This window comes from Mycobacterium sp. 236(2023), assembly GCF_029623955.1.
Lineage (GTDB): Bacteria > Actinomycetota > Actinomycetes > Mycobacteriales > Mycobacteriaceae > Mycobacterium.
In genome coordinates this window covers 795,969-853,639 of sequence record NZ_JARSBP010000002.1, presented here as the reverse complement: position 1 = coordinate 853,639, position 57,671 = coordinate 795,969, and the positions used below count along the sequence as shown (strand labels likewise).

At 63.2% G+C, this 57,671-nt stretch carries 50 protein-coding genes and 1 pseudogene (1 of these 51 only partly in view); 18 read left to right on the top strand and 33 right to left on the bottom strand.

All coding sequences use genetic code 11. From position 1 onward, the window contains the following. Nucleotides 1-757, bottom strand: partial view of an amino acid permease gene (locus P9A17_RS06675; RefSeq protein WP_278037786.1) — the 5' portion only. It extends 725 nt beyond the left edge of the window; only the first 757 of its 1,482 coding nucleotides appear in the window; the start codon lies at nt 755-757; its stop codon lies off the left edge, out of view. Between the two features lie 57 nt (nt 758-814). Between P9A17_RS06675 and P9A17_RS06670 the strand changes: the two genes are divergently transcribed. Beyond that, the gene (locus P9A17_RS06670; protein ID WP_278037785.1) at nt 815-2,170 is read left to right on the top strand and encodes an FAD-dependent oxidoreductase; all 1,356 of its coding nucleotides are present in this window, start codon (nt 815-817) and stop codon (nt 2,168-2,170) included. On the opposite strand, the gene manA is transcribed toward P9A17_RS06670, so the two are convergent. From manA to P9A17_RS06650, 4 genes are all read right to left on the bottom strand, one after another. Further along, complete coding sequence (gene manA / locus P9A17_RS06665) at nt 2,115-3,341, bottom strand: mannose-6-phosphate isomerase, class I (protein ID WP_278037784.1); 1,227 nt, start codon at nt 3,339-3,341, stop codon at nt 2,115-2,117. The genes P9A17_RS06670 and manA overlap by 56 nt on opposite strands. Before the next feature lie 5 nt (nt 3,342-3,346). Continuing rightward, a complete protein-coding gene (locus P9A17_RS06660; protein ID WP_278037783.1) occupies nt 3,347-4,471 on the bottom strand; it encodes a TobH protein in 1,125 nt (374 codons plus the stop codon). Next, the gene (locus P9A17_RS06655; protein ID WP_278037782.1) at nt 4,468-5,853 is read right to left on the bottom strand and encodes a phosphomannomutase/phosphoglucomutase; all 1,386 of its coding nucleotides are present in this window, start codon (nt 5,851-5,853) and stop codon (nt 4,468-4,470) included. The genes P9A17_RS06660 and P9A17_RS06655 overlap by 4 nt, the downstream gene beginning before the upstream one ends. Nucleotides 5,854-5,917: 64 nt before the next feature. Next, nucleotides 5,918-6,346, bottom strand: coding sequence for a DUF3499 domain-containing protein (locus P9A17_RS06650; RefSeq protein WP_278037781.1), 429 nt, complete (start codon nt 6,344-6,346; stop codon nt 5,918-5,920). 131 nt (nt 6,347-6,477) lie between these two features. Here P9A17_RS06650 and P9A17_RS06645 point away from each other — a divergent pair, with 131 nt between their 5' ends. Then, nucleotides 6,478-6,900: a metallopeptidase family protein gene (locus P9A17_RS06645; protein WP_278037780.1), complete on the top strand. Its 423-nt coding sequence runs from the start codon at nt 6,478-6,480 to the stop codon at nt 6,898-6,900. 21 nt (nt 6,901-6,921) lie between these two features. On the opposite strand, the gene P9A17_RS06640 is transcribed toward P9A17_RS06645, so the two are convergent. Beyond that, the gene (locus P9A17_RS06640) at nt 6,922-7,197 is read right to left on the bottom strand and encodes a WhiB family transcriptional regulator (RefSeq protein WP_278038629.1); all 276 of its coding nucleotides are present in this window, start codon (nt 7,195-7,197) and stop codon (nt 6,922-6,924) included. A gap of 427 nt (nt 7,198-7,624) precedes the next feature. Between P9A17_RS06640 and cofD the strand changes: the two genes are divergently transcribed. The 4 genes from cofD (at nt 7,625) to P9A17_RS06620 (ending at nt 11,472) form a co-directional block, all read left to right on the top strand. After that, nucleotides 7,625-8,611: a 2-phospho-L-lactate transferase gene (cofD, locus tag P9A17_RS06635; protein WP_278037779.1), complete on the top strand. Its 987-nt coding sequence runs from the start codon at nt 7,625-7,627 to the stop codon at nt 8,609-8,611. 8 nt (nt 8,612-8,619) lie between these two features. Beyond that, nucleotides 8,620-9,960 (top strand): coenzyme F420-0:L-glutamate ligase, encoded by a 1,341-nt coding sequence (locus P9A17_RS06630; protein WP_278038628.1) that lies wholly within the window; start codon nt 8,620-8,622, stop codon nt 9,958-9,960. Further along, nucleotides 9,957-10,517, top strand: a complete 561-nt coding sequence (locus tag P9A17_RS06625) for an NUDIX hydrolase (protein ID WP_278037778.1) — start codon at nt 9,957-9,959, stop codon at nt 10,515-10,517. Before P9A17_RS06630 ends, P9A17_RS06625 begins: the two co-directional genes overlap by 4 nt. Before the next feature lie 85 nt (nt 10,518-10,602). Then, nucleotides 10,603-11,472 (top strand): hypothetical protein, encoded by an 870-nt coding sequence (locus P9A17_RS06620; protein ID WP_278038627.1) that lies wholly within the window; start codon nt 10,603-10,605, stop codon nt 11,470-11,472. A gap of 24 nt (nt 11,473-11,496) precedes the next feature. Here the strand turns inward: P9A17_RS06620 and P9A17_RS06615 are convergent, their stop codons facing one another. The 3 genes from P9A17_RS06615 to rfbD are packed head-to-tail and all read right to left on the bottom strand — an operon-like array spanning nt 11,497 to nt 14,314. Continuing rightward, nucleotides 11,497-12,576, bottom strand: coding sequence for an NDP-sugar synthase (locus P9A17_RS06615; RefSeq protein ID WP_278037777.1), 1,080 nt, complete (start codon nt 12,574-12,576; stop codon nt 11,497-11,499). Then, nucleotides 12,576-13,445: a glycosyltransferase family 2 protein gene (locus tag P9A17_RS06610; protein WP_278037776.1), complete on the bottom strand. Its 870-nt coding sequence runs from the start codon at nt 13,443-13,445 to the stop codon at nt 12,576-12,578. The genes P9A17_RS06615 and P9A17_RS06610 overlap by 1 nt, the downstream gene beginning before the upstream one ends. 14 nt (nt 13,446-13,459) lie before the next feature. Continuing rightward, nucleotides 13,460-14,314: a dTDP-4-dehydrorhamnose reductase gene (gene rfbD / locus P9A17_RS06605; RefSeq protein WP_278037775.1), complete on the bottom strand. Its 855-nt coding sequence runs from the start codon at nt 14,312-14,314 to the stop codon at nt 13,460-13,462. Nucleotides 14,315-14,380: 66 nt separating this feature from the next. On the opposite strand from rfbD, the gene P9A17_RS06600 reads away from it, so the two are divergent. From P9A17_RS06600 to P9A17_RS06585, 4 genes are all read left to right on the top strand, one after another. Next, nucleotides 14,381-15,862: an LCP family protein gene (locus P9A17_RS06600; protein WP_278037774.1), complete on the top strand. Its 1,482-nt coding sequence runs from the start codon at nt 14,381-14,383 to the stop codon at nt 15,860-15,862. A gap of 1 nt (nt 15,863) precedes the next feature. Then, nucleotides 15,864-16,574 carry a TIGR03089 family protein gene (locus tag P9A17_RS06595; protein WP_278037773.1) on the top strand — a complete coding sequence of 237 codons (711 nt, stop codon included), beginning with the start codon at nt 15,864-15,866 and terminating at the stop codon, nt 16,572-16,574. Nucleotides 16,575-16,853: 279 nt separating this feature from the next. Next, entirely contained in the window at nt 16,854-17,189 is a 336-nt protein-coding gene (locus P9A17_RS06590) for a hypothetical protein (protein WP_278037772.1), read from the top strand. 72 nt (nt 17,190-17,261) lie between these two features. Next, on the top strand, nt 17,262-18,056 hold the full coding sequence (locus tag P9A17_RS06585; protein ID WP_278037771.1) for a biotin--[acetyl-CoA-carboxylase] ligase: 795 nt from the start codon (nt 17,262-17,264) through the stop codon (nt 18,054-18,056). Here P9A17_RS06585 and P9A17_RS06580 read toward each other — a convergent pair. Continuing rightward, nucleotides 18,053-18,352, bottom strand: a complete 300-nt coding sequence (locus P9A17_RS06580; RefSeq protein WP_278037770.1) for a hypothetical protein — start codon at nt 18,350-18,352, stop codon at nt 18,053-18,055. The genes P9A17_RS06585 and P9A17_RS06580 overlap by 4 nt on opposite strands. Before the next feature lie 351 nt (nt 18,353-18,703). Between P9A17_RS06580 and P9A17_RS06575 the strand changes: the two genes are divergently transcribed. Then, nucleotides 18,704-24,952: an Ig-like domain-containing protein gene (locus P9A17_RS06575; RefSeq protein ID WP_278037769.1), complete on the top strand. Its 6,249-nt coding sequence runs from the start codon at nt 18,704-18,706 to the stop codon at nt 24,950-24,952. Nucleotides 24,953-25,058: 106 nt separating this feature from the next. Here P9A17_RS06575 and P9A17_RS06570 read toward each other — a convergent pair whose 3' ends face one another. The 6 genes from P9A17_RS06570 to P9A17_RS06545 all read right to left on the bottom strand — a co-directional run bounded on the left by P9A17_RS06570 (nt 25,059) and on the right by P9A17_RS06545 (nt 30,374). After that, nucleotides 25,059-26,228: an acyl-CoA dehydrogenase gene (locus P9A17_RS06570; RefSeq protein ID WP_278037768.1), complete on the bottom strand. Its 1,170-nt coding sequence runs from the start codon at nt 26,226-26,228 to the stop codon at nt 25,059-25,061. Between the two features lie 378 nt (nt 26,229-26,606). After that, the gene (locus P9A17_RS06565; RefSeq protein WP_278037767.1) at nt 26,607-27,467 is read right to left on the bottom strand and encodes a hypothetical protein; all 861 of its coding nucleotides are present in this window, start codon (nt 27,465-27,467) and stop codon (nt 26,607-26,609) included. A 100-nt stretch (nt 27,468-27,567) separates the two neighbouring features. Beyond that, nucleotides 27,568-27,837, bottom strand: a complete 270-nt coding sequence (locus tag P9A17_RS06560; RefSeq protein ID WP_278037766.1) for a hypothetical protein — start codon at nt 27,835-27,837, stop codon at nt 27,568-27,570. A 39-nt stretch (nt 27,838-27,876) separates the two neighbouring features. Beyond that, nucleotides 27,877-28,239, bottom strand: a complete 363-nt coding sequence (locus P9A17_RS06555) for a GAF domain-containing protein (protein ID WP_278038626.1) — start codon at nt 28,237-28,239, stop codon at nt 27,877-27,879. Nucleotides 28,240-28,668: 429 nt separating this feature from the next. Next, the gene (gene purE / locus P9A17_RS06550) at nt 28,669-29,169 is read right to left on the bottom strand and encodes a 5-(carboxyamino)imidazole ribonucleotide mutase (RefSeq protein WP_278037765.1); all 501 of its coding nucleotides are present in this window, start codon (nt 29,167-29,169) and stop codon (nt 28,669-28,671) included. Then, nucleotides 29,166-30,374 carry a 5-(carboxyamino)imidazole ribonucleotide synthase gene (locus P9A17_RS06545; protein ID WP_278037764.1) on the bottom strand — a complete coding sequence of 403 codons (1,209 nt, stop codon included), beginning with the start codon at nt 30,372-30,374 and terminating at the stop codon, nt 29,166-29,168. Before P9A17_RS06545 ends, purE begins: the two co-directional genes overlap by 4 nt. Nucleotides 30,375-30,459: 85 nt before the next feature. On the opposite strand from P9A17_RS06545, the gene P9A17_RS06540 reads away from it, so the two are divergent. Beyond that, nucleotides 30,460-31,146 (top strand): GtrA family protein, encoded by a 687-nt coding sequence (locus tag P9A17_RS06540; RefSeq protein ID WP_278037763.1) that lies wholly within the window; start codon nt 30,460-30,462, stop codon nt 31,144-31,146. Here P9A17_RS06540 and P9A17_RS06535 read toward each other — a convergent pair. Then, a complete protein-coding gene (locus P9A17_RS06535; RefSeq protein WP_278037762.1) occupies nt 31,143-32,306 on the bottom strand; it encodes a sensor domain-containing diguanylate cyclase in 1,164 nt (387 codons plus the stop codon). The genes P9A17_RS06540 and P9A17_RS06535 overlap by 4 nt on opposite strands. Nucleotides 32,307-32,337: 31 nt before the next feature. Then, entirely contained in the window at nt 32,338-33,477 is a 1,140-nt protein-coding gene (locus P9A17_RS06530) for a GGDEF domain-containing protein (RefSeq protein WP_278037761.1), read from the bottom strand. Between the two features lie 94 nt (nt 33,478-33,571). On the opposite strand from P9A17_RS06530, the gene P9A17_RS06525 reads away from it, so the two are divergent. Further along, complete coding sequence (locus tag P9A17_RS06525; RefSeq protein ID WP_278037760.1) at nt 33,572-33,940, top strand: chromosome condensation protein CrcB; 369 nt, start codon at nt 33,572-33,574, stop codon at nt 33,938-33,940. Then, nucleotides 33,924-34,319: a hypothetical protein gene (locus tag P9A17_RS06520; protein WP_278037759.1), complete on the top strand. Its 396-nt coding sequence runs from the start codon at nt 33,924-33,926 to the stop codon at nt 34,317-34,319. The genes P9A17_RS06525 and P9A17_RS06520 overlap by 17 nt, the downstream gene beginning before the upstream one ends. Here P9A17_RS06520 and P9A17_RS06515 read toward each other — a convergent pair. From P9A17_RS06515 to rfbA, 7 genes are all read right to left on the bottom strand, one after another. Then, nucleotides 34,316-34,885 (bottom strand): YdcF family protein, encoded by a 570-nt coding sequence (locus P9A17_RS06515; protein ID WP_278037758.1) that lies wholly within the window; start codon nt 34,883-34,885, stop codon nt 34,316-34,318. The two genes, P9A17_RS06520 and P9A17_RS06515, sit on opposite strands and share 4 nt — an antisense overlap. A gap of 38 nt (nt 34,886-34,923) precedes the next feature. Next, on the bottom strand, nt 34,924-35,442 hold the full coding sequence (locus P9A17_RS06510; protein ID WP_278037757.1) for a PH domain-containing protein: 519 nt from the start codon (nt 35,440-35,442) through the stop codon (nt 34,924-34,926). A 289-nt stretch (nt 35,443-35,731) separates the two neighbouring features. Next, on the bottom strand, nt 35,732-37,123 hold the full coding sequence (locus P9A17_RS06505) for an NAD(P)/FAD-dependent oxidoreductase (protein ID WP_278037756.1): 1,392 nt from the start codon (nt 37,121-37,123) through the stop codon (nt 35,732-35,734). A gap of 7 nt (nt 37,124-37,130) precedes the next feature. Beyond that, nucleotides 37,131-37,778: an undecaprenyl diphosphate synthase family protein gene (locus tag P9A17_RS06500; RefSeq protein ID WP_278037755.1), complete on the bottom strand. Its 648-nt coding sequence runs from the start codon at nt 37,776-37,778 to the stop codon at nt 37,131-37,133. 180 nt (nt 37,779-37,958) lie between these two features. Beyond that, nucleotides 37,959-39,356 carry a bifunctional dTDP-4-dehydrorhamnose 3,5-epimerase family protein/NAD(P)-dependent oxidoreductase gene (locus P9A17_RS06495; protein ID WP_278037754.1) on the bottom strand — a complete coding sequence of 466 codons (1,398 nt, stop codon included), beginning with the start codon at nt 39,354-39,356 and terminating at the stop codon, nt 37,959-37,961. A gap of 47 nt (nt 39,357-39,403) precedes the next feature. After that, nucleotides 39,404-40,399 carry a dTDP-glucose 4,6-dehydratase gene (gene rfbB, locus P9A17_RS06490; RefSeq protein ID WP_278037753.1) on the bottom strand — a complete coding sequence of 332 codons (996 nt, stop codon included), beginning with the start codon at nt 40,397-40,399 and terminating at the stop codon, nt 39,404-39,406. Further along, nucleotides 40,399-41,268: a glucose-1-phosphate thymidylyltransferase RfbA gene (gene rfbA / locus P9A17_RS06485; protein ID WP_278037752.1), complete on the bottom strand. Its 870-nt coding sequence runs from the start codon at nt 41,266-41,268 to the stop codon at nt 40,399-40,401. Before rfbA ends, rfbB begins: the two co-directional genes overlap by 1 nt. Before the next feature lie 93 nt (nt 41,269-41,361). Between rfbA and P9A17_RS06480 the strand changes: the two genes are divergently transcribed. Continuing rightward, nucleotides 41,362-41,871 (top strand): low molecular weight phosphatase family protein, encoded by a 510-nt coding sequence (locus P9A17_RS06480; RefSeq protein ID WP_278037751.1) that lies wholly within the window; start codon nt 41,362-41,364, stop codon nt 41,869-41,871. Between the two features lie 19 nt (nt 41,872-41,890). On the opposite strand, the gene P9A17_RS06475 is transcribed toward P9A17_RS06480, so the two are convergent. From P9A17_RS06475 to P9A17_RS06450, 6 genes are all read right to left on the bottom strand, one after another. Beyond that, nucleotides 41,891-43,378 (bottom strand): sugar transferase, encoded by a 1,488-nt coding sequence (locus P9A17_RS06475; protein WP_278037750.1) that lies wholly within the window; start codon nt 43,376-43,378, stop codon nt 41,891-41,893. Between the two features lie 29 nt (nt 43,379-43,407). Then, nucleotides 43,408-45,726 (bottom strand): UDP-glucuronate decarboxylase, encoded by a 2,319-nt coding sequence (locus tag P9A17_RS06470; protein WP_278037749.1) that lies wholly within the window; start codon nt 45,724-45,726, stop codon nt 43,408-43,410. A 1,108-nt stretch (nt 45,727-46,834) separates the two neighbouring features. Then, nucleotides 46,835-48,169 carry a polysaccharide biosynthesis C-terminal domain-containing protein gene (locus tag P9A17_RS06465; RefSeq protein ID WP_278037748.1) on the bottom strand — a complete coding sequence of 445 codons (1,335 nt, stop codon included), beginning with the start codon at nt 48,167-48,169 and terminating at the stop codon, nt 46,835-46,837. Nucleotides 48,170-48,175: 6 nt separating this feature from the next. Further along, nucleotides 48,176-48,964 carry a class I SAM-dependent methyltransferase gene (locus P9A17_RS06460; RefSeq protein WP_278037747.1) on the bottom strand — a complete coding sequence of 263 codons (789 nt, stop codon included), beginning with the start codon at nt 48,962-48,964 and terminating at the stop codon, nt 48,176-48,178. A gap of 212 nt (nt 48,965-49,176) precedes the next feature. Then, nucleotides 49,177-50,052, bottom strand: coding sequence for an FkbM family methyltransferase (locus P9A17_RS06455; protein WP_278038625.1), 876 nt, complete (start codon nt 50,050-50,052; stop codon nt 49,177-49,179). Between the two features lie 337 nt (nt 50,053-50,389). Further along, a complete protein-coding gene (locus P9A17_RS06450; RefSeq protein WP_278037746.1) occupies nt 50,390-50,521 on the bottom strand; it encodes a hypothetical protein in 132 nt (43 codons plus the stop codon). A gap of 4 nt (nt 50,522-50,525) precedes the next feature. Here P9A17_RS06450 and P9A17_RS06445 point away from each other — a divergent pair, with 4 nt between their 5' ends. From P9A17_RS06445 to P9A17_RS06435, 3 genes are all read left to right on the top strand, one after another. Next, nucleotides 50,526-51,110, top strand: coding sequence for a transposase (locus P9A17_RS06445; protein WP_278037745.1), 585 nt, complete (start codon nt 50,526-50,528; stop codon nt 51,108-51,110). A 463-nt stretch (nt 51,111-51,573) separates the two neighbouring features. Next, a complete protein-coding gene (locus P9A17_RS06440; protein ID WP_278037744.1) occupies nt 51,574-52,965 on the top strand; it encodes an O-antigen ligase family protein in 1,392 nt (463 codons plus the stop codon). 216 nt (nt 52,966-53,181) lie between these two features. Next, the gene (locus tag P9A17_RS06435; protein WP_278037743.1) at nt 53,182-53,952 is read left to right on the top strand and encodes a hypothetical protein; all 771 of its coding nucleotides are present in this window, start codon (nt 53,182-53,184) and stop codon (nt 53,950-53,952) included. A 398-nt stretch (nt 53,953-54,350) separates the two neighbouring features. On the opposite strand, the gene P9A17_RS06430 is transcribed toward P9A17_RS06435, so the two are convergent. Then, nucleotides 54,351-55,463 (bottom strand): glycosyltransferase, encoded by a 1,113-nt coding sequence (locus P9A17_RS06430; protein ID WP_278037742.1) that lies wholly within the window; start codon nt 55,461-55,463, stop codon nt 54,351-54,353. Nucleotides 55,464-55,670: 207 nt separating this feature from the next. Then, a pseudogene (locus P9A17_RS06425) lies at nt 55,671-55,795 on the bottom strand (IS3 family transposase); the annotation flags it as partial. Between the last annotated feature and the right edge of the window lie 1,876 nt (nt 55,796-57,671).

The following is a 57,671-nucleotide window of genomic DNA, read 5'->3' as shown; positions in this document are numbered from 1 at the left end:
ATGCGCCGGCCAGCACCCCGTACCAGCCGTAGCTGCTGCCCTCGGCGCCGGTGATCAGAGAGAACAGCGACTGTTCGGTTCCTGTCCCTCCCTCACCCGGTTCCGGTGACGGAACGAACGGCGAGAAGTTCGAGGCCTTGATGTAGAACGCCCCGACGACGACCACCAGCAGCACGACGGCAACCTTGAGCGCGGTGATGGCGAGGCTGACACCCGCCGACAGCTTGGTGCCCATCGCCAGGATCATCGTGACAAACGCGATGATGATCAGCGCGCCCCAATCCAGTTGAAATCCAGCCACTTCGGCGGTGCCGCCGGCAAACCCGAAAACTGTGCCGAGGTAGCTGGACCAGCCTTTGGCGACGACGGCGGCTGCGACGGCGAACTCGAGGATCAGATCCCAGCCGATGATCCACGCGACGAATTCGCCAAACGTGGCGTACGAGAACGTGTATGCGCTGCCGGCAACCGGAACCGTCGACGCGAACTCCGCGTAGCACAGCGCGGCGAGCCCGCAGGCGATCGCGGCGATGATGAACGACACCGAGATCGCCGGACCGGTGAGGTTGGCAGCGGTGGACGCGGTGATGGTGAAGATGCCCGCACCGATGACTACCGAGACGCCGAAAACGGTCAGGTCCCACCAGTTCAGGTCCCTGCGGAGCTTGGTGTCCGGCTCGTCGGTGTCGGCGATCGACTGTTCGACCGACTTCAGCCGAAGCTTGCCTGCTGTCTGCGCACCCGGCTCCTGAGCCATCAAGCGTCCTCTTTTCGTCATTCTTTGAGCGGAATGTACCCACTAGCGTGGGTCTCGATGCGGGAAAAGCACGCGATCGTGATCGGCGCGAGTCTTGGCGGGCTGTGCGCGGCCCGGGTACTGGCGAACTTCCATCATCGGGTGACGGTGTACGACCGCGATCTGTTACCCGAGACTCCGGGGCATCGCGCCGCGGTTCCACAGAGCAGGCACGTCCATCTGCTGATGGCGCGCGGGGCCATGGAATTCGAGAAGCTGTTTCCTGGACTGCTCGACGACATGGTGGCCGCCGGTGTCCCCGTGTTGGAGAACCGGCCCGATTGCATACATTTCGGCGCCGCGGGCCACGTCCTCGGGACGCACCACCGACTGCAGGATGAGTTCACGGCCTACGTACCCAGTCGGGTGCATTTGGAATGGCAGATTCGCCGACGCGTCAGCGCGCTTCCCAACGTCACGCTGGTCCACGGAGACGTTGACGAGCCGATTTTCGACGGACGCACGGTGACCGGCGTGCGGACAGCGGACGGTGCGACGGTCGACGCCGACCTCGTCATCGACGCGACCGGGCGTGGTACCAGACTTCCTGTGTGGTTGGAGCAGTGGGATTTTCGCCGTCCTGAGGAAAATACGGTCGACGTCGGCATCAGCTACGCCACCCAGCAGTTGCGGATCCCCGAGGGACTGGTCGCCGAGAAGGTCGTTGTCGCCGGGGCGTCCCGGGACCAGCCGCTGGGTCTCGGCATGCTCCACTATGAGGACGGCACGTGGGGGTTGACAACCTTTGGCGTCGCAAAGGTGAAGCCGCCCAAAGATTTCGCCGAGATGTGCGCACTGGCGGACGAGATCCTGCCCGTCCATCTCGCCGTCGCGGTTCGCCGCAGTGAGCCGCTGGGAGACATTGCGCTGCACAAGTATCCGACGAGCAGGTGGCGCCGCTTCGACAAGATCGCAGAGTACCCCCGAGGTATCCTGCCGTTCGGCGATGCGGTGGTGAGCTTCAATCCGACGTTCGGGCAAGGGATGACGATGACGTCGCTGCAGGCCGGCCATCTGCGCAAGGCACTGCTGACGCCGGATCCGGAAGCGACGTTTCTCAAAGCGACGGCGAAGACCACCTACCCGGTGTGGACGATGAATGCGATCGGCGACCTGACGATGCACGGCGCCACCGGCAAGGCACCGCGGTGGTATGGGCCCGTCGGCGCGCTGTTCGACCAGTTCCTCGGCGCCGCCGAAACGGATCCCGTTCTCGCGGAATGGTTCCTGCGGCGCTTCAGCCTGCTCGACAGCCTGTGGATGGTGCCGTCCGCCCGGCTCGTCGGCCGCACGGTACGCCACAACATGACGCTGTGGGTCAGATCCCGACGCTCACCCGGAACAGCTGCGTCGGTTCCTGCGCAACGAGTCTGATGGGTCCGTCGTCGGCGGCGACCCATGCCGCGGCACCGCGCGCCAGGGCCACGGCACTGGATTTCGCGTGCGCCGTGACAGCGCCCTCCGTGCACAGCAGGATCTGCGGACCCTCGTGCCGGTTCGGGGCATCGATCTCGTGACCCAGCTGCTCGCCATCGATTCCGAGCACCGACACCGCGAACTCGGGGGCCGGTGTCGGATACACGATTTCGCTGCCGTCGCGGATCGCTTCGGGTACCACGATGACATCCTCTGCCGGGGTGAAGTCCAGCACCCGCAGAAGCTCGGGCACGTCGACGTGCTTGGGTGTCAATCCACCGCGAAGCACGTTGTCGGAGTTGGCCATCACTTCCACCCCGACCCCGTGCAGGTAGGCGTGCAGGTTGCCGGCCGGTAGGTAGAGGGCCTCCCCGGGCGCCAGCGAGAGGCGGTTGAGCAGCAGGGACGCCAGAACTCCCGCATCCCCGGGGTAGGCCTCCCCCAGCTCAAGGACCGTCTTGGCCTCGCGGGCGAATTCCTTTTCACCAGAGCGCACATAGACGATCGCACCGTCGATGACGGCGGGCACCAGCTCATCCAGATCGGGTTGCGGGCACGTGATCCACGTCGTGAACAGCGCACGCAGACCGTCCTCGTCGCGTTGTCCGGCGAGCAGGTTGATGTACGGGTCGAGGCCGGCCACACCGAGCGCCTGCATCAGCGCGACGGTCCGTGCGGCGGGTCGGAAACCCGCCAGCGCCTCGAATTGGCTGAGCGCCACGATGATTTCGGGCTTGTGACTGCGGTCGCGGTAGTTGCGGTCGGGCGCTGTGATCGGGATGCCCATCCGGTCTTCGCGGGCGAAACCCTCGACGGCCTGCTCCGTGCTCGGGTGCGCCTGCAGCGACAGCGGCTCGTCGGCGGCGAGGACCTTCACCAGGAACGGCAACGTGTCGCCGAACCGGCCGCGTACTGCGGAACCCAACTCCCCCTCCGGGTCGGCGCGCAGCGCGTCGAGCAGCGACCGCTCCCCGTCGTCGGTCTGTAACCACGCCGGGTCCCCGGGGTGCGCGCCGAACCACAGTTCAGCCTCGGGATGTGGTGTCGGACTTGGAGCTCCGACGAAATCGGCGATTGCGGTCCTCGAACCCCACGCATAGGTCCGCACCGCACCTCTGAGCAGATGCACTCGTCTCAACCTCGAACCAGGCGCTGGTAGACGGCCGCCATTTCCAGTCGGACAGCCAGCAGCGCCAATTGTTGTTCGGGACGCGTAGATCCGGGCGTCGTTCCTGAGCCCGACTCGCTGATCCCCCCTTGTTCCCGGACCTCTGGGACGTCCGGTACGTCGTTGGCGTTGACGACGTCGACGTCGTCGAAGCCCTGCAATCGAGCCGACACGGCGGGCCGTTCGGCGTCGGTGGTCAACACGATGGTGCGTGTGCGCTGCGGCAGCGGGCCGTCGATCTCCTCATCGTGGAAGATCGAGGACCCGACCGATCCCGCATCGCGTCCCCAGCCAGATCCGATGGCGGACAGCGCATCTGCGAGCCCGACCGCCGCCACGGTGTGGTGGGCGATCCGGAGCATCGCCGTGCAGGCGTGGCGCGCCAGCGCCAGCGTGGCGGCGGAGTCGCCTGCGAAAGCCACCTGCCTGTCACGCACGCGTTCGGCCAGGCTCTTGGCGGGGTTGGTGAAAGTGTCACGTCCGGCGCTGTTTCGGAACGCCTCGGCGTCCAGCTCGTCGGCCATCGCCGCCAGATCGGCCGAGAATCCCGGGGCGATCACGTGCAACACGGCCAGGCCTGCCGCGAGATAGCGTGGCAGCGCGAAGTCGTCGGGTACGGGCAACCGCGGCGGTAGCGCGACAGAACGCCCCGCGGTCGCGTCGCGCAACGGTCCCTCGTAGGGCGCCACCACGATGACGCGGGCTCCGCGCCGAACCGCGGTGGCGGCAGCGGTGACCAAGGCCGGATCACCCGGATCGTCACCGGCGACGACCATCACGTCGAGCGTGCCGATCCACGGCGGCGCCTCGGACGCAACGACGATCGGCGCGCCGACCGACCGTCCGAGTTGAACGGCCAGCATCGTGCCCGCGGTCTCGGCGGTCCCATGGCCTGCCACCCACACGATGGTGCGGGGCGGCGTGTCCGAACGGAGCGAATCGAGCTCACCCTCGTCGAGTGCTGCGGCGGTGGCACGCACCTGCGCGCCGGCCATCGACGCCGCGCGCAGCAGACCCAGACGGTCGGCGGCCAGCAGGCCGTCGGCGTCGTCGAGGTCGACTTCGGCAGCCGACAGCGGGCGCGTGGTCACGTCGATTCCTCTGCCCCCGAGGTGATGTAACCGCCGATCTCGTCGACGAGTTCCTTGACCTCTTCGGCACTTCGCGCTTCGACGTTGAGCCGCAACAACGGTTCGGTGTTGGACATCCGAATGTTGAACCACCGGCCGTCACCGAGGTCGACGGTGACGCCGTCGAGGTGATCGATCGCGTGCACCCGGGATCCGAACGCCTGCAACACAACGTCGACGATGGCGGGCGCGTCGGTCACGGTGAAGTTGATCTCCCCGGAGGCCTCGTAGCGCTGATAGTCGGCCATCATCTCCGACAACGGCCGGTCCTGTTCGGCGAGCGCAGCCAGGACATGCAGGGCGGCAAGCATTCCGGAGTCGGCGCCCCAGAAGTCGCGGAAGTAATAGTGCGCCGAGTGTTCCCCGCCGAAGATCGCGCCGGTCTCGGCCATCAGGCCCTTGATGTAGGAGTGGCCGACTCGTGAGCGGACCGGTGTGCCACCGCGTTCGGTCACCAATTCGGGGACTGCGCGGGACGTGATGAGGTTGTGGATGACCGTCGCGCCGATCTCACGCTGCAACTCGCGCGCGGCGACCAGTGCGGTGACCGCCGACGGCGAGACGGCCTGTCCCCGTTCGTCGACGACGAAGCACCGGTCGGCGTCCCCGTCGAACGCCAGACCGATGTCGGCGCCGGTCTCCAGGACGAAGGCCTGGAGGTCGACGAGGTTGGCCGGGTCGAGCGGATTGGCTTCGTGGTTGGGGAAGTTTCCGTCGAGCTCGAAGTACAGCGGCGACAGCTTGATCGACGGGATGGGCCCCAGCACCCCGGGGGTGGTGTGGCCGGCCATGCCGTTGCCCGCGTCGACCGCGACGCTCAGCGACCGTATCCCTGCGACATCGACGAGTGAGCGCAGGAAATCGCCGTAGTCCGCGAGGACGTCGCGGTCGGAGGCGCTGCCACGCGGTCCGTCGAATTCCGGCACACCGGCGATGACTTCATCGCTGATGACCGTCAGCCCGGTGTCCTTGCCGACCGGTTTGGCACCGGCGCGGCACAGCTTGATGCCGTTGTAGGCCGCCGGGTTGTGGCTGGCCGTGAACATCGCGCCCGGGCAGTCCAGCAGGCCCGAAGCAAAGTAGAGCTGATCGGTCGAAGCCAGCCCGATGCGCACGACATCGAGCCCCTGGGCCATGACGCCGTCGGCGAACGCCTCAGAAAGGGCCGGTGAACTGTCCCGCATGTCATGCCCGATGACGACCTGCGTCGCATTTCCCCGCACGAGTCGCGCGAAGGCGGCGCCCACTTCGCCGACAAAGGCCTCGTCGATCTCCTTGCCGACAAGTCCACGCACGTCATACGCCTTGATGACGCGCTGTACCGCCTCGGCGGACCGGGACATGGGACTCCTTGGACGAAGAGACTGTTCTTGGAATCAGCCTAGCCGTCGCGGCCGGTCCCCATGGTCAGTCGGTCGGGTCGGGCAGCACGCGCAAATGCCCGCGGCGGCGCCCGTTGGTCTCCGGTCGCCGGGCCGGCGGAGCCATCAACGCCCCGCCGTGTGCTCCGGTGACAGGGTCGGTGAATCCCGTGGTGAAGCCCGCAGTCATACCCGGAGGGACGGCGCCCTCTCGGCCTTCTCGAACAGCGTCGGCGAGCGCCACCAAATCGTCGTCGTCGGGGTGCGAAGGCAACGGCCCCGCGTGACGAACCAACTCCCATCCGCGGGGAGCGGTGATTCGGCCGGCGTGCATGACGCACAGATCCCACGAGTGCGGCTCGGACACGGTGGCCAGCGGGCCGACGACAGCCGTCGAATCTGAATAGACGAAGGTGAGCGTCGCGACCGCATAGTGCGGGCACCCTGGCCGGCAGCAGCGACGGGGAACATTCACAGCGGAAGGCTATCGTGCACGATCCCCCGCATCGCGGCGGACACGCGCAGTCGTGAGTCGCCCGAAGCCCAACCGTTACGATCTTTTTCGTGACGAGGCGCCAGCACCGCGGGTCGCGGCGGGGCCGAGAGATGCGCGGGCCGCTGCTGCCGCCGACCGTTCCGGGGTGGCGAAGCCGCGCGGAGCGCTTTGATATGGCGGTCCTGGAGGCCTACGAGCCGATCGAGCGGCGCTGGCATGAGAGGGTGTCGACGCTCGATGTGGCAGTCGATGAGATTCCGCGGATCTCGCCGAAAGATCCGGACAGCGTGCAGTGGCCGCCGGAAGTGGTGGCGGACGGCCCGATTGCGCTGGCGCGCCTCATCCCTGCCGGGGTTGACGTCCGCGGAAATTCCACGCGTGCGCGAATAGTGTTGTTCCGCAAGCCGATCGAGCGTCGGGCTAAAGACACCGAAGAGCTGACCGAGCTTCTTCACGAATTGCTGGTGGCTCAGGTAGCCACGTATCTAGGCGTTGAGCCCTCAGTCATCGACCCGACCCTGGACGACGACTAGGGGCTCGCTACTTCTCGAAAACTAGATGATGCCGCGCTTGAGGCGACGGCGCTCGCGCTCGGACAGGCCGCCCCAGATACCGAAGCGCTCGTCGTTGGCAAGTGCGTACTCCAGGCACATGTCCTTGACTTCGCAGCCCTGGCAGATGCGCTTGGCCTCGCGGGTCGATCCACCCTTTTCGGGGAAGAACGCCTCGGGATCGGTCTGCGCGCACAGTGCGCGCTCCTGCCACTGGTCCTCATCCGAGGCGTCAGCGACGTCGCTGAAAGGATCTCCATACTCAAGGCGTTCGGGCACCAAACTCAATTGGGGACGCCCATTCGCTCCACTCGGTGCCGGTCCGGTCTGGATGTGCGGCGCACTTCCTACCGAGCCGAGGAGCCTGCTGTCGAACCGAATCGAATCACCGAAATCGGCCTGTTCAAATGCCATGTTCCCCTCCTCCACGGGTCTCGTAGTTCCGTATATGCCAGCCCCACTATGAAACGTGCGGCCATCCCAATTCGAACAAGTGATCGAATCTTGGTCTGCGACACCGAAACCGGCCGGAGAACCGCGAAATGACACTGCTGTGATTACACACGCGTTAGCTGCGTCGGTCAAGCGGTAGAACAGGAATTCATATCATTCTGTGACTGGATTTCGGCGCGTCGCGCTTTGGCGTGTCTGTCACGCTCCCACCCGCCGCCTGATGCCGGCCTCGGAACCGCCTACCCTCGTTCGCGTGAAGGTCACTGTTCTTGTCGGCGGCGTCGGTGGTGCACGCTTCCTGCTCGGCGTCCAACATCTGTTGGGCTTGGGGCAGTTCAACACTCACGATACCAATGAGCATGAAGTGACTGCTGTGGTCAACGTCGGGGATGACGCGTGGATGTTCGGCGTGCGCATCTGCCCCGACCTCGACACGTGCATGTACACCCTCGGCGGCGGCATCGATCCCGAGCGCGGCTGGGGCCACCGCGACGAAACCTGGAATGCCAAAGAGGAACTCGCAGCCTACGGCGTGCAGCCGGACTGGTTCGGCCTCGGCGATCGCGACCTCGCCACCCACCTGGTACGCAGCCAGATGCTGCGCGCGGGCTACCCCCTGTCGGAGGTCACCGAGGCACTATGCCGGCGGTGGTCACCCGGCGTCCGCCTGCTCCCGGCCTCCGACGATCGCAGCGAAACCCACGTCGTCATCACCGATCCCGAGGACGGCGAGAAGCGCGCCATCCACTTCCAGGAGTGGTGGGTGCGCCACCGCGCGCAAGTCCCGACGGACAGCTTTGCGTTCGTCGGCGCCGACAAGGCAACTGCCGCACCCGGTGTCGCGGACGCGATCGAGGGCGCCGACGTGGTGTTGATCGCGCCGTCGAACCCGGTCGTCAGCGTCGGCGCGATCCTGAATATCGGCGGCATTCGCGGCGCCTTGCGTGCGACGAAGGCACCGGTGATCGGCTACTCCCCGATCATCGCCGGAAAGCCGTTGCGCGGCATGGCCGACGCGTGCCTGTCCGTCATCGGCATCGAGAGCACGTCCGAGGCGGTCGGTAACTATTACGGCGCGCGGTCGGCGACCGGCATCCTCGACGGTTGGCTGATCCACGAGGGTGATAGCGCCGAGATCGAGGGCGTGAACGTGCGGGCGGTACCGCTGCTGATGTCCGATCCGGCGACCACCGCCGAGATGGTGCGCGCAGGAATGGAACTGGCCGGGGTCACCCCGTGACCGACGGTGTGAACGAGCACGGGACATCGGCGCGGGTCGAACTGCTGCCCGTGCCCGGCCTCCCGGAGTTCCGGCCCGGCGACGACCTCGCCGCCGCCATCGCCCAAGCCGCCCCGTGGTTGCAGGACAACGACATCCTCGTCGTCACCAGCAAGGTGCTCTCCAAGACCGAAGGCCGGATGGTCGATGCTCCCTCCGACCCAGAGCTGCGGGACACACTGCGGCGCAGACTGATCGACAACGAGGCGGTCCGCGTACTGGCCCGCAAGGGCCGGACGCTGATCACCGAGAACGCGTTGGGGCTGGTCCAGGCAGCCGCCGGGGTCGACGGCTCCAACGTCGACTCCAACGAATTGGCCCTGCTTCCGGTCGATCCCGACGGCAGCGCGCGAAAGCTCGTCAACGCGATCCACACGCGCCTCGGTGTGACGGTCGGCGTCGTCGTCACCGACACGATGGGACGGGCGTGGCGGACGGGCCAGACCGACGTCGCGATCGGTTCGGCCGGCCTCACAGTCCTGCATGCCTATGCGGGCGAACACGACCAGCACGGCAACGAATTGATCGTCACCGAGATCGCTGTGGCGGATGAGATCGCCGCAGCCGCGGATCTGGTGAAGGGCAAGCTGACTGCCGTGCCGGTCGCGGTCGTACGCGGGCTGACGCTGAATGACGACGGATCGTCGGCACGAAATCTGGTGCGCGCCGGCGAGGAGGATCTGTTCTGGCTCGGCACCGAGGAGGCGCTCGCGCTGGGCCGGTCGCAGGCCCAGCTGTTGCGCCGGTCGGTGCGCCAGTTCAGCTCCGAGCCTGTCGATCCCGATCTGGTCGAAGCGTCGGTCGGTGAGGCGCTGACCGCGCCCGCGCCGCACCACACCCGGCCGGTGCGGTTCGTCTGGGTGCAGGACAGCGACGTGCGAATCGGTTTGCTGGATGCGATGAAAGACCGGTGGCGCGACGACCTCAGCGGCGACGGACGCGACGCCGGTTCCGTGGAGCGCCGCGTCGGTCGCGGCCAGATTCTCTACGACGCACCCGAACTGGTCATCCCGTTCATGGTCCCCGACGGCGCCCACACCTATCCGGATGAACGTCGCACCGCAGCCGAGCACACCATGTTCACGGTCGCAGCCGGCGCCGCGGTGCAGGGGCTGCTCGTCGCGCTGGCCGTGCGCGGGGTGGGCAGCTGCTGGATCGGGTCGACCATCTTCGCCCCCGAGCTGGTGCGCGAGCGGCTGGATCTGCCGGCGGACTGGGAGCCACTGGGCGCCATTGCGATCGGCTATCCGCTGGAACCGTCGGGGCCGAAAGAGCCGGTCCCGACGGACGGCCTGCTGGTGCGCAAGTGAGCCTGCACTCCTCGACGATCGATGTGCTCACTGCGTGGAATCCGGTTGATCCGGAGCAGGATTCGCTGCGTCACGCCTATCTGGCGTTCCTGGCTGCCCGCGGGGACGGGTGTCTGCGCGAATGCGTGCCCGGCCACATCACCGGATCGGCATTGGTTCTCGACCACACAGGCAGCCAGGCGCTGCTGACCTTGCATCCGCGTTTCGGGCGATGGCTGCAGCTCGGCGGGCATTGCGAACCGGACGACGAGACGATCGTGGCCGCGGCATTGCGGGAGGCCACTGAGGAATCCGGCATCGAGGGCCTGGCCATCGCGGCGGAACCGGCTGCGCTGCACGTCCACCCGGTGACATGCTCGCTGGGCGTGCCGACCCGCCATCTCGATGTGCAGTTCGTCGTGCGGGCGCCCGAGGGCGCGCAGATCGTCTGCAGTGACGAGTCTTTGGAATTGCGGTGGTGGCCGCTCGATCAACTGCCCGACGACAGCGACTTCGGCCTCACCCAGCTGGCCACGGCCGCGGCGGCCGCCCGCCCCCTCGAGCCTCCCGCGGAATAGGATTCCTGGCTGCGGAATCCGAGTTATCCACAGCCCTGACTTCTCACTGGCGGCACGCGGGGCTTCCCGCGGCATGCTCATCGATGTGCAGGAAGTGATCATCGGCTCGGACGCCGTGCTGTCAGGTGCGTTGACGCGGGGGCAGCTTCGCTGGAACTACCGGGCCATTTATCCCGACATATATCTGCCCAAGCACCTCGAAGCGACATTGGCCCACCGCAGCCGGGGCGCGTGGCTGTGGTCGCGACGCCGTGGGATTATCACGGGAAGGGCAGCTGCAGCAATGCACGGCGCCAAATGGATAAGCGAAACCACCCCCGTCGGGATCATATGGGCGAACAACTATTCACCGGCAGGGATCATCAGCCGCCGCGAGCCCATTGCTCCGGGTGAAATCTGTTGGCGCGAAGGATCACCCGTCGTAGTACCCGCACGCGCTGCTCTAGACATTGGACGCCACCTCCGCAGGGATGAAGCTGTGGCGCACCTCGACGCGCTCGCGCGCGCGACGGGAGTTCTGGCTTCTGAAGTCCTCGACCTCAGCTATCGATACAAGGGCAGCCGCGGCGTCCGGAGGTGTCGTGAGGCCGTCGCGCTCATGGACGCCGGAGCCGAATCGCCGCAAGAAAGCAGACTGCGCTTGGTACTGATTGACCACGGCTTTCCGCGTCCGCTCACTCAGATCCCGATGTGTGATGCAGGCGGCTATGTGTTCGCGCGGCTCGACATGGGCTGGCCGGACCTAAAAATCGCGGTGGAATATGACGGTGAGCACCACCGCACCGACGACGCGCAGTACCGCAAGGACGCTCGGCGCCTCCGCAGGATCAACGATATGGGGTGGATTGTCATCAGGGTCATGAAGGGCGATCGACCAGATGAGATCGCGGCATGGGTTCGGGCCGCCTTTGCGCTACGCGAGCGAGAAGCCATGGCTGTGAAGGAGTCCGCTTGAGCAGCCAGGAATCCTATTCCGCGGTCAGATGTCGGTCGAGAAGCGCAGGCCGCCGTCGGGAATCGTGATGCCCGGCCACACGCGCGCGCCGCGCAGCAGTTCGCAGCGGGCTCCGATGTCTGCGCCGTCGCCGATCACGCCGTCACGGATCAGCGCCCGCGGGCCGATGTGCGCGCCGAAGCCGATGATGGATCGCTCGATCACCGCTCCCGCACCGATTTTCGCGCCGTCGAAGATAACCGCTCCGTCGAGTCGGGCTCCGCCGGCCACTTCGGCGCCGCGGCCGACGACCGTCCCGCCGATCAACAGCGCGCCGGGCGCCACAGATGCCCCGTCGTGCACGAGCTTCTCTCCCCGCTGATGCGTCAACGCCGGCGACGGCGCAATGCCGCGCACCAGATCCGCAGATCCGCGCACGAAATCCTCCGGCGTACCCATGTCTCGCCAGTACGTGGCGTCGACGTAGCCGCAGACCTTCTTCCCGTCCGAGAGCAGCTGAGGGAACACTTCGCGTTCCACCGAAAGCGCACGTCCCTTGGGAATCTCCTCGATGATCGAGCGTTTGAAGACGTAGCAGCCTGCGTTGATCTGGTCAGTCGGCGGGTCCTGCGTCTTCTCCAGGAAGGCCGTCACGACACCCTCGGAATCTGTTGGCACACAACCGAATGCGCGGGGATCCCCCACACGCACCAGGTGCAGGGTGACGTCGGCACCGCTCGATTCGTGCGAGTCGAGCAGCGCCCGCAGGTCGCAACCGGACAGCACGTCGCCGTTGAAAACGACTGCGGTGTCGTGCCGTAGCTTCGACGAGACGTTGGCGATACCGCCGCCGGTGCCCAACGCCTCTTCCTCGACGACGTAGTCGATCTGGAGGCCGAGCTTCGATCCGTCACCGAACTCCGCCTCGAATACGCCCGCCTTATAGGACGTGCCCAGGACGACGTGTTCGATACCCGCCTCGGCGATCCGCGACAGCAGGTGCGTCAGGAACGCGAGACCGGCCGTCGGCAACATCGGTTTCGGTGCGGACAGCGTCAGCGGGCGAAGGCGTGTGCCCATCCCACCGACGAGAACGACAGCATCGACTTCGGCTGGATTGACCACTAGCCCCGCCCTTTCGCTCGCTTCCTTCGCGAATTCCGCACAACCAGAGTGGCCCTCGCCCCCAATGCCCCGCGGAATGCCCAGCGTAGTGGCGCTTGCCACCATTTCGGGTACCGGTCGGCGAGAAAAGTGTAAGTGCTGACGTGGTGTGCGGCCAGGTTGCTTGCCGGATCGCGACCGGTCGAGTGTCCCTTGACGTGCAAAACCTCCGCCTCGGGCACGTAGACGTTCTGCCAGCCTGCGCGGCCGAGGCGATCTCCGAGGTCGACGTCTTCCATGTACATGAAGTAGCGCTCGTCGAAACCGGAGATCTCGGAGAATGCGGCGCCGCGCAGCAACAGGCACGAGCCGGACAGCCAGCCGACGGCGCGTTCGCTGGGGTCGGTGCGCTCCTGGCGGTAGGCCGCCGTCCACGGATTCGACTTCCATATCGGGCCGACGACCGCGTGCATGCCGCCGCGCATGATCGAGGGCAGGTGCCGCGCCGACGGGTAGACGGTGCCGTCGGGGTCGCGGATCAGCGGTCCGAGCGCGCCGGCGCCGGGCCAGCGCTCGGCGGCCTCCAAGAGAAGGTCGATGCTGCGCGGGCCCCATTGGACGTCGGGGTTGGCCACGATGAAGTAGTCGGACGCCGCCACGTTGTGTTCGGCGACCGCGCGATTGACCGCGGTGCCGTAGCCGAGGTTGCCGCCGGTGCGGTAGAGCGTGGCGTTCGAGTACTGCTCGACGGCCTCTTCGGGGGCGCCGTCGGTGGACCCGTTGTCGGAGATGATGACGGTGACCGGCCGCTCGGTCGCGTGCGCCAGCGTCGCGAGGAACCGGTCCAGGTGCGGACCCGGCGAGTACGTCACCGTCACGACAAACAGCACGGCGTAGAGACTAACTACCGGCTTGCTGTGGCGAGCGCCTCAGCCAACGCTTCGCGCCACGGCCGCAACGGTGTCAGACCCGCGGCCTCCGATTTGGCCGACGACAGCGCGGAATAGGCGGGGCGCGGCGCGGGGCGCGGATGCTCGTCGGAACCGACCGGCCGAACGCGCGAAACGTCCTCGCCCAGGGCGGCGAACACGGCTTGCGCCTGCTCGAACCGGCTCGCCGAACCGGCGTTGGCGGCGTGCAGGACGGGTTCGCGAATCGCGCCGTCGGCGATCTGCAGCAGCGCGCGGCACAGATCGACGACGTATGTCGGCGAGCCGATCTGGTCGGCGACGACATCGACGGTGCCGTCGCCCCGGGCCGCGCGGCGCATGACGGCGGCGAAGTCGGAACCGTCGGCCCCCTCGTAGATCCATGAGGTGCGGACGATGTGCGCGTCGGGCATCGCGGCCAGCACCAACATTTCGCCGGCGAGCTTGGTGCGCCCGTAGACCGACAACGGCCCGGTCGGGTCGTCGATGTCGTAGGGGCGCTGCAGCGAGCCGGAGAACACATAGTCGGTGGAGATATGGATGAACGTTGCGCCGGCTCGGGCGCAGGCCTGCGCGACGTTCTCGGCACCGCCAGCGTTGACGGCGTGGGCGCGGTCGGGCTCGGATTCGGCGGCGTCGACCTTGGTGAACGCGGCGCAGTTGACGACGACATCGCCGTCGGCGATGTGACGTTCTGCAGCCGTCGGATCCGTGACGTCCCACTCCGACGATGTGAGCGCCACCACGTCGCGCCCGTCGGCGCGCGCCTGACCTGCCAACACGCGGCCAACCAGGCCGCCTCCTCCTGAAATCACGATTCGGCCGGTCACGTCACGAGTTTGGCACGCCGACCGCAGCTCCTCGGAATGCGGGCTGGTCGCAAGTAGCCTGGGCAAATGCCTGCCGCTCACATGATTCGCGCCATTTCTGTGGCCATGGCTGTTGCCGTCGTCATCGGAACCGGCGTGGCGTGGGGCAAGATCCGCTCGTTCGAATCAGGCATCAACCACATCAATCCGATCGCACTGGGCGAGGGTGGCGAAGACGGCGCGATCGACATTCTGCTGGTGGGCGCTGACAGCCGCACCGATGCGCACGGCAATCCGTTGACCGACGAGGAGCGCGCGATGCTGCGCGCCGGCGACGAGGTCTCCACCAACACGGACACGATCATTTTGATCCGCATCCCGAACAACGGAAAGTCGGCGACGGCCATCTCGATCCCCCGCGACTCCTATGTCGAGGCGCCGGGCATCGGGAAGATGAAGATCAACGGCGTGTACGGGTCGGTGCATCTGGAGAAGCTCAAAGAGCTTGTCGAGGAGCAGGGCGTGGATCCGGTGGTCGCGGAGCCCGAGGCTCAGGACGCGGGCCGCGAGGAGTTGATCAAGACCGTTGCCAACCTGACCGACGTCACGGTCGATCACTACGCCGAGATCGGTCTGCTCGGGTTCGCTCTGATCACCGACGCGCTGGGCGGCGTCAACGTCTGCCTCAACAATGCTGTGTACGAACCACTTTCGGGCGCTGATTTCCCGGCCGGCTGGCAGAAGCTCAACGGCGCGCAGGCGCTGAGCTTCGTGCGTCAGCGGCACGACCTGCCGCGCGGCGACCTCGACCGGGTGACGCGCCAGCAGGCGGTGATGGCGTCGATGGCGCACGACGTGATCTCCAGCAAGACTCTGACGAGTCCCACCACATTGGGCAATCTCGAAGCGGCAGTGCAGCGTTCGGTCGTCCTGTCCGAGGGCTGGGACATCATGGATTTCGTCGAGCAGCTGCAGAAGCTGGCGGCAGGCAACGTGGCGTTCGCGACCATCCCGATCCTCGAGGAGGCGGGCTGGAGCGACGACGGCATGCAGAGCGTGGTGCGGGTCGATCCGACGGAGGTCAAAGACTGGGTGACCAGCCTGCTGCACGATCAGGACGAGGGTAAGACCGAGGAGCTGACGTACAGCAACGACAAGACCACTGTCGAGGTGGTCAACGACAGTGACATCAACGGTCTGGCTGCGGCGGTCGCACATGTGTTGACGGGCAAGGGCTTTACGCAGGGCAACGTCGGCAACAACGAGGGCACCAAGGTGGACAACAGCCAGGTGCAGGCCGCGAAGTCCGACGATATGGGCGCCCAGGCCGTCGCTCTGGAGTTGGGCGGCCTTCCGGTCGTCGAGGACTCCTCGATTCCCGAGGGTTCGGTGCGGGTGGTGCTGTCGGCCGATTACACCGGTCCCGGCGCGGGACTGGACGGTTCGGATGTGACGCTGATGGGCGCGGACCCGAGTGCATCCAGCGTGGTGTCGGGCGATGGCGAGATGGTGCCGCCGCCGTCGCCGATCATCACGGCCGGCTCGACCGATCCGCAGTGCGTCAACTGACGTGACGAACGTCAGCTCCGTAATCCTGGATCCGTTGATGGCCGCCAACCCGGCGGGGCCGCGGATCACCTATTACGACGACGCCACCGGCGAGCGCATCGAGTTGTCGACGGCGACGCTGGCCAACTGGGCCGCTAAGACCGGCAATCTGTTGCGGGACGAGTTGGGTGCGACGCCGGGCAGTCGGGTCGCGGTGTTGCTGCCCGCGCACTGGCAGACGGCGGCGGTGTTGTTCGGGATCTGGTGGATCGGCGCCGAGGTGGTACTCGAGGGCGAGGCCGATATCGCATTGTGCACAGCAGACCGGCTCGACGAGGCCGAGGCGGCGGTCGGTATGGGCGAGATCGCGGTGTTGTCGCTCGATCCGTTCGGCAAGCCGGTCCCCGATCTCGCGGTGGGGCTGACGGACTACGCGACGGCGGTGCGGGTGCACGGCGATCAGATCGTCCCCGAGCGGGCGCCGGGTCCGGCTCTGAGTGGCCGGTCGGCAGATGACGTCCTCGAGGCGGCGCGAGAGTCGGCGGCGGCGCAGGGCATCACCGGAACCGACCGGGTGCTGTCGACGGGATCGTGGGAGTCCGCCGACGACATCGTTGAGCGACTGCTCGCGCTCTATGTCGTCGGCGCGTCGCTGGTCCAAGTGGCAAATCCGGATCCCACGTTGGTGGAGCGCCGACGCGAGACGGAAAAATTGACGCGGATGTCGTTTTAGCAACTACCTGAAGCCCGACATCCCTTCCTGGGTCACAGAAGTCCCACGGGTCTCGCTGGTCAAAAATGTGACATGGCCTGACGCTCTAGCGAATGTCGCAACACATTGTTCAGGCAACACGCAGATTACGAATTGTTGACGTAAATGCAACATTGACCTTATCGTTTACCTCAACCAGGCTGATCGTCTTTACTGCTCGCAAGTATGCTTGCGTCGGGAACATCCAGTTCTGGCAAAGAGCGCCTCAAGAACCGGGGCCCTTGTAGTAAGGGGCGGTCAATGGAGTCCACCTTGTATGTCGCGGCAACCGTCGCTGCCCTTGTGGCGTGGCACGTGCGGAACCGCCGTCACCCCGGTTGGCAGGCAAGCGATGAAGGCAGGTCCTACCTCCTCTGCGGCTACTCCGTCGTCGTCACGTTGGCGTATTGGCTGGCCGTGGCGTCGGACCCATCGTGGGAATGGGGGGTTGCCGGCGTCTGGGCACTTGGCGGGCTTGCCGCGTTCGTCCTCGGATTCGGCGCGATGAATCGTGCGGCCGCGCCGAATCCCTCGTCGCCCCATGAAGCCATCCATTCAGACCACTCGTTCGACGCGGCGTCGCCGCCGGCTGCCTGACGGCCCCTTATTCGCCTGGCCGACGAACGAACCATTGCGGAGTGCGCAATACGCATCGCTACGCTCGACGACGTGCCTTCCTCTCAACCGTTGCGTGTTGACGAACTAACCACCGCCATCTCTGAGACAGAGTGGCGCCGCGTCGATGTGGTCGACGAAACCGGTTCGACGAACGCCGACCTGATTGCTCGTGCGACGGCCGGCGAGGACATCGCCGGCACTGTGCTTCTCGCCGAATTCCAGACGGCAGGCCGCGGTCGTCATGGCCGGCAGTGGTCAGCGCCACCCCGCTCTCAGATCTCGATGTCCGTCGCGGTGGATACCACCGGGATTCCGCCGGCCGGCTGGGGGTGGCTGCCCCTGCTCACCGGCCTGGCGGTGGCCCGAACGATGCGCGACGACTACGGGGTCGACGCGGGCGTGAAGTGGCCCAACGATGTCCTCGTCGGCAACGGCAAATTGGCCGGGATCCTCGCCGAGGTCTCCGGGCCGGTGATCGTTGTCGGGCTCGGACTCAATGTCAGCTTCACCGCCGACGAGCTGCCGGATCCGAACGCGGTGTCGCTGGCGATGCTCGGCCACGACGCCGACCGAACCGAGCTGGCCGGCAAGCTCCTGCAGGAACTGGGCCGGCTTGTGGGTCGATGGCGCGCCGCCGCCGGCGACGACTCGCAGCTGGCTGCCGAGTACCGCGAGGTCAGTACGACGATCGGCACGCGCGTCCGCGCGCTGCTGCCGGGCGACTCCCAAATCATCGGTGTTGCAACGGGTATCGACGATTCCGGGCGGCTGCAGATCGACGAGTCGGGCATGACGATGACGGTGTCTGCCGGGGATATCACCCACCTGCGGCCGGCGGAAGCTTAGCGCGCGGGCTGTCGCCCCGCAACGGCGGCGTCGAGCTTGCCCCGCATCTCGGTGAATCCGCGGTCGACGTGGTCGCGAAGGTCGACGAGATCTTGCCGCATCGCGTTGAAACCCGCGGTCGTCGCTTTGCCGAAATTCCTGAGCTCACCGCGGATCTCACCGACGTCGCGATCTGCCCCACCTGCGAGAACACGGGCCGCTGCCGCATCATGCTCCGTCGCCCGCACCCGTGCGGTCAGGTCTTGTACCTGCTCCTCGAGGGCCTGAACCCTGGGTTCGAGATCGTCGGACGCCATGCGCCAACTTTAGCCACCGACCGGCCGCGAGAACGGCGCCAATTCCGCGAGAGTTAAGCAACGGCTGTGGTGCGCCACGCGATCACAGCCCGGAATGATACTTCGCGGCGAGGGCGCGTTGCGGCGTGACGCCAGAGCGGCTGACGCACGGCTGACGTTGTCGCAGGATTTGGCTCGCTCTTTGCTGGCTCGGCCATACGCGCTCCCATGTCGTCCGTTCGTATGACTTCGTTCGGCTCGCTCAAGTGGGCATCCACCGCGTTCGTTGATGTGGTAAACACTTCTACTGCAGCGCCAATTACGTTCGCTGTCGTTGTCGCACGCTGACGCGACCATAGGCCGGGGGGCATCGTGGGTGCACACAGACGTCGCAAGCACAACAAGATCCAGCCCTACCGCTGGCTGGGTACCGGGGCGTTGGCAATCGGTATCGGTGCCGCGGCATTGACGGGGTCCGGCATCGCCTATGCCGACGACGCCTCCGGGGACTCGTCGCCCGCATCCGCGGCAGCGGATCGGGGGAAATCCTCCGCCGCACCCCGCAGCACATCCACGGGTTCGGACACCGACACTGGGACGGAGACAGGAAACGGAAAAGACGACGCCGACGAGGCGCCCGACACCGAGCCTGTCAGCGAAACCGATAACGATGACAACGACCTCCAGATAGCCGACTTTGCCGACGCTGAGGACTCCGGCGAGCGCTCGTCCATACCTGACAGCAGCGAGGACGACACGGCGGGCGCCGACGACGAGGTAGTCGTGGATCTGCCGCTAGCGATCGAGCAGTCAATTCCCCGCGACGGTGCCACTGTCACCGCCGATGACGGAACGCCTTCGCCAGTCTCCAAGGATGTCGATCGGCAGGCGGTCGTGATCTCTACCGTCGTGTCGATTGCGGGCGCGGACTCCCCGCCCGCGCCAAGTCCGGCGGCACCAGTCCCACCCGACGATCTCCTGGCGGCAATCCTGCGCCGCCTGCAGGTCGCCTTCTTTAACGAAAGCCCTACTGCCGCACCAGAACAGTACGCAGGGCAGTCGGCGCTGGGCGCAGTCACCGGATCCGCGGGCGCCGAAGATCCCGACGGCGATCCGTTGGTCGTCACATTAGTAGCGGGCCCACAGAAGGGCACCGTCACCGTCAACCCGGATGGTACATATACCTACACGCCGTCAAAATCGCATGCCCTCACCGGCGGCACCGACACGTTCACCGTGTCCATCGCGGAGACCAACGCCAGCGAGCACCTGCACGGCTTCCGCGGCTTGTGGAGTGCGATCGTCCGGATAGTCACCTTCGGTGCGGTCCGGCTTGACGACGGCAGCACGATCCGCCAGACCATCACGGTGAGCATCGCCAAGGTGAATTTCGCCCCGACCGCCGGGCCGCCCCGCATCGACTCCGTGGATGACGAAACCGGTTCAGTGACTGGGACACTCGGATTCAGCGACGACAACGGTGATGTTCTCAGCTACGCGGTCACCGGTGCGCCTACGCGTGGTTCGGTAACGGTGACTGCCGCCGGTGGGTTCACCTACCTGCCGGACGACAACAAACGCCCTGTCGTCGGGAGCGCACTGGTCACCGACAGCTTCATCGTCACGGCCACCGACCCCGGCGGCCAGTCCGGGTTCGTGACGGTGACGGTGACCGTCGTTCCCAAGGAAGAGGTCGTAGACCCCAACAGTCCGCCGGTGGCCGGCAGCCCGGCCTACGTCTACACGGTCGACGGGGCCACCGGAATCGTGCGGGGCCATCTGTTCGTATCGGACGCCGACGACGACGAGCTGACCTATCGCCTTGGCGGGGGTCTCAATTCGGCGGACGGCAGCGTGGCGGTGAACGCGGCGACGGGACAGTGGGTGTTCCGTCCGTCACCGCGGGCACGGTTGGCGTCCTGGAGCGGCGAACACAGCACCCAAGCTCTGTCGATCGTCGTCTCGGACGGCAGCGCCAGCATCACCGTCGACATCAGTGCACCCGTCACGCCCGGGTTCGATCTGCAGGCCGATGCCACGCCTGGCGTGGCAGCCCAGCCGACCGGCGTTGCAGTGTCCGGTGACGGCCATGTCTACATCGCCAGCTCCGGCGACGGGACCATTCGCGTCATCCGCCCGGACGGCTCGACCGCGCCGTCCATCCAGGTGGGCGGAACTATTTTCGGTCTCGCACTGGATGATTCGGGACGCCTTGTGCTGGCGGACCCGGGAACCGGCGCAGTCACCGTGGTCGACCCGACGGGTGTGACGCCGAAGCAGCAGATCGCGACGGTGGCCGGCGCCGCTGGAGTGGCCATCGACGCGTCCGGCCACATCGTTGTCAGCAGCGTCTCCCGCCCGACGCTGACGGTGCTGGACGGAGACGGCACCGTCATCGACACCATCGCGTTGCCCGGCGCCGCCTTTGGTGTCGCTGCAGGCGCCGATGGCCGGACCTACGTCACCGTGGGCGATTCGGTGGTCGTCATCGACGGCAACGGTGAGGTCGAGAACACGATTCGGCCCGGGTTCGGTCAGCTGTATACCGTCGCCGCCGACGGGCGCGGCACGCTGTACCTAACCGACGTCACCGGCAAGCTCCACGTCGTCGCCCCCGGAGGCGCCGTGCGGACCGTCACGCTGGGTGGGGTGTCGGCGGGTGTCGCCGTCACGGCCACCGGCGTCCTCGCCACGGACTTGACCGGCGGGTTGACCGAAATCTCGTTCGTCGCACCGGCAGAGCTCGGCACCGACCGCATCGTCAACCCGATCACCGGGGTGGTGGCCGGCGGTACCGACGTCTTGGATCCGGGTGGTTTCCGGTATGCGTTGGGGTCCGGCCCCGGCACGCAGACCGGTCTGATCGTCGTCGACGCCGAGACGGGCGGGTGGCGGTTCACCCCGACCCCGGGTGCCCGGCACCTCGCGCAGGGCAACCCGTCGGCGGCCAGCGTCACGTTCACGATCGTCGTCACCGGCGGCATCGAGCCCGTCGTGGTGACCATTACCGCGCCGATCGTGGCCGCCGTCGCCGACGACGACCGGGTGATCGATCCCGATGACCTGGTTGCCCTGTCTCGCGAAGGACAGGTGGAGGTCGTCCAGAACGTCGACGGCACCGTCCGCAGTATCGACGGCAACTTCACCACCATGCCCGTCCGCAATGCCGAGGACGCCGCCGAGGTATTCAACCGCATAGCCGGATTGCTGGGCTACAGCCCAGGTTTCGTCGGTGCGGACGATTTCACGTCCTACAGCCCGGAGGCTACCGACGGCCAGGCCGCGCCGGTCTACTACTACCTGAACCTCACGACCGGCGGAATTCCGTTGGTGGGCCGCAGTTCCGGCGCGGTGCTGATCACCGACGCGAACGGTGCGGTACAGGGCGTGTTCAGCGGGCTTTCTCGCACCGACGACGACGTCGACCTGGATCCGGCTGACGGTTTCGAGACGGCGGGCGCGGCGGAGGCTGTCGCGAAAGCCGCACTGCGCGGGCAATTGTCCGAGTATCTCAGCGACGCCGAACTCGACTCTTACCTGGCGACGGCGCCCCTTCAGAGTGAACAGGTGGTCTACTACGCGAGCCCATCGGCGTCAGGCGTGCTGACGTGGCGCGTCATCGCGTACTCTCCCCCGAGTTCGGACACCGGTGAAGACATCCCGGCGGCCTCCTTCGCTCTACACACGTTCTACGTCCAGGCGACGGGCACCGCGGCGGGCGAGATCGTCGGACAGCAGTCGGCCTTCGATGGATTGATCGCCTCGCAGACTGTCCAGGCCGAAGACCTGCACGACGTCATCCGCAGCATCGTGGTCTCGACATACTCCAGTGACGGGACCGATCGATGGTTCCACGATCGCTCGCGGGGCATTTCGGTCTACCGTGGTCCGTCCAACCCGAAGTTTCTGCCGGGCACCAAAGCTGGCTACAACCCGGCGAATCCGGATAAGCGGGCGGTGTCGGCCCTGGCCAATGTCGCGGAGGTGTACGACTACTACCGCGACCAACTCGGGTTCACACCCCGCGGCCACGTGTTCGTCACTGTCGTTCCCACGCTTGACGAATCGGCGTACTACATCACCGGCACTTCTGGCTCGATGGCCCTCGTGTTCGGTGACTCGTGGGAGTCGGCGCGCGATGTCGTCGCGCACGAATACACCCATGGACTACTCGATTACCGGCCTGGATTTGGGCGAGGCAACGGAAGCGGTTTGGGCAATACTGCGCAGGCGGAGGCGCTCGAGGAGGCATTCGGCGACATCCTCGGCAGTCTGTTCGAAGCGAAGACGACCATCGGGTTGGAGTTCTTGATCGGTGACGACAAGGTCGGCTGCGGCAACTCGAAGGTCACGTGCTCGATCCGGATTCTGTCGGATCCTTCTATCAAGGGCGACCGCGAACACTTCAGGGACTTCGTGGAGCCGTCGGATCTGAGCACGTACAACGAATACCCCGACAGCACGATTTTCGGCTTCGCCGTTGCCAAGATGAACTCAGACAAGCGCACTGCCGCCATTTCGCGTGAGCAGTGGACGCAGGTTTTCGGTCACGCCATCTACACGCTTGCCCCGAACCCCACCTTCGCGGATGCCCGTGACGCAGTGGTGTTCTCGGCCAAGATGTTCGGCTTCAATTCCGATCAACTGGCCGCTGTCAAAAAAGCTTTCAACGACGTAGGTATCTCCAGTGGGAGCGGCTCATACAGCCCGCCGAAGAGTTGGCAGGGCGTGACGATGAGAGGGGCGCCACTCATGCAGGCGCCTTTGTCAACGGGCACGTTCAATCGCGACGGCAGCGTCACGCTGATGACGACCTACGACATGCTGGACAACACCACCCGCGTCGCGTTGATCGATGCCGCGACGGGAACGCAGTTCGGACGCACCACACACATCACCGGTATTGCGGGCGCGAAGTTCTTGGCCGACGGCACTCACATCCTCGTCACGTCGATCGACGACCGTGAACGGGGCCAGATCGCGGTTATCGACAGGTGGACGGGAAACCAGATCGGACAGACCGTGACGCTCTCGGGATCGATAGTGAGCCACGAGCTCGTCAATGGCGATTCCATTCTGGTTGCCGCGGTGGAGAAGGACGACTTGACAACTGACGTCGTCCTTTTCGATACGTATCAAGCGAAATTGATCGGTACCCGTACGGAGTTGCGGGGCCGGGTTGTTACCTCGGACTACGACGTCGCACTTCATCGCGCGGTGTTTCAGACGTCTCGCGTCGTCAACGGCAAAACGGTGTTCGAAATGCATCTCGTCGATACCTTTGGGGGAGGCAAGGTCGGTACCGCCGTGCAACTCCCAGGGCAAGCAATTCTCGAAGCGAGCACTGACGGCACCCGGCTGCTTGCGGCGTACCGCGATTCGGTTCAGGGGCTTCTGGTCTTCACGATGGATGTGGACACGGGCAGCCAAATCGGCGGAGTGCTCAGTGTCGGGGGCTCGCTTCATAACCCAGGCGTTGAGGTAACGGTCACGGCGAACCGAGCGGTGATCACGACCAGTGGTGAAGGAACCGACGGTGTCCTCACGACGCGACTTGACGTCGTCGATCTGGCCACTGGCGCACGCGTAGGAAGCACTAGTTCATTCACTGGTCAGCCGTGGCACACCGCCATCAGCGCCGACGGCACGCGAGCCTTGCTGATCCGGCGCACATACAGCCCCGAACAGTATGTCCCTCAATATATTTCAGTTATCAATCTCACCTCGGGCGGTTCGATCGGTACCGAAATTGCGGTACCGGGAACCGGCCATTACGAGGTGATGACGATCGGCGAAAACTGGGTAATTGCCAGCGATTACGACGGTGAGTTCCACGTGGCGATCGTGAATTCCGTTACCGGAACTCAGGTGGGCTCGACGACGGTGATATCCGGCTGGTTGGATCAGAACGTCGCGCGTGCCGGCAACAACATCGTCGCGGTCTCTCAATCAGCTTCTGGGGCAAGGTACGCCGTAGTCATCGACGGCCTCACTGGCCGCCAGGTCGGCGTCTCAGCACTCACCTCCTCCTACCAGCCGATGTCCCGAGTGGTCGTCAATGCGGACGGTTCGCGCGCCGCGATCACCCGCCTCACCATGAATTCCAACGAGTACGTCCTCGAGGTCCTCGATACGCGAACCGGCGCCATCGTCGGCGCGCCCGTGAGGATGGACGGGCATCAGTCGACGAATAGCGCTGAATTCACCAGCGACGGAAGTCGCATCGTGATGTCGACGTCTGGCTTGACCGAATCGCCCCTTGTGGTAGTTGACGCCGCCACTGGGCAAGAGCTCAGCCGCCTGATCTTCGCGACGGGATACGGGTCACTGTGGCCTGCGAAGCTGACGCCCGACGGTCGGCGTGCGCTCGTCGTCACGTACGGTTTGTCGCAAGGGCAGCCGAGAAGATCGGTCAGCGTGGTCGATATCGCCACAGGCAAGCTGATCGGCAAGACCGTTCATCTCCCGGCAATCAACGGCTACGAACTGCTCGATGCTCAAGGCCGGCGCGCCACTCTGACGACGTATGGCTACGACGTCGATAACGGCTCATCCTGGACAGAGGTGGTAGTCCTCGACATGGAGACGGGCAAGCAGATCAGCCCGTTCGTGCGGACGTAGGCCGGCCCCGTTCTTAATGAACCCGCGGTCCACCTGGTCGCGCAGGGCGCCGAATACTTGCGAGTGGCCCCTGCGCGCCAGAGGCGCTCCTGGTTTCGCGGCTAGCTCACTTCAGCAGGGCGCGGCTCATCACGACACGCTGAATCTGGTTGGTGCCCTCGTAGATCTGAGTGATCTTGGCATCGCGCATCATTCGCTCGACGGGGAAGTCCACGGTGTAGCCGGCGCCGCCGAAAAGCTGGACCGCGTCGGTGGTCACTTCCATCGCCACGTCGGAGGCCAGGCACTTCGATGCTGCCGAGATGAAACCGAGGTTGCCTTCGCCGCGCTCGGCCCGCGCCGCTGCCGAGTAGACCATCAAGCGGGCAGCTTCGACCTTCATCGCCATGTCGGCCAGCATGAACTGCACGGCCTGGAAGTCGCTGATCGACTTGCCGAACTGCTTGCGGTCCTTGGTGTATTCGATCGCCGCGTCCAGCGCGCCCTGCGCGATGCCGACGGCCTGCGCCCCGATGGTCGGGCGAGTGTGGTCGAGGGTGGCGAGTGCGGTCTTGAAGCCGGTGCCCGGGTCGCCGATGATCCGGTCGCCCGGGATGCGGCAGTTCTCGAAGTACAGCTCGGTGGTCGGTGAGCCCTTGATGCCGAGCTTGCGCTCCTTGGGGCCGATGCTGAAGCCCTCGTCGTCGAGATGAACCATGAACGCCGAGATGCCGTTGGCACCCTTGTCCGGATCGGTGACAGCCATGACCGTGTACCAGGAAGACTTGCCGCCGTTGGTGATCCAGCATTTGGCACCGTTGAGGATCCAGTCGTCGCCGTCGGCCTTGGCGCGGGTGCGCATCGCCGCGGCGTCGCTGCCCGCCTCACGCTCGGACAGAGCGTAGGAGGCCATCGCCTCGCCGGAGGCCAGCGACGGCAGCACCTTCTGCTTGAGTTCGTCGGAGCCACGAAGGATCAGGCCCATGGTGCCCAGCTTGTTGACGGCCGGGATCAGCGATGCCGACGCGTCCACGCGGGCGACTTCTTCTATGACGATGCACGCCGCGACCGAGTCGGCGCCCTGGCCGTCGTACTCCTCGGGGACATGCACGGCGTTGAAGCCGTTGGCCACCAGCGCGTCCAGGGCTTCCTGAGGGAAGCGCGCGTTCTCGTCGACGTCGGCGGCGTGCGGGGCGATCTCTTTTTCACACAGCGCTCGTATCGCCGACCGCAGTTCTTCGTGCTCCTCCGGCAACTGGAAGAGATCGAACGACGGGTTTCCGCCCCAACTAGCCATCTTCATCTCCTTGCTACTCGCCAGTAACTTTACCGCGGCTGCGTCACTATACGAATTCGTGACCGTCTTCTCAGCTTGGGCTCAGTCGTGGCGACGGTTTTTTCTCAGTCTTCCCGCCTAATTTTCACGGTATGCAGACCTACGTCGACAGTGACGCCTTTCGCCATGTTGCGCGGTGCGACTGTGGATGGGACGGGCGTCGACGCTGGTCCCGCGCCTCCGCGGAGGTCGACGCGGCGATCCACGACGTAGCGCACGCTCATCTTGAGGCCGCTCCCCGCCAACTGCAGCTCGTGCCCTTGATGGCCTCCTGATACCGGCGCTTGAGACTGCGCCAGCGGCGCGCCCTACTCGAACTTTCCCGCCCTCACCGCAGCCTCAACTCGCTGCCCGCACCTTCAACCGAGATGCCTCCTGCAGGGCCGCCCGGACTCTAGCCAAGATGACGCGCTTGGGCGTCTTCGCCACGACCCGGACCACGATCCAGCCGACGCGCTGGACGTACTCCATCCGGATGATGTCGTTGCGGTAGGTTTCCGGATCCTTGCGGTGATGCTCGCCGTCGTACTCCACCGCGACGCCGAGATCCTCCCAGCCCATGTCTAGGTAATAGTACGAGTAGCGGTCGGCCCGCAACACCGGGATCTGCGTCTCGGGCCGCGGAAATCCCTGCTCTATCAACAGCATTCGCAGCCAGGTCTCTTGCGGAGATTGCGCGCCGATGTCCATTAGATCGAGCACTAAGGGCATTCGCTTGAGGCCGCGGTTGCGGGGGTGCCGCTCGGCGAGAGCGAGGACGCTCTCGGCCTCGAACCGCGTCGCCTGCTGCAAAGCGTCGAGTCGGGCCACGGCCTCCCCGATGGTTCCGCGGCGGGCAAGGTCGAACGCGGTTCGCTCCACAGTCGTGACGTCGAGTCCGCTGCGCCGGGTGATCTCGTCGTTGAGCAGCGTGTCGTTGCGAGTGATGACACCCGTCGGCGCACGGTGGTTCGGCCATACCAGTTCGACGGGCGCCTGCAGACCTACCCACCTCGCGCCGTGCAGCGCCGAGGCTGCCAGCCCCGCTACCACTGCCTGCCGATGCGACCACAGGTACGCCGCCGTCGCCTTGTCGGTCAGTGTGAGCTTCTGATGCTTGAGCGCGTAGACGTCGGGCAACAGTCTGCGGTGATGTGTGCGTAAGTCGTGGCGGGTCAGCTCGCCCCGAGCCATCGCCTCGCTGCCGATGAACACCGCCACGGTCGGAGCGTGGCATTTTCTCGCTGTGGTCCGCTTGGCCTATCCACAGGGACCGCCCTCACCGCGGCCTCAACCCGGGAGTCGCGTACCTATCCACAGGTCACTGGCCGGCGGAGTATGCCTCTTCCTCCAAGTCCGCAATGATCAATCGATTGAGCAGCAGGCGCGCTTCTTCGGCTCCGTGCAGCTGCACCAAGTTGGTGACGGCGAGCTCGGCCACGTCCGACAGTACCGAGATTGCTGTCTCAGGACCTTGCTCGCGGATTTCTTGGAGCGCCGGAGTGCCCTGTTGAGAGTCGTCGATGAGCTCGAGAAGCAGCTTCACCACGAGACGACGGACGATGGCCGCTTCAGGATCGATCCCAGTCATGAAAGCCAGCGTAGCGGCGTCTCCGGCTTGCTGAAACCGTCAGGCACCGAACATTCGGGCCGTGGCAACACCGGCGAGATCGTCGAGAATTTGAATGTGGCCGGGCCGCCACTGACGGGGAACGTGGTCGAAAACGCTCAGTGCGCCGACGGTGTTTCCCGCGCTGTCAGCCAGCGGCACACCGAGGTAGGAGACAACGCGGCCGGCACCGACGACCGAGTATTTCTTGAACAGCGGGTGGCCGCGCGCGTCGTCGACGCGGACCAGCGAACCATTCACGACGACGTACTTGTCGAAGGACTCGGCAAGATTCCCAAGCTGTTCCGGGTCGATTCCGCAGGCGCTCTTGGCGACCTGGCGATCGGCACCGACGAGAACGAGCGCTGCCGCGGGAACCGCCAGCGCATCAGCAGCAGTGGTGGTGATCCGGGAAAGTCCGCCGGCGCGTCCATCAGCCCGGTGGCGTTCAGTGCCTGCAGACGGCGGGGATCGGCGAGTACCGAGCCGATGCCGTCGCTGACGGTTTCCCCCGATAACCCGGATTGCGACAGCCGTGCCTTCAGTTTGTTCGCCGAGGCACCGTCGGTGCGCTCGCAGTCGGTGATCATCTGCGCGGCGACGGCCCGGGCCACGTAGGTCTCGACGTGTTCACCAGAATCGCCGGCGCACTCCTCGAGGCGCTCGGTGAGCCAGGAATCGAACCCAGGCAACGAGATGGACACAAGGGAACGGTACCCAACATTCGCCAGATACACACACAGACGTCGAAAAACACTGGTGGAGACCAGTTTTATTGACGTCTTTGAATACGCCAGAATCGCAGCTGAACGCCTAGTTTCCCATCAGCCGCTGGCGCAGAGCCTCATCTTTCTGCAGCACCATCTGCTCCAGCGAGGCCTGGAACGCCGTCATCCGCTCGCGCAGCGCGGTATCCGATGCCCCGAGTATCCGGACGGCGAGCAGACCCGCGTTGCGGGCTCCGCCGATCGACACCGTCGCCACGGGCACACCAGCCGGCATCTGGACGATCGACAGCAGCGAATCCATGCCGTCCAGTCGCGCCAGCGGCACCGGCACGCCGATGACCGGCAGCGGCGTCGCCGAGGCAACCATGCCCGGCAGGTGAGCTGCCCCACCCGCGCCGGCGATGATCACTTCGAGGCCCCGGTCGGCGGCCTCCTGGGCGTACGTCAACATGCGGCCCGGGGTGCGATGCGCGGACACCACGCCGACCTCGAAGGGCACCTCAAACTCGGCGAGCGCCTCGGCGGCATCCGACATCACCGGCCAGTCGCTGTCGCTGCCCATGATCAAGCCAACCCTGGCGCTCATGCGTGGGGGTCCCATCCGTCGGTCCACTGTGCGTGCGACAACCAGTGTGCCGCCCGCTCGGCGCGCTCCCGCAGGGACGTCACCGACTCTGCTGGGCCACCAACGATGTTGACGTGGCCGATCTTGCGTCCCGCTCGCTCCCCCTTGCCGTAGAGATGCACTTTGGCGTCGGGCATGCGCGCGAACAGATGGTGGACGCGCTCGTCCATCGACATCGACGGCGTCTCGGGTGCACCGAGCACGTTGCCCATGACGGTCGGCGCCAGCGCCGAGGTGTCTCCCAGGGGGTAGTCGAGGACCGCGCGCAGGTGCTGTTCGAACTGACTGGTGCGCGACCCGTCCATCGTCCAGTGGCCGGAGTTGTGCGGCCGCATCGCCAGCTCGTTGACCACCAGCGCACCATCGACTGTCTCGAACAATTCGACCGCGAGCACCCCGACCACTCCGAGCGCCGAGGCGATTCGTAGCGCCAATTCCGAAGCGGCGGAACCGAGTTCATCGGAGAGGTCGGGTGCGGGGGCGATCACGGTGACGCAGATGCCGTCGCGTTGCACGGTCTCGACCACCGGCCACGCCGCGCCCTGCCCGAACGGGGAGCGCGCGATGAGGGCAGCCAGTTCGCGGCGCATCGCGACACGTTCCTCGATCATCACCGCCACCCCGTCGGCGAGGTAACGCTCGACGACCTCCCGCGCTTCGTCGGGCCCGGAGGCCATGACCACGCCGCGCCCGTCGTACCCGCCGCGGACGGTCTTGATCACCACGGGTCCGCCGATATCAACGGCGAAGGCTACGGCGTCGTCGACCGAGTTCACTTCGGAAAAGCGCGGGACGGGAGCGCCGAGTTCGGACAGCCGGCGCCGCATGACCAGCTTGTCCTGAGCGTGCACGAGGGCCTGCGGCGGCGGCGCGACGTTGACCCCGTCGGCCACCAGAACGTCGAGCAGTTCGGTCGGAACGTGCTCGTGATCGAAAGTGAAGGCGGTGGCGCCCTCGGCGACGCGGCGCAGCGCGTCGAGGTCTGTGTGGGAGCCGATGACGACGTCGGGGGTGACCTGGGCTGCTGATTCGTCACTGGTGACGGCGAGCACCCGCAGCGTCTGTCCGAGGGCGATTGCCGCCTGCGCGGTCATTCTGGCGAGTTGTCCGCCTCCGATCATTGCTACGACGGGCGGCGACGCTGAAGCTCTTGACACGGCATACATGGTGTCATGACGTACGCCACAGGGTTGACCTGCGGTTACTGACGGATGCGGCATGGAGGACAAGCGTTACGTAGACTCGCTCCTTGTGTCCTTTGCCGATGCGACGATCCGCCGCCTTCCGGGCCCGGTCCGTCCCTACGCCGAACGGCACCATGAGCTCATCAAGTTCGCCATCGTCGGTGCGACGACGTTCATCATCGATTCGGCGATCTTTTTCACGCTCAAGCTGACCATCCTCGAGCCCAAGCCGGTGACGGCGAAGATCATCGCGGGCATCGTCGCGGTCATCGCGTCCTACATTCTCAATCGGGAGTGGAGCTTCCGCGACCGCGGCGGCCGGGAGCGCCACCACGAGGCGCTGCTGTTCTTCGGTGTGAGCGCTGTCGGCGTGCTGTTGAGCATGGCCCCGCTGTGGGTGTCGAGCTACGTGTTCATGCTGCGTGTCCCGATGGTGTCGCTGGCCGCCGAGAACGTCGCCGACTTCATCTCGGCCTACATCATCGGCAACCTGCTCCAGATGGCGTTCCGGTTCTGGGCGTTCCGGCGCTTCGTCTTCCCCGACGAGTTCGCGCGGAATCCGGAGAAGGCGCTGGAGTCCACGCTGACCGGCGGCGGCATCGCCGAGGCGCTCGAAGACGAGTACGAGCTGCGGCACCCGCACGGTCCCATCGAGGACAAGGACGGCGACAACGTCACCCCGATGCGGTTGTCGCGCCGTCGGCGCGCGCAGCGTCGTGTGGGCGACGAGCCGAGGGTGTCGAAGACCTCTTAATCCGGTCGACGGCGCTGCCGGAGAATCGCCTTCTGCCGGTACATCAGCGCGTCGACCCGGGCGATGAGGCTTACCGCGTCGGCGTCGCTCTTGCGGGCACGCGCCCGCCCGATGCTGACGGAAATGTCGAAAGATCTGCCGCGGCTGTCGGCGACCTGCCTGATGCTTCGGTAGATGCGGTCGGTGATGGCGCCGACTTCGGCGACGGCGGTGTCCACCAGGCCGACGCAGAACTCGTCCCCACCTAGTCGCGCGGCGAAGTCGGATACCTGGATCTGTTCACGCAGTACGTTGGCAATCGATGTCAGCACCCTGTCGCCCGCGGGGTGGCCGAAGCGATCGTTGACGGACTTGAAATCGTCGACGTCGAGCAGCAACAGGTCCAGGGTGCCGTCGCCGCGGCCGACTCGGGTCAGTTCACTGTCAATTCGCTCCAGCAGACTGCGCCGATTGAGCAGAGACGTCAGCGCGTCGGTTTGTGCGAGGATTTCCAGCTCATGTTGGACCGCTTTGAGTTCGGTGAGGTCGCGAGCGGCGTTGAGCACGGCTTTGACCGATCCGTCGCCGGCGAACTCGGGAACTGCACGGAAGAGGAAGTAGCGAGGCCCCTCCGGCGCCGGGAACACGAACTCGTGGGCGACGGGTTCGCCGGCCTCGAACACTCTGCCCATGACCTTCTGCCACAGGGTGACGAGATGTTCGGGCATACCGACTTCGCGATGGTCTTTGCCGACGAAGTCCGCTGCTGTCACCGGCGTTGTGATCCGGTCTATTGCCGAATTGACGTACAGGTGCCGGATGTTGCGGTCGTGGCGAGATACGACGTCGGGGAGGTTCTCGACGATGTCATGGAAGAGGTCGTCGCGGAGCTGCCGATCGGTGGGTGTGCGCATCAATCCCAGGTACTCGTCGTCGGCATCCATGCGCTGCGCGACGCACGTCCATGAGGGCGCGTGGATCTCGACGAGGTCGTCGGTGGGCCCGCCTGCCAACCGCGTCGCGAGCTCGGCCAGCGCGGCCGAGCGATGCTCATCGGTGATGTCGATGGCGAATTGCTCGGTGTGAGCCGTCAATTCGAGGGTTCCGTCGTGATGACGGCAGAGGAAGGCCGGCGCTGCTGCGGCGCGGAAGAAGTCCAGCCAATCGAGTCCCGCCCCCATCCTCCGAACTGTACGTCCCGCGGGCGGCATCTCACTGGCGTGTTGCGGGCTTTTTCGCTTCGTAGAGCAGAGCGTCGACGCGGGCGATCAACGCCGCGACGTCGACGTCGCGCGAAGTAGCTTCGGCGACGCCGACGCTTGCGCGCACGGTCGTCTGTCCGCCGTCGACGTCGATGGCGGCGATGCGCTTCAGGATTCGCTGCGCTGTCTCACGGGCTGCGTCGTACCCGACTCCGTCGAGGGCGATGCAGAATTCGTCGCCGCCGATCCGCGCAGCGAGGTGCTGCCCGTCGGTCTCGGCGGCCAGGGCGTGCCCGACCTCTTCGAGGACCCTGTCCCCCACGGCGTGGCCGTGCCGATCGTTGACGACCTTCATGTTGTCGACGTCCAGCGACAGGATGCTGAGCTGAGCCGCGCCGGAGCGCACACGCTCGAGTGACGCAGAGACACTGTCGAAGAAGCTGCGACGGTTCGGCAGCGCCGTCAAAGCGTCGGTACCGGCCAGCCGCTCCAGCTGTTGCTGTAGCCGTTTGAGCTCGGTGATGTCCCGGACGACCGAGAGCACGCCGTCTATCTGACCGTCCCCGTTGCGTTCCGGCACCGCCCGGGAGGCGTAATGCCGCCGGCCGCCCGGACCCGGATAGCTGAATTCGGTGTCCGATGGCGTCCCGGTGTCGAAGACACGCTGCATCCGCGCCTCGAATTCGGCCGCGACGGGGTCGGGTACGCCGACCTCGCGATGGGTTCGGCCGAGGTACTGCTCGGAGGTTTTCTCGGTGGCCTTCTCGAATGCCGGGTTGGCATAGACGTACCGGTAGTTGCGATCGTGGCGGGTCACAACATCGGGCAGGTTCTCGACCATCGTGTAGAACACGTCGTGGTGTTCGTCGAATCCCGGTGGCGGCGTGAGCACTGCCAGGAACACCCGTTCCTCGCCGGTGGCACGAACGACGCAGCGCCAGCCCGGCATCACCTCCACCACCGTGTCCTCGGTGTGTGGCAGCCGGGCAAGCAGGGTGGGTTCGTCGAGCTCGCTCGCGAGGGTCTGCAAGACCCGTAGGTAGTCCGTGGTGCGCCCGACGACAACGAGGCCGGAACCGTCGTGTCGGTAGAGGAATGCCGGTAGGCCCGCGACGCCGAGCATTCGAAGCCAGCGCTGCGCCGAACCCATCTCCGCAATGTAGGGGCCTGAGGTGCTGCGGTCTATCCAACCAGCGGCGTGTGTCGGGCTGCCGCGGAACCGGAGTAGACATAACGTGGACGCGGTGCCGGGTCGACATCGCCGAAATCAACTGCGGCCGTTGGCTCTCATCGCTGGGGGGACGGTCGGCGCGCTGCTGCGTTATGGGCTGGCCATCACGTGGCCGCTCCCCCAGCAGATGCTCGTGTCGACGATCGTGACGGTCGGCGTCGCGTTCCTGATCGCTGCGTTCGTGCTGGCGTCCGGGGCTAGGACCGCGCTGCACGATGTGGTCCTGGGTGTCTGCGGGAGCGCGGCGAGCCTGAGCGCGTGGGCGGTGCTGACGATCAGCCAGCCGATGAAGTTGTCGCTGGCGTTCCTGGTTCTGACGCCCGCCGCGGCGATCGTCGGGCTGCTGTGCGGATTGGTGGTGGCGCGTGCAGTGGCTCGGTGACCCCGTCGCACGGTGGGTGCTTGTCGCCGTGGGCGGCGCGGTGGGAAGCGCGTTGGGGCTGCTGATCCTGCGAAGGCCATCGAGGCGTCGGCTGTTGGTCGGCACGGCGGTGGTCTGCGGGCTGTTGGGTGTGCGCAGCGCGTACCCGTACTGGCCGGCGTTGACGGCGCCACTGGTCTTCGGGGTCCTCGGCTCGGCCGCGAGCATGGTGCTGATCGCGACCGCGCCACCGCTGTTTCTCGACAGCCAATCGATTTGGCGTACAACACTTGCCGTCACCAAGCGGCTGGCGGTGTACTGCGTGGTGGGCGTGACGTTCGCGTTGGCCGGCTACCTCGCCGTGCGCGCGGGGATCACGCTGTACGTCAAGTTGCGCTAACCGCAGGTTCCCTGAATTGCAGCCTTGCCCCAGCCGCCGTACTGATAGAGAAACTGGTATTGCCACTGAGCTACCGTGAATGGATACGTGCGCGGGACGTCACGCATGATCACCGAACGATCCGGTGAGGTGAAGCACTGGTCGAAAATATAGCGAGCGCGGGGCAAGTGAAACCGCCAGCTGACGACGATGACGGACTTCCACCCGTACTTCTCGGCGAGCTGCCGCGTCATGATCGCTTCTCCGCGGGTGGTCCACGGAGTTGCGACACTGCAGTACACCTGGATCCGAGCATGGGGCTGGCATGCTGCCTGCATCGTCCGATCTCTCGGCCCCGGAGGTGTCGACAAAAGCACTGCGGGTGCATAACCCTGCTCGGCAAGGGAAATCCCGTAGGCCTCGCGGCCATCGTGCTCGCCGGACAGCACGACGATGGCATCGGCACGCGTCAGCGGATCCGCGGCGGCGCGGGCGAAAAGGATTGTGCCGCTGGCACCGTTGACGAACAGCAGCAGCACGAGCGCTGCGATCGACGTGTACACGAGGTGGCGTTGGCGGCGCCGCATCTACTGCACGCTAGGGCACGTGCGCCCGCTCCGCAGACTCAGCTCGGGCGTTCCTCGGTTCCCAGGGTGTCGAAGACCTCGTGGTACAGCAGCGAATGGACGCGCTCCACCTGGGGAATGTCCTTGAATTCCAAGGGGTCCTGAGACGCCGATTCGATGATGAGTGTTCCGGTGCGAAAGATGCGGTCGACGAGACCGTGTCGGAATTCGACGCTGTTGATCCGCGCGAGGGGGATGTCGATGCCCGACCGGGCGACAAGGCCGTGCCGGTACATGACGCGACGGTCGGTCAGGACGAAGTGGGTGGTCCACCAGTTCAGGAATTTCCACACCGACAGCCAACCGACGAGGACGAGCCAGATCGCCGCGATGACAGCGAAGATGATGTTCTTGGCGTTCTGCTCCCAATTCAACGTGTTGACGTAGCCCGCGACGAAGGCAGCCGCTGCCGACACCACGATGAGAATCAAGGCCGGGATGGCAAGTCGCCCCCAGTGCGGGTGGCGGTGCAAGACGACGTGCTCATCTTTGGCCAGCACATTTTCCGGGTAGCCCACGGCAGCACTGTACTGGGGATCGAGTCTGCCGGCGGCGTGTTCGCGGTGCCGCAAACCCTCTTATTTTCGCACACGTAAACCGAGTGTCATTTGCTGGGGAACTCGGCGCGCAGCGCGTAAATTGGGGTCCGTGCAGACGGGGGTATGCAGGTGCGGTCATGAGCGCTCTGCGCATGAGCACTATCGGGCCGGTACAGACTGCTCGTCCTGCGAGTGCCCGCGATTTCGAGCGGGTGGCAATAACGTTCGCTCGTGGCTTCGGCGGTTGCTGGCTCGCTGAGGCAGCACGTCAGCTTCGGAGAAGTCCGGATTCGTGGTAGCCGAGGTCTGTGTTGACCAGCCACGGGTCGGCGTTCTCACCGAAGTAGCGGGCGACACTGCGCAGGGCACTCAGCATCGCGTGATCTTGGTTGTCGTACCGGTGCATGCCGTTGCGGCCGATGGGATGCAGGGTCGGGTGGTTTTGGCGGAGGTAGTCCCGAATCCGGACGACGTTCCGCTCGCGGCCCGGGTCGTAGATCGGGTAGGCGTACTGGGACCGGACGATCATGACGTGCTCGAGGTCGGATGCGTCGAAACCCAGCGCGCGCAGGTCCTGCTCGACGATATCGCCCAGACTCTCGTCGCCGGCGATCCAGAGGTCGTCGTGCGGGAGGGTGAAGTATTCGAGGCCCAGGTGCGTGCCGGTGAAGCCTTCGGGGGCGAGGTCGGGCGACCAGCGGCCGTAGTTCTGGATCCGGCCGACGCGGAATTCTGGGCCGGGGGTGTACACCCAGTTGAACGGCATGTCGTACTGCTTGCGCAGGGCGACGGCGACGGTGATGACGGAGCGGTGCCGCAACGATGAGGCGATCGCCCGCACATACTTGGGCGGCCGCGGTTCGAGCATGTTCACGAGCAGTTGCAGCGGCATGCTGGAGAACACCGCGTCCCCTGAGGCTGTCCTGCCGTCTTTCATCTCGATGGTCCAGCCGTCTCCTTCGTCGCAGATGCTGACGACGGGCGAGTTCAGCGACGGCGCGACTCCCCTGGCCTCGAGTGACGCAGCGGCCGCATCCCAGAGTTGCCCCGGCCCGAGCCGCGGGTACCGGAAGACGTCCTGGTCGGCGTCCCGCTCCCGGGCGTGGCGCCAATCGATTGGCTTGATCCGTTGGTTCGCCCAATCGCTGGCGAGGTGGTCGGGATCGGCCAGCCAGGTCTTGCGGACGTAACCGTCGAAGAACAACTGGTACCAGTGGCGACCGAACTCCTCGATCCCCCACTCGCGGAACGACTGTGGTTTGTCGATGACACGCCAGCTTCGCCGAATTCGCGAGCGCGTGATGCTGCCGAGGCCGCGCACGCCACTGCGAAAACCCAACTGCTTCAACAGATCTCGCCCGCGCAGCGGATAAGGGACCAAATGGTTCTCGACGAACATCGCCGAGCTTCGGGGCACCGCAATCCATTGATCGTGGGGCAGTAACGACTTCCACAGGTCGAGGATCTCTTCGTGCCTGGTGAAGAAGCGGTGGCCGCCGGGGTCGACCCGCCAATCGCCGACGGTTGGCGTGCGTGCCAACCCCCCGACGTGGGAGGACCCTTCGTAGATTCGGGGCGTCACTCCCCTGCCCACCAGGTCCAGCGCAGCGGTGAGCCCGGCGGGTCCCGCCCCGATGATCAAGGGATTCTTGGCGGCCACCGCGGCGCTACCTCCCCCGCCTCTGCGGGAAGCCGCGGTGCGCAGCGATCAGGTCGTCGATGTCGTGTGCGGTCAGCTCGTTGAGCGGGGTCGACAGGAACATGAGTTCGGCGTACTGGCTTTGCAGCGGCAAGAAGCCGCTGAGAAGAGGCTCCGCCGTGGTGCGGATGACGAGGTCGACGGTCGGGATGTCGAAGGCGGCGCTGATGTCGCACCCTTCGGCCTGAGCACGGGCGTGCGCCGCGCGAAGTTCGTCCATGGCGTCATAGGGCGCAAGGATGTTGATGCGGAAGGCGCTGCCGGTGGTTGCGCTCTCCAACTCGGCGGCCGCCGCAACGTACTCATCGGGTAGCAGGCTGCGGTCACCGTGCAGGCGGACGGCGCACTCGTCAAGATCGAAGTGGGCGGGAATCAGATTCGTGAAGAAGTGAAGCGACGCGGCGTAAACGGCGTCCAACTCGGCGCTGGGCCGGGCCAGGTTGGCGCGACTGAGGTTGTACACCGACACCGTGTGGACGCCGTTGCGTTGTAGCGCGAGCAGGATCTCGACGACCTTCTTGGATCCGCGTCGATACGACTCGGCCAGCGAGGTACCGTTTGCATCCGCCCATCGCCGCAGGCCGTCGGGTATCAGACCCACGTGCGCTGGCTTCATGGCACACTCACACCCCCGCCCGATTTCTGCCCCCACAGCAAATGTAGTCCAGCTTGCTTTCCCAATCCGCAGATTCCGTAAACTTCGTGAAAGCGCAAGGTGGAGTGTGATAATTGGGGCGAGAGTGAAAACCGATAGGCAAAGCCGGATGCCATCCCGATGGCGCTCGGACCGGGCGAACTACCGCGCAAGCGCGGCTTCGGCACCCTTCACATAGATTTCGAGCATTTCGAGAGCGTCGCCAGGCACGAATCCGGTCTCCTGCAGACGAGCTAAGTCAAGAACACTGTTGCGTGGTCTCGGCGCGACCGGGCTGGGCGCTGAGGCGTAGTACTCATCGGTGCTGACGCCCGTTACCCTGTCCGGATCGTGTCCCGAGATCGCGAAAACGTGCCGCGCCACGTCAGCCCACGACATGGTCGGTCCGGAGCCGGTCACGTTGTAGGTTCCGCTAGGCGCGCGTGTATCGACGAGATGCTTAATCGACCGAGAGATTTCGGACGCGAATGTGAGCCGGCCATATTGGTCATCGACGACAGACGGGTTCACCCCTCGATGTGCAAGTGACAACATTGTCTGCACGAAATTACGGCCTTCGCCGATCACCCACGATGAACGCACGATGTAGTGGTCGGAGAGGGTCGCGACTATCTGATCGCCCGCCGCTTTCGTCTGCCCGTACACCCCTAACGGCGACACCGGGTCATCCTCGCGGTAAGGCCTGTCGCTCGTTCCGTCAAAGACATAGTCCGAGGAGACGTGGACAACCGTCACAGAGTTTGCGGCGGCGACCTTAGCCAGCTCGCGCACACCCGTTACGTTCGTCGCCCAGGCCTCGGTGCGCCCTCTGTTCGTCTCGGCGGCATCGACTGCGGTGAAGGCCGCACCATTGACGATGGCGCCGAAATCTCGCCAGTTGCGGGCGTTCGCCAGATCCGTTGATGCCAAATCAATCTCGGACCTTTCAGCGAATTCGACCATCGGCGAATCGCCCCAGTCGCCGCGCAGAGCACGCCCCAATTGCCCTCCAGCGCCGAGCACCAGAGTCTTTCGCGGCGGTACCGGCTGGACATCGCTGAGTAGCGGATGCGCACGGTCCTTCACCGACAATTCCGCACGGTCGAGGGGAATTGGCCACTCGATGCCGAGACTGCGGTCAGCAAGATTCACCGACGTGTAAGGCGCGTCAGCTCTCCAGTGGTCGTTGACGAGATAGGTATAGCTGGTATTCGGTTCGAGCGTCTGGAAGGCGTTACCGACGCCTCGTGGAACGAAAATGGCCCGAGACGGGTCCAGTTCTGCTGTGAAGACTTTCCCGAACGAAGGGCCTGATCGCAGATCGACCCACGCGCCGAAAATTCGACCCCCTGCAACGGAAACGAATTTGTCCCAGGGTTCTGCGTGGATACCGCGCGTCGTGCCGACGGCGTCGTTGAACGACACGTTGTTCTGCACAGGGTGAAAATCGGGCAGCCCGGCGGCAACCATCTTCTCGCGCTGCCAGTTCTCTTTGAACCACCCGCGGTTATCGCCGTGGACCGGCAATTCCCACAGCAGGAGTCCCGGTATGGGACTCATGCTGACAGACAAGGCTTTTCCGTAAGCCGTCAAAGTCGTATACCCCGCTACTGCCCGAGACCCGCGTAGAACGCCTCGGTGCTGTCTTTGGAGCCAGCCCACCACTTCTCGTTGTCTCGGTACCAATCGATCGTTGCGGTCAAGCCATGCTCGAAATCCCGGTACTTCGGCTCCCAGCCCAACTCGCTCCTCAACTTCGAGGCATCGATGGCATATCTGAGATCGTGGCCCGCGCGATCATTGACAAGATCGTATGCGTCGGCAGGTTGACCCATGAGCGTCAAGATCAATTCGACGACGTCCCGGTTAGTACGTTCGCCATCGGCGCCGATGAGGTAGGTCTCACCCGCCCGACCCTTCTCTAGGATCTTCAGGACCGCCGAGGAGTGATCGTCGGCATGGATCCAGTCTCGTACGTTCGCGCCGAGGCCGTACAGCTTCGGACGCAGCCCCCGCAGGACGTTGGTGATTTGGCGAGGAATGAACTTCTCGACGTGCTGATACGGGCCATAGTTGTTAGAGCAGTTGGAAATTGTCGCGTCAACGCCAAACGAACGAACCCAGGCACGTGTCAGTAGGTCGCTTCCCGCCTTAGTTGACGAGTAAGGCGATGACGGGTTGTAGGAAGTGATCTCGGTGAATCTACTCGGGTCATCGAACTCGAGATCTCCGTAAACCTCGTCGGTGGAAATATGATGAAGCCGGGTTCCATGCCGCCGCGCGGCCTCGAGCAACGTGTAGGTACCCACGATGTTCGTTTCCAGAAATGGCCGGGGGTCGCTCAGCGAGTTGTCGTTGTGCGACTCGGCGGCGAAGTGCACCACCGCATCCGCAGGAGCCATCAAGTCATCGACAAGCGCCGTGTCGACGACATCTCCGTGAACGAACGTGACTCGAGAGTCCAGACCTGCCAGGGACGCTCGATTACCTGCGTACGTGAGTTTGTCCAGCACGGTGACGTGGTAGTCGGTGTGGTCGACGACGTGGTGCACGAAGTTCGAGCCGATGAACCCCGCTCCCCCGGTGACAAGCAGTCCCCCCACTAGTGTCCCCTTTCCAGCAGCTCCAGCAGATAACGGCCGTAGCCAGACTTGCTCAAGCTTTCTCCACATTGTCTGAGCTCGTCGTCGGTGAGAAAGCCCTGCTCCCAAGCGATTTCCTCGGGTACCCCAATCTTGAGCCCCGTACGTCGCTCGATGGTGCGGACGTATTCGGCCGCATCGGTCATCTGGTCAAAAGTCCCGGTATCGAGCCACGCCGTCCCCCGCGGTAGGACTTCGACCTGGAGACGCTGCTGTGCCAGATAGGCGAGGTTGACGTCTGTGATCTCGTATTCGCCGCGATCGCTAGGGGCGAGCTGCCGCGCTATCTCCACGACGTCGTTGTCATAGAAATAGAGGCCCGGTATGGCGTAATTGCTCTTGGGCCTCTTCGGCTTCTCTTCCAAAGAGATTGCTATTCCGTGTTTATCAAACTCGACTACGCCATACGCGGACGGCTCCGCGACGCGGTAGGCGAAGATTGCCCCTCCGTCGATGTCGGCGAAGCGCGTGAGCTGCCGGCCCATTCCGGGGCCGTAGATCAAGTTGTCTCCCAGGATGAGCGCAACTGCATCGGAGCCAATGAAATCCGCGCCAATGGTGAAAGCCTGTGCGAGACCATCCGGCGACGGCTGCTGAGCGAAAGTGAGCGAAATTCCGAATCGGGATCCATCACCGAGTAGCCTCGCGAAATGCTCGGCATCGTGCGGAGTGGTGATCACCAGAATGTCGCGTATACCCGCCAGCATCAACGTGGAAAGCGGATAGTAGATCATCGGTTTGTCGTAGACCGGGATGAGCTGCTTCGAAACTCCGAGCGTGATCGGATGCAAGCGTGTTCCAGACCCACCCGCCAGAATGATCCCCCTCACGCGGCTATGGTGACACATGTCCGACGTTCGAGCTATTCAGCAGCCCTGGCCAGCAATGAGCGACGAGGGATATAGGAGATCGTTCTGCATATCTTGTTCGTTTGCACCGGTAATATTTGCCGATCGCCGACCGCCGAGCGTCTCGCTACCGCGTTCGCAGCCGAATTGGGGATCCCCGATTTTCGGGCATCCAGCGCGGGCACGAGGGCAGTGGTCAACCATCCGGTTCATGCCGACGCGGCGCTGGTACTCCAGCAACTGGGAGGTGACCCCTCCGGCTTTGCGGCCAGACAGCTGACAGCGAAAATCGCCGCCAACGCTGACCTCATCGTGGCAATGACCATGGGGCACCGTGACCGAGTATTGGAGATGAGCCCCCAGAAACTCAACAGGACGTTCACTCTCGCCGAAGCTTCGCTCCTCGCAACAAAATTTGGCGCCGAGACCGTGGCAGACTTTGCCGGACTGCGACCACACATGGCTGCGGGAGAGCTGGTAGATATTGTTGACCCCATTGGCCAGAGCTCAGACGTCTTTGAAGCCGTCGGCTCGCAGATCGCAGATCTGGTGTCGCCGATCATCAGCCTCTGCCGCCCGGCTTAGCTTCGGGCCGCGCGATCAATCAGTAGGCGCCGCTACGACCGAACACAACGCGCGGTGTCTTCGCCATGATGCGCACGTCCCACATCAGCGACCACGAGCGGACGTACACCGAGTCCAGGTGCTGCAGGTCGGCGTAGGTCAGGTCGCTGCGACCGCAGACCTGCCAGAGTCCTGTGATTCCGGGCTTCGCATCAAGGCGAGCCAGTCCAGCCGCGCCGTCGATAAGGTCCGCTTCCTCAGTGGGCAGTGGACGTGGGCCAACCAACGACATCTCGCCGCGAACCACGTTGATGAGCTGCGGCAGTTCGTCGAGGCTGGTCTTTCGGATGAAGGCTCCGACCCGAGTGACGCGTGGATCGTTCTCCATTTTGAACAGCGGACCGTCCGATTCGTTCAGTTTCGCGACGGTGTTGCGCTTCTGCCACGCGTCGGCGGTCATCGAGCGGAACTTGAAGATCCGGAACGGCATGCCGCCCTGGCCACCCCGCTCCTGGCGGAAGAAGACCGGCCCCCGGGTATCGAGCTTGATGGCCAGTGCAATTACCAACAGGACGGGAGATGCAGCTAGTAGCGCACAGCTCGCCAGCGTTACGTCCATGGCCCGCTTCATAATTCGCGCGCTAGGCCCGAGGGACGCGGTGGGGAGGTGGGTCAGAGTGAGGCCATGTAGCTCTTCGGACTCGCTTCTCCAGTTGTGCAGCTCGAAGTACCGCGGGATCTCCGATATCGGCACTCTTCCCTGAAGTTGACGCAACGCTTCGAGGACTATGGCATCGCTGGTATTGGGGAATCCGACGATGACGCGGTCAATCTGGTAGGCGGCGCAGACTGAAGATAAGTCGCTGAGCCCGCCGAGCACGGCAGAATTAGTTCCCGGCGCGACGTTGTCATCAACGTGCCCGACGACGAAAGTGTCAGGGCATCGTTGCAGCCTCGACGTCAGGCGATCCGAGATCGGGCCGGTCCCAATCACCAGGATTCGACTCACGGTGGGATCCGTCATCCGGACGATCAGCCGTCGGCCGAGAGGGACGAGCAGGATCGCGGGCAAGGTCATCGCCACGGCGGCGGTCAATGTCATTCCCCGGCCATCGCGGAGAGCAAAGGCATCCATGAACAGAGCCAACAAAGCACCGGTCGGCACGCACCGGGCGATCACAGCAGGCTTCCACCACTCGCTGGGCCTCAACCGCGCGGCAGGGCGTCGGTAGAGCCCGTGCAGGTGCAGAGCCAAGGCCATGCAGAGGATCGTGACGGCAATGTCGACAGCCACGTTCGCAAGGTCGACGTAACCCGCGCGGGCAGGGGTGGCCACGTTGACAGCCACGGCGCCGAGCATCGCAGACACCGCCAAAGTGGCGATGTCGGCCAGCTGAAGGTAATAACGGTGCCGCAGGCCGAGTTTCATCGCCTGGTGCGTGTCGTTCGGACGCCAGTTCGACGATGATCCCCCAGTTGACCCGTCGGTTTCTGGCGCCGACGATGTCGGTGTCGCCTCGATGGTCATGCTCTCCCCCTAGCAGTGCTTCTGTACGACTACCAGCCGAAGCCCATGAGCCGGAGACCCGATCCGGCGAAGCTGGCTTCCGGCAGAATATTACGGCCATCCACGACAAGATCGCCACGCATGACCCGACGTAATCCGGCAGGATCGAGAAGTCGGAACTCCGGCCACTCTGTAGTCAGGACCACCGCGTCGACCCGATTGGCGGCTTCGTATGCGTCATCGGTCATCCGCACCGCCGCATACTCGCTCGGCAAGGTCTTCACGACCGGATCGAACGCGGAGACGATGGCTCCGGCGGCAATCAGCCGTTTGGCGATATCCAGAGCTGGCGCGTCGCGGAGGTCGTCGGTCCCCGGCTTGAACGTCAAGCCCAGCAACGCGATGCGGCGACCTTTAAGCATGTGCAGCTCGCGCTGCAGCTTGCGCACGGCACTTGACCGTTGACCCTTGTTGATTTCGACGGTTGCCTGCAGCATCGACGGCGTGTAGCCGTATTCCTGGCCCGAAGAGATGAGCGCTGCCACATCTTTACCAAAGCACGAACCGCCCCATCCCACCCCGGGATTCAGGAATGCGCTCCCGACGCGGTGGTCGGCGCCGATCGCAGGCATGACTTCGCGCACATCGGCACCGAAGACTTCGCACAACTGCGCGATCTCGTTGGCAAAGCTGATCTTGGTCGCCAGGAACGCATTCGCGGCGTACTTGATCATTTCGGCAGACGCCAGTTCCGTGGTGATCAGCGACGGGCTGATATCTCGCCGCCCTCCCTCGAACGATTGATCGAGGACAGGCTCGTACAACTCAGCGACGCGGCTGACATCGGACTCTGGACCCCCGAGCACGATGCGGTCCGGATACAGGAAGTCATCAAGAGCGCAGCCTTCCCGCAGGAACTCTGGGTTCGACACTACGTGGAAAGACAATTGGCGCGTACCTTCGAGGGCGTCCTCAAGGATCGTGCGTGTCCAGTTGCCCGAGCCGACGGGCACAGTCGATTTGTTGACAATCACCACACCCGCGCGCAAATAGGGAGCGAGCGATTGGATGGCGCTTTCAAGTTGCGTCAGGTCGGGCGACCCGTCCGGACCCGGCGGCGTTCCCACGCAAAGAAACACAAAATCGGCGTCGGTCAGCGCCTCAGCTGGCTGATCGGTGAAGCGGAGCCGGCCCGTGGCCAACGATGCTTCGAGCATCTCCGGCAGGCCCGGTTCGTGAAAAGGCGTTTGCCCCTTGTTCAACTGGCCAGCACGAACGGAATCGCTGTCGAGGCCACATACGGTATGGCCCAAATACGCCAAACACGTCGAGGTCACAGCACCGACGTAACCGGTGCCGATCACCGCGACTTTGTGCCGGGGGTGCGACTCGGCCACCCGAAGAGGGGTCGAGACGACGGACTCGTGGGTTCCATCGCCGCGGTCGCGGAACCACGCGATGGTCTTTAGGAGGCCGTCGCGGGGTGCCACTTGTGGCTCCCACTGGAGTTCGGTGCGCGCCAAGTTGATGTCGGGCTGGCGCTGCGACGGATCGTCCTGGGGGCGTGCAACGAACTCCACGGGCGACTCGCTGCCAGCGAGTTCACGGATGAACTCTGCCAATTCCAGAATCGTCAGCTCATGCGGATTGCCAATGTTGACCGGACCGGCGAGATCTGAGAACAACAACTGGAGTGCACCTTCGACGAGGTCGTCGACGTAACACACCGACCGGGTGTGGCTGCCATCTCCGTGCACGGTGATGGGGTTACCTGAAAGCGCCTGGGTGATGAAGTTCGGGATCGCGCGCCCGTCGTTGGGGCGCATCCGCGGGCCGTACGTGTTGAAAATCCGCATAATTGCGGTGTTGACGCCGTGCGCCTTTCGATACGACATCGTAAGAGCCTCGGCGAATCGCTTGGCCTCGTCGTAGCAAGCACGCGGGCCGACCGGATTGACGTTGCCCCAATAGGTTTCGGGTTGGGGGTGCACCTGTGGATCGCCGTACGTTTCGGACGTCGACGCAAGAAGATAGCGCGCGCCCTTCTCCTTGGCCAGACCTAATGTGTGGAGAGTACCGAGCGAACCCGCTTTCATCGTTTGGATCGGCAGCTGCGCGTAGTCAATTGGCGACGCCGGCGACGCGAAATGGAGCACGTAGTCTACAGATCCGGGGATTGAGATATGGTCGCTGACGTCGACCTTCATCAGGCGGAATCCGTCACGCCCTTGCAGGTGGGCCACGTTGTCTGCGGATCCGGTGATGAAGTTGTCCAGGCACACAACGTCGATGTCACGATCTAAAAGCCGCTCAGCCAGGTGCGACCCAACGAAGCCTGCACCGCCAGTAACAACCGCCCGCTGCCGCATACCCCACCCTTATTGTGAGCTCCGAGGACGTCTCATAATTACACCTCGCAGCTTGTACCGCGCCATGTTCTCAACACTGACAGAAAGCTGGTGACCCGTGGTGCTTGAGGTGGCGATTAGCTAACACGCTGACGTGCAGCCACCCGGCGCCAATCTCCATCGAAGGAGTCCCCCGCGAGCAAGCTTCCAGGTTAAAGCTATCACCGCGTATTACGCGCAGCAACCTGAAACAGCACGTCGTTGAGGCGATCTAACTAATAATAAGTGTCGCCGTGATCAGTGACCGGACTTGTTCATCGATCGTCATGCCATTCTGAAAATTCTCCGTTGGCCGCTACTGCGGCGATCCTCGTAATGCCGTCGCCTAGTACTGCAGCCGTAGGTTGGGGCTGCGGGGATTCAGCGTGTCTGCGCTGTTCAGGGCGGTGACTGCGGCTTTGCTCGGAGTTCGTGACAACATCTGAAGATGCCGCGACCACCACGGCTCATAGCGTAAACCCTGACCAATGACAGACCGAGTAGTCTGCGGTGTTGGATTGGATCGCGCCGCGTTTCGCTCGTTGGGGCCGTTGCGACGTGCTGGTAAACTGATGGTGCAATATGCTGGCGAATCACGCTAGGTGAACGCACTGCGATCTCTCGCAAAACTGGCCTAAGAGACCCAACTCTGGCCTGATGGGCGGCCACGCCGCAGTCACCTAGCGTTTTCTCCTGAATCGTCAGACGTTGAACTATCAGTGAGGCTGCCCCCATACCCGTCGGAAGACGCGCATTACAGACTCGACACTTTACCCAGAGGCGCGCTGCTAGCGGCCAATCCACCGACCCGCATAATCTGCGCAAACGCTAGGAAGTCCGAGCGGTGAAACCTGGAAGTCCAGAAATCCGACGTACGGACTAAGGCGTTACCCCGCTGGCCTCAATGGAGGCGCACCCGACCATTCCGACTCGCATCTTCGGGCGCCCGCAGGAGATCGCCGAGCCGCGGGGCCAAGTCTCAAATGATTGCACTGGAGGCCGAAGCCCGCGCCGCTGAGACAAACAATTCACTCGCGTCCGCGGACAGTGCCATTCAAAGGCCAATGACGATGTAGTAAATCTCCATTCGCTAAACTTTCCGCCGAGCACTGCGGACCCTCCTGATCAACCATGTTGGCGCACGTTGCAAAGCATGAAGATCGGATTTCCTAAAGCGGTAAAACTCAGACAACTCGACGCCGCAGCGTTTATGCAGAAAGTAGATATTGAGGTACCCAGGCACAACGGAGGCCAAAAACATCGCGAATGCAGCGCCAAGGGCGCCCCATCGAGGGATGAGCATAAACATTGCCAGGACGTAAACGACAGTACTTATTGCCAAGGACGCGCTCCGCAGCCCTGGGTGGCCTCGGCCGACCAATACCGCTCCTGCAACCGAACCTGGTATAGAAAGGCAAATCCAGAGTAGCAATACTAAGAGTACTGGCGTCGCAGGGGAAAACTCAGCGCCGAACAAAATGGGAATAAGAAACGGAGCAACGGCGGCGAGACAAGCAGCGACAAACACGGTGACCAATGTCGTTATTCGAGCCGCGCGTCCCACCCTAGTTTCGTTGGTATCACCTGATTCCACGGCAAACATTACCTGAATTACTGCGCTATTGAAGAGCAGCGCGACATTCGAAAGATTGGCCGCAATAACGTAGATGCCAAGCTGCGCCACCCCAGCGAGCGGCGTCATAATTACCTGATCCAAGCGCAAAAGAATAACCCCCGCGATGGACCCTGCCCACACGCGTACAGCATATAGGGACAACTCTCGGAAGGATTCAGTCCCCTCGGTCTGACTTGATGCGCGTAGCACGCGCCACCATTTTGGCGCTGCAAGATAGACGACCGCACCGGCAAATTGGCTCGCCGTAATCGTCAACGTAGCAGTAAGCGGTGTTAGTTCTTCGACCACGTACAACACGCAGATCACAGCCAATTGGAGAAGCGCGCCCAACGACCGTTCCGCTGTAACAAGCCACCAGCGTCGTGCCCCCAGAGCCACGCCCCTAAGCGCGGCTGTCAGCAGTGACGGCACCAGCGCCACCGAAGCGATACCTATTAGCGCGGCGATCTCGTCATTATTCCCACTCAAAGGTCTGGCAAGGGCAACCAACAAACAAGTTCCGGCTAGTCCCGAAATAGTCAAAGCAATAAGTGTCAATACGAACTGCCTGACTGCGCGAACTGCGCGACTACCGGCGAGAAAGTAGGTGACCGCCTCGGGAAAACCAAGAGTTAGAAGCCCTATTGCGAGCATCAGCGGAGCGGTCGCCGCCGCGGCCGTCCCTCGACCACTCACGCCAAGGCTCTGAGCGAGTAAAATTTGGATCACCAGCAGAACTGCCGGAGGCAGGCAACTGCCGATTGCGGTGATCGCAATGCCTTTGGTTACTGATGTCTCCGGACGGCTCACTGGGGCTTAATCCGGACCCTCACACACTGCCCTCGTGCGATCCTCGCCGCGCTCTTTAACTGCAATTAACGAATATCCCAAGGGAAATCGATCCTCGCTTCGCGCTGATAACAGCCGGCCAGGACCGTGATCAGCCAACAAGGCGCCCACTGCCTGAACAATCGCAGCAGAGGCCCTTCCCGCAACAGGAAGTTGCTGGAGAACTTTAGACATCAGGTCGATAATTATCTCCGGTATACCACCTAGAGAAGAAATCTCTATAATCCTGAGCCCAGAGCGTTCGCACATATCGTTCAGCGCATAGCGCGTATACCGATAAAAATCAAATGGTTCCTCGTGAATGGAATAATAAAATGGTACATTCATCAGTAGGACTCCAGTACCACTCCGCAGCACCCTACTGATCTCATTCAATAGCTCCTGAGGTTTTCGAATATGCTCAAGCACGTCCGACAAAATCACGGTGTCAAATTTTTCAGCTTCAAGGAGTAGCGGTTCATTAAGATCACATATCAAGTCCAACAACGGATTCGCGTGACGCGAGTTCGCCCAGTCTACTAAAGTTACACTGTCGACGAAGTCGGAATAATAGCCCAGCAGTGGGGCATTGCCGCATCCCAAATCCAACAGGCTACCCTGGGCATACTGGGGAATCGCACGGCTGTAAAAGGCCGCAGTACGATCGCCGACAAGTCGTGACCCAGGTAGCCCCTTCCGGTCTCGTCGAGTCCTAAGTACGCCGGTTCGGGGATGTAACTCGAATTTCGACTGGCGCCAGCCGGCGGGGCTCTTCATCTTTCGATCCCGTATGCTCTCTGCTTACTCAACCGATATCCCCTTTGTCCAAATTCCGATCGAAATCATCGCACCACTGGCCAGTTGCTGCGGCGAACTGTGCGTTCGACGCTCACACGCTCGACGCGGTAATGGTAGAGCGCTACCGAAAACGCCACCCGTTCCACACAAGGTCTCGTCGTGTCCGAAAGGCATTGTCGTCGTTTGTCTAATCATGCCACGTCCGGGACCGCAATAATCATGTCATAGAAACGCTTCTCGAAGAAATTAGTTCGTCTCACTATCTTACGAAAGCCGAATAATATCCGCAGAAAGAACGACAACTGCCTTGCGCCAAGCCGCCGCCCCAGATAGAAGTTGTTCTCGATTGTATAGAACCCGTATCCTTTATTGCGCAGAAAGTCAATTGCGGCGCTCGTGCCGTCGCGAATCTCTTCTTCCCCTTGCTCAAAAACAATTACCGGGCGCGCCGAATCAATCGTGCTGACCGCACCTCTTAACACGTCGAGTTCATGCCCTTCCACGTCAATTTTAACGAGCGAAATGGGCTGATTGGCAATAATCTCCTCGTCGTCGAGGCGCTTAACCTCAATGTTAATCGTACCCTCCTGATCGGACTCCGCCGCGCTACTATCGATAATATGCGAGGCGCCAATATTGCCTCTGTCAATACGGAAGGCGAGCATAGATTTCTTAGAGCTCAACCCGTAGTTGCGTGGCGTAATATTCGAGCGCGCGCAGTTGTGTTGCAGAAGTGAAAAAGTTGCCGGATTCGGCTCGTAAGCCACTACCTTACTAAATATACTGCCAAAAAAGATAGAATGATTGCCGATATTCGCGCCAATATCGATTGCCATCGCGTCGGTTTTCACTCCGAGGACTTGACTGAGGAAGTGCTCCAGCGCATTGAGACTATCGCGCTCATATCTACCCTCTATGTTGATTGTTAAGCCGATATTGTCGAATGCAAATATTGCCAATTGCGGGTAAACATCAATATTTTGGGCCGCAATCTTGTGGTTTAGCCGATTTAATATCAAGCGTTGCATATATGCCGCCCGGGCAGTTTTAGGACTGCGAACTTTCACTTTAGTCAAGGTGTGACCCTCCCCCGGCAAATCCTACAACGACAACGCTGATTGTTACACTTGTGACAGCAAGGAGCGATCCGGCGGGTGTGCGACTGGCGTGAGGCGGAATCTGCTGATGCCGTCGAAGGTGTAGAGGGGGTCGGCGCGCCGTTGCCGGGGTCGGATGCGCTCATGCGTGGCGCGAAGACAAGGGTAGGCCGGCCGAGACCACGCGCCAGGCTGTCCCGACGCTAACTGCCGTGGGCGCTGGAAGCTATTGTGTGCCAACATCTATCCGTTGCTCGGGCCGCCGAAGCGCCGGCGGTGTCGTGGAACACCGCCTACAACGCCGTGCTCACCGAGGGTTGCCGGGCGACTGGTCGTCGATCCGGCTCGTTTCGAGGGCGTAAAAGTGAACGGGGTCAACGAGCACGTGTGGCGGCACACCGGCCGCGGTGACAAGTACGTCACCCGTCACCGTCATCATCGACTTGGCTCCTCTGCCGGACAAGACCGGGCTGCCGGCTACTCGATATGGTCGAAGGGCCGCTCCAGAAGGTTTCGTCGATTGGCCGGCCCGGCGACCGCAGGACTGGCGTGATGGCGTGGAATTCGTTGCGATGGTCGGCTTCACGGGGTTCAACACTGCCACCGCCGAAGAACTCCCCGCCGCAGCAACGGTTATGGACCCGTTTCAGGTGGTGCCGACTGGCCAGCAACGCCCTCGACGAATGTCGCCGCCGCGTGCAGCAACTGCCACCTGCGGGCACCGCGGCCTCAGCACAGGCCTGCTCTACCGACCACGGCGCACGCTGAATACCGGCGCTGATCTGCTCACCGACCGTCAGAAAGCCCGACTGGCCGCTCTGTTCGCCGTCGACGCCCACGCCGAGGTCGAGCTGCCTGGCAGGTTTATCAGCGCACCGTGGCCGTCTACCGTGAACCCGACCACGCGAGGGCGCGCTATGGCGGCGGCACTGAGCAACAACGTTCCCAAGCTACTGACCATACTGATCACCTCGGACGGACACTCAAGAAACGCGCCGCCACGTCCCGGCCTACTCCAACCGGCCTGACACCTCGGGCGCCCGACTGAGGCCATCTACGGCCGCCTTCAACACCTCCACGGATCCAAGCTAGGCTTCCGCAACCTCACCAACTACATCGCCGAATCCCTACAGGAAACCAGCGGATTCAAACCCCGACCACACCCTCAATCATGAAGAGCCTGGAACGGATGCACGAAGTCACCGCTCCCAAGGTCGAACGTCAACTCCGTAGCCGCAGCGGCCCCGCCGTGGCACTCAAGCCTCCGACGCAACTGCGGTGGAGAGCTCCAACGAAACGAACGGGTGCGCGAGTACGCGCTCCACATCGGTGGCGCACAAGCACTTTCCCCTCTGCGGCTCAGGCGCATGAGTGGCTTGCACTGCCAACCGATCTTGGAGTCAGAGTATTAAGCTTCATCCAACGCCGGGTTCAGTAAAAGCGGCGACGCGGCGGCGCATAGCTGTGGGGAGAGGGGAAAACCAAGTGCTCGTGGGCGCCGGAGTATCGGCACTACTGCTGGTCATCAACTTGATGATGCCGCACCGCATGCGCCTCATTGGTGTCGCACTTCTAACGGTTCCGCAGTTCTACTTGCCGGGTATGCCGCTGCCGCTAGCAACGATTTGGACGGTGATCACCTGCATCGTCGGCCTCCTGGACCGCGATCGAACCCCTGCAGATAGTAGACTCGTGACACTAATTGGCCTGTTCGTCTGCGTAACTGCAGTTTCCCTCCTGTGGGCCACTAGTTCCGGAATTCGACCCGGAATAGTCACCGTCACATATGCACTCGTATTCCTTTTATGGCTACGCGAGATGATTGTCCTTGCACGCAACACTCCTGAGTTAATTGACACTTTTGTGATCTGGATGGTTCCAGGAGTTATGCTTCAATCATTTCTAGTAATACTATTTCGCGTCAGTCCAACGCTGGAAGAGCGCTTCCTTCGTTCGCAAGCCGCTGCCATCACAGTTGGCCCTACTGCATCTCGCCTCTACACCGACTTAGGCAACAACGTGCTGGACGTATCCAAATCGGGCGGCTTGCTTGTGAATGGCAACGTAGCGTCCTTGTTTGGAGGCGTCGCGGGTCTTTTGTTATGCGTTGCCGCTCGTCGCACTGGGCACCGGTTACTCTTCTTATGCGCAGGCATCTCATTAGCAGGTTCGCTGTTCACAGGCTCCAAATCAGCCATTCTCGTGGGAACATGTTGCGCGATTTCCGTTATCATCTTCCCCCACATGCGCCGTGGGTCGGCAATACAATTTGCGCTGCCCGCGCTCCTCACAATGCCACTGGCATACCTTGTAGCTAGCGACATTGTCCAGCGCATAGCGCCGTCGTTCTACGCGGCGTCCGATAGCAGCTACGACACCCGTCAACTGCTATGGGCAAGAGCTGCTTCGATGTTTCGCGAGCATCCTATCCTCGGGCCCGGCTTCGGCGGCTGGACTGAACAGGTCGGTCGGATAGGAAGTCACTACAATCTTCCACCCCATAACTACGTGATCGCTGCATGGGCATATTCGGGTATCGTCGCTGCGCTTATTGCGATTGCATTTGTCGCTGCTTCACTCGCCTTCGGATTCCGCGTAGCAGTCGCACAACCGTCGCTGCGCGACCGACGCACAGCAATTTTGGCATTATGTGCACTAGCATGGGTGTTCTTTCATGGCATGGCAGACAACACTCCGTTTTACGGCGACAGGTTGACAATGATTCTTTTTGCTGCCGCCCTTAGCTATCTTTACGTTATTGCGTCTCCATTCGAGCAGGATGCATCAGGCGGGACGGTAAGCAACGCCGGCAGTACCGCGCATTCGTCGCTTTTGCGACGGCCACCACCGTTAAAGATAGCGAGCACAAGAAAGATCGGATAAAACGTTGCATCACCGTCTGCAGGGCACGGTAAATTGTTGGAAGCAAGTAATCGGGACAAATAGGATCGCCGGCAGTACGTCGTCCGCGAAATACGACGCTGACCGGCGGCCAAACCAGCATTGCATTCGCTCATCTCAACGCATTGGTGCAATGGGGCGTCGATGAAGAATAATGGACGCCGCCCAGTGCGATATTTGCCAAAGCTACTCATGCACATGCAGATATTCATCTACTGCCTCCTACTTCGAATTCACAACGTGTACTCCCGTCGGCCTATCACCGGGGATTCCGATGTTGATGTTTCAATGACTACGTACGGCAAGAGAACTAAGAGTGTCTGGAAGTCCCTAGAAACGATAGGGCGAGGTGACATTAGACCTCGCCGACTTATTCTTTGGCACGAGGACGCGGCTGTCGTGGAGAAACCTCCTCGCCCGTTACAACGCCTTGTCAACCGTGGGCTTATATTGAGACACTGCATAGACTACGGTCCGCACAAGAAGTACTTCCCTTATGTGTTGGACGAAGAGCTCAACCGGCCCCTCGTCACAGCCGATGACGACGTAATCTATCCGCGAGATTGGCTCGCCGGATTGATGAAAGCGTATCGACCGGACGAGGTAATTGCCTATCGCGCCCGGGTGATTGAGGAGGACAAGCCCTACTCTTCTTGGCGACCGTGCACGCATTCATCTCCTGCGGCAAACCTATTGGCGACCGGTGTTTCGGGAATCCTATATCCGCCGAAGGTGCTAAGGTCGTTGCGCCTCAAAGGAGACGAGTTTATGGGCGTCTGTCCGCGGGCAGACGACTTTTGGCTTCACTACGCGGCTATCGCCTCAGGTGTACTCACTCGACAAGTCTCGAACTCGGCGGCCACGTGGTGGCCGATTAAGCCCCGCCTGGAGGGACTCGAAGTGCACAACGTCCTGGGCGGCGGAAACGATGCTATCGCGAAAGCGGTCAGAGACAGCTGGATATCGTAGGGGACGAAGTTGCACCCAAAGCATCACGGAACGAGTCGACGACGTAGTTACGCAGATCGTCGCGCACCTCATTAGTGTCCCAACTGGCCGCGGCCAGCAGATGCTGCAACCCGTCGGGAGTCGACGCGCCGCGGTGCTCGGCAATCGTCCAGCAATTCTTGCGATCCAGGTCCGCAATCATTCCGGGCCAGCAGCGCACTGGCGTGCCGCAGCGGCCCATACGGACAAAACGCGGCGCAATGCGGTGCAACATCGCGCAGAACTCGGTCTGCCATTGGTCGGAGTCTACGCGGTGGCCCCGGCATATTCAGATATCTTGACATACTCCGTACAATGCCGTGGTCACCGCTCTGACCAGCGCAGACACGGCGAAATCCGAGCTACTCGTGCGGTACTAGCTAGTTAGCATCCGTATTCTCGATTTCTTGAACGATGCGCGCTATGAAGCGCTCTTCTGAAAATCCTTCAGCATGATCTTGAATCGCGGCACTATCCCATTTGTGCGCTCTCGCATCATTTACTGCCTGGACGATCGCGGGAGACTCCGGGCGGTCGAAATAGACACCAGTTACCCCTTCTCGAATAGTGTCCAGAAAGCCACCCCAGCGCAGAACTATTGCAGGCTTGCCGTAAGCTGCCGCCTCTATCGGAGTCAAACCGTAGTCTTCATAACTGGCCGATACAACAGCCAGGCAGTTTGCGTATAGCCATCTGATTTGCTCGTCGGGTATCTCTTTCATCATCAGCACCGTCGGCCCCGCCAAGGGCCGCAGTCGGCCTTCTTCGGGCCCGGCCCCAACAACGATCAAAGGTAATCCAAGTGAGTTGAACGCACTTATTACCGCATCGACGTTCTTGTATGGCAATAGACGGCAGATGCAGAGATAGAATCCGCCCCGCGACGCTCCCGGTATTTTCGTGACGTCGACAGCCTCCTGAGGCAGTGACGTATCGATAGAATGTGGCGCTGGCAACACCTCCGCCTCGATACCGTAGGTGCGCCGTATCCGATCTTGGACCACTGTGGAGTTCGCAAAATATGTTGTTGCTGTAGCAGCCATTCTTTTGTCCCACCGCCTCAAGAATGGTCCCAGAACTGAAAGCGCGATCTTCTTGATGGAAAGTTTTCCAGGGCCGAGATACACATCGGCCTGATACAGCCATCGCGCTGGTGTATGGCAGTAGACAATTTTCGACCCGGATGTCTGAAATCCATGTGCCCAACCGCTCGTACTCGCTATCGACACCTTCGCGTCCATCCTTGTACGTTCGGCCACACTAGCCAAAAATGGTAGCGCAATTCGATGCGATCTTCGCAGGAAAGACACCCGATTTAGCCAACTGGCTCGGATCTCGTGCTGAGCGAAGTCCGGATAGGTCGAGTCGGCATCGTATAACAGGGTGTATATCGGCGCATCCGGAAAAGCGCGAGCCAATGCGAGGATGACTCGCTCCGCTCCACCAAGTTGCGTCAGGTGGTCGTATGCAATGGCGATGTCGTCACGAGTCACGCTGTAAATGCTAGCGCGAATCCAACATGACCGGTCGGCACCCAAGCGGCGACGGGTCTAACATTAGGTACCCCGCTCTCCATCTGTTCCGGCGCTGTCTGAATACGACCGCATTGGCCGACGGGCGAGCCTAACGGCCTTGCGCGCCAGCCGTTCCGACATGCTCAACGTGCCCTTGAGTATGTCCACGGCGCCCCGCTCGGCAGCAGGACTCAGAATTTTCCCCTCGCGACCTCCCGCAACGCGTCCTTCGCCAGCTCGGCATCGGCCAGTAGCCGCTTGAGGCGGGCGTTCTGCTCGCGCAGTTACTTGAGTTCCCTGGACGCGTCGTTGACCATCCCGCCGTAAGCGCGCCGCCGTTTTTACAGCGTCGCCGCCGACACCCACTTCGGCGGCGATTTGATCGCCGTTCTAGCCCTCGTCAGCCAATTCACTCGCGCGGCACAACCTGCGCACGATGTCTTCCCGGAATGCCGTTTGCATCCAGCCACGAGTTTCATCATCCCTTACCCGGGCCACAGGACTCTAGAAACGGTTGATCTGTACCGCGTAGTTGGTCCACTGGTTTGAGGTCGAGGGCAGAGTGATCATCGGGAGGTCATGTGCCGTCAGTATTCGCCTTCGGTGCGCCGGCAAATCGTCGCGAGGCTTCGCTCGGGTGAACCAGTGGCCGTGCTGGCCGCTGAGACCCGGAAATCTGCCAGGCAACAATGATCCGCTGGAAACGCCAGGCCCTGATCGACGCCGGCGTCAGTGAGGGCACCCCGAGCGTGGAGGCAGACAAGCTCTCGGCGGCCCATTGCGCAACGTGAGGCTGAATTTGCCTTAACCCGCGACGCCTGCGAGTTGTCCGATGAGCAGGCGGTGGTGCCCCCAAACGCCGACGCGCGGTCGCTGAATAGCTGATCGCGCGAGAACACTCAGCCCGATCAGCTTGTTGGATAACGGGATTGGTCCGATTCTTGCTGCAATATCGTCCCCAGCGACTACACGCCGATCGTAAGAGGCTAAATCACCCTACAAAGAACCAGTGTTGAAACTCGCGCTCTTGGCGCACGGTACGCCGTATCCAAACTCACGTCTGGATACGGTTTCGAATAACGCGGCCTAGCCACGCGATCCTGCTAGGTTTGCTTGCGACCCGCCATGCGAGCGATGCGGCTGAGCGCGTTCTGCTTGCTGCTAGCGCTGGACGACTGATGGCCGTTGCGGCCATTCCGATGTCGAAGTACTCAGCGAGTACCCTAGGATTGGCTCGAACGCCTCTCGCCCGATTTCCCAAGTTTCGGCCATGAACCATTTGAAGCCACATGGGATGGGCCTTTACTTGCCGCACTGGCCCATGATTCGCCAGCTTGTCGTGAGGCGAAAGATAGACGGAACGCACTGGGTCGCCCTTACGCCTTTCTACCAACGATACAAAGGCATTTGATGGGTCTAACCGGTGGTAAAGTTCGCCGGAATCGGTCAGTTGCAGCCCGGACTGAAAATTAATGAACTCGAATTCTTGTTGCCGAAAGTTCGATTGAACGGCTTCCACGTAGTCACGCGCTATAGCATCATCGTTATCTACTCTGCTAGTGATAAGCCAGTCCGATGAAGAACGCTCCGCTGCGATGGACGCCGCGAGCGACGCGGTTAGAGGTTGCTCGAGCCACACCGCCTCGAAAAGTCCGTCCCGGGACAGCCGCTGCACCTCGGCGTCAAACCAGGCTTCGCGGGAGGCGTCAAAGAGAACAACCCAACGAAAGTTCTGATTAGTTTGACATTTCATCGATGGGCAGCAGACGTCGCGAAAGTACCGCAGTCGGTGACGGAGCCAATCATCGTCTGCGACCCAGTCGTCGATGCGCACATTAAACCGAGTGATAATAAGGTGGTCGAAGCTCACGAGTTTCCCTTGGCGGCTGGGGTCTGGTCGGATCTTAGTTCGCACTTTTCATCCAATCACGTCGCTGAGCGATGTGCAGGCGCACTCCTTCGGAAATTTCAGGGTGAACACTCCAGCAGCATGGCCCCGTTGATCCCCGGGCGTGTCGGTAGGATCTGTTATCTGAGTGCCTCCTCGGTGTGCCGTTGGCGATGGTAGTAGAGCGTTTCGACGCGGTCGGGTGTCAGGTCGTGGCAGGAGCCGTAACGCGTTCACTGTTATAGAAGCGAAGGCGACTCATTCGGCGGTCGCCAGGGATAGCTTTGTCGTGCCGGGAT

Excerpts from the sequence above, each read along its gene's own strand:
- P9A17_RS06670 (WP_278037785.1), top strand. The coding sequence starts at position 815 with ATGCGGGAAAAGCACGCGATCGTGATCGGCGCGAGTCTTGGCGGGCTG.
- P9A17_RS06655 (WP_278037782.1), bottom strand. The coding sequence starts at position 5,853 with ATGTCCCGGTCCGCCGAGGCGGTACAGCGCGTCATCAAGGCGTATGAC.
- P9A17_RS06645 (WP_278037780.1), top strand. The coding sequence starts at position 6,478 with ATGCGCGGGCCGCTGCTGCCGCCGACCGTTCCGGGGTGGCGAAGCCGC.
- P9A17_RS06600 (WP_278037774.1), top strand. The coding sequence starts at position 14,381 with ATGCCTGCCGCTCACATGATTCGCGCCATTTCTGTGGCCATGGCTGTT.
- P9A17_RS06590 (WP_278037772.1), top strand. The coding sequence starts at position 16,854 with ATGGAGTCCACCTTGTATGTCGCGGCAACCGTCGCTGCCCTTGTGGCG.
- P9A17_RS06580 (WP_278037770.1), bottom strand. The coding sequence starts at position 18,352 with ATGGCGTCCGACGATCTCGAACCCAGGGTTCAGGCCCTCGAGGAGCAG.
- P9A17_RS06570 (WP_278037768.1), bottom strand. The coding sequence starts at position 26,228 with ATGGCTAGTTGGGGCGGAAACCCGTCGTTCGATCTCTTCCAGTTGCCG.
- P9A17_RS06560 (WP_278037766.1), bottom strand. The coding sequence starts at position 27,837 with ATGACTGGGATCGATCCTGAAGCGGCCATCGTCCGTCGTCTCGTGGTG.
- purE (WP_278037765.1), bottom strand. The coding sequence starts at position 29,169 with ATGAGCGCCAGGGTTGGCTTGATCATGGGCAGCGACAGCGACTGGCCG.
- P9A17_RS06545 (WP_278037764.1), bottom strand. The coding sequence starts at position 30,374 with ATGTATGCCGTGTCAAGAGCTTCAGCGTCGCCGCCCGTCGTAGCAATG.
- P9A17_RS06535 (WP_278037762.1), bottom strand. The coding sequence starts at position 32,306 with ATGGGGGCGGGACTCGATTGGCTGGACTTCTTCCGCGCCGCAGCAGCG.
- P9A17_RS06530 (WP_278037761.1), bottom strand. The coding sequence starts at position 33,477 with ATGGGTTCGGCGCAGCGCTGGCTTCGAATGCTCGGCGTCGCGGGCCTA.
- P9A17_RS06515 (WP_278037758.1), bottom strand. The coding sequence starts at position 34,885 with ATGCGGCGCCGCCAACGCCACCTCGTGTACACGTCGATCGCAGCGCTC.
- P9A17_RS06500 (WP_278037755.1), bottom strand. The coding sequence starts at position 37,778 with ATGAAGCCAGCGCACGTGGGTCTGATACCCGACGGCCTGCGGCGATGG.
- P9A17_RS06495 (WP_278037754.1), bottom strand. The coding sequence starts at position 39,356 with ATGAGTCCCATACCGGGACTCCTGCTGTGGGAATTGCCGGTCCACGGC.
- P9A17_RS06475 (WP_278037750.1), bottom strand. The coding sequence starts at position 43,378 with ATGACCATCGAGGCGACACCGACATCGTCGGCGCCAGAAACCGACGGG.
- P9A17_RS06470 (WP_278037749.1), bottom strand. The coding sequence starts at position 45,726 with ATGCGGCAGCGGGCGGTTGTTACTGGCGGTGCAGGCTTCGTTGGGTCG.
- P9A17_RS06460 (WP_278037747.1), bottom strand. The coding sequence starts at position 48,964 with ATGAAGAGCCCCGCCGGCTGGCGCCAGTCGAAATTCGAGTTACATCCC.
- P9A17_RS06450 (WP_278037746.1), bottom strand. The coding sequence starts at position 50,521 with ATGATGACGGTGACGGGTGACGTACTTGTCACCGCGGCCGGTGTGCCG.
- P9A17_RS06435 (WP_278037743.1), top strand. The coding sequence starts at position 53,182 with ATGCAGATATTCATCTACTGCCTCCTACTTCGAATTCACAACGTGTAC.